This is a genomic window from Desulfosporomusa polytropa, from assembly GCF_055380075.1.
In genome coordinates this window covers 1,942,843-2,000,513 of sequence record NZ_AP042400.1, presented here as the reverse complement: position 1 = coordinate 2,000,513, position 57,671 = coordinate 1,942,843, and the positions used below count along the sequence as shown (strand labels likewise).

Genomic DNA, 57,671 nt, shown 5'->3' with positions numbered 1-57,671 from the left:
ATCGGTCCATTTTCCCAGCCCCACCAGGGTGGTAAAGTGAGGCCTAGGGGAAAGAGTAAAACTACCAATAAGAGTGATAGCCAAGTAGTGGGAGCTGGGTACCAAGAGAGCTGGCACCGAGATTGGTTTTTCATACTATCATTCCCTTTTAAGAATCTATTTGACAACCAAAACAGGACAATGAGAGTTACGGATGACGTAGGTACTGACGCTGCCCAGAAGTAATCCTGAAAGGGTTCCTAAGCCCCGGCTGCCGATGACGATGATATCATAGCCGTTTTGTTCGGCAAATTCTGTAATGACAATGCGTGGATCGCCAATTTCATTATGTGTATGAACACTGGTGCCTTCTGGAACATGTTTTAAAGCCTCTGCAAGTATTTTTTTTAGCAAAATTTGCGGGATCTGTAGAGATATTTGCCGGAATTGTAGCCCCTTTCACCTGATCATATGAGGGTGTTTGCTGCGATAAAACTGATACATAAAGGATGGCGACTTCGGCATCCAAGGAATGTGCCATTGCGACTGCGTGTGACAAAGCCTTAAGTGAGTTTTTCGAACCGTCAATCGGCACCAAAATTTTTTTATACAGTTTTTCCATAGGTAACAACTCCATTTCAATATAATTACCAAGTAAGGATTATTAAACAGAAGGTTTATTTGCAGTAGTAGTTGTTTCAGAAGCCTGTGCGTTTGTGGCTGGTTGTGCTTTATACAAGGTAGCATACATAACCGGCAGTACGATTAGTGTTAGTATTGTTGCGCCAGCCAAGCCGGAGGCGATGGCGATAGCCATTGGTCCCCAAAATACATCGGTAAATAGAGGAACCATCCCGAGAATAGCTGCAGCTGCTGTTAGGCAGATGGGGCGAAAACGGATAATTGTAGCGTTGACAATGGCATCCCAGAGGGATTCGCCGGCTTCAAGCTGCTGAGAAATTTGATCCATCAAAACGACTGTGTTACGCATAATAATCCCGGCTAAGGCCAGAATTCCCAGAGTTACAACAAAGCCCATAGGACTGTTGGTAACCAAGAGGCCGATTGACACCCCAATGAGTCCTAACGGCGCTGTTAGCAATGTTAGAATTAACTTCGGAATACTTTGCAGTTGAGTTATCAGTAGGATCATGATGGAAATAAGCATCGTCGGGATAGTCGCAGCAATATACTTATTCGCTTTTACACTGTCACTTTTAGTAGCATCATAATCGATGCTATAGCCTAAGGGCAGATTGGCGCGTACATCAGCAAGACTTTCATATACTTGCTGGGCGATATCGTCACCGGTTGCGCCTGGCGTTATTTCCGCCTGTACCCAAACCATAGGTTTTAAATCACGGCGATAAATCAAACCATGTTCGGTATCAAAGCTGATTTTGGCAATTTGATCAAGGGGAATATATTGACCATTACTGGCTTGGATATTGAGATTTTTTATGCGGGAGGGATCATAGCGATCCTGCGAATCAAAGCGGAAAACCATGTTAACGGTTTTGTCATATTCCCTAAATTCTGCAAAAGGCGTACCACTTAACTGGGCTTGGAGAGCGTTAGACAGCGTCTGGGAGGTAATGCCTAAGTTGCGGGCTTTATCTTGATCAACAGCCAGATGAATAATTTTACTTTTTTCATTCCAGTTCAGGTTGACATTTTTTGCTTCCGGGTTGGCTTCCATGGCAATACGTACTTTTTCGGCTATCTCCAGAACTTTATCCTGGTCATAGCCATTGACGCGCAACATAACCGGGTACTCAGCTGACGGCCCATTGGTTATAATCTTGGTATGAACATGCACGCTGGGAAATTCATCATTTACTAACTTACTGAGTGAAATATTCAACTGGTCACGGGCCTTATAGTCGTTAGCAACAATGATAAATTCAGCAAAGTTGGTTTTGGAGAAAGTCGGCTCAAAACTTAAGACAAACCGGGGCGCCCCCTCACCTACATGGTAGGTATAATAAGAAATCAGTGGATTGTCGTTTAGCTTTGCGGCAACCTGGTTGGCGATTTCGTCAGTAGTGTTTATCGAACCTCCTTCCGGTAATTGTAATTGAACAATAAGCTCCGGCCGGGTAGAACTTGCGAAGAATTCCTGCTTGACTAATCCCATTAAACCCACAGCGCCGAGAAAGCAGGCGGCAGTAACCGCGAGCACGATTTTGCGATGCGACATGCACCAAGTCAAGGTGTGTTTAAATAGATTATAAAACTTGGTATCATAGACATCATGTTCATCTACGTCTGCTGCTTTTGGTTTAATCTTAATAAATAAGTAAGACATTAACGGGGTAACTGTCCCGGCCACGACCCAGGAGGAAATCAGGGCAATGGCAATGACGTAGAAAATAGTTATACAATACTCAGAGCCGCTGCCAGCAGCCAAGCTGACAGGGATAAAGCTGGCAACAGTGACCAGGGCACCGGTTAAGCGCGGATAGCCTGTTGAGGTATAGGAAAAACAGGCAGCATTGAAACGGGTCCAGCCCTGTTCCAATTTGACAATCATGGTTTCAATGGTGATAATGGCATCATCTACTAGCAGACCTAACGCAATAATCAGGGCACCCAGCGATATTCGCTGTAACTGAATGCCGAATAGATCCATAAAGCAGAAGGTTATCAAAATAACCAGGGGAATGCACATGGCGACAATCAGACCGGCGCGGGCGCCCAGACTGGCAAAGCTAACAAGTAAAACGATAACGATCGCTTCCATCAGTGTTTTTATGAATAAATTAATCGAAGTTTTTACTACCTCAGGCTGATTAACGGTCTGGTGGATTTCCAGTCCGGCAGGCAGCTCTTTTTTTACTTGCTCAATAGTCTTAGCCAGGTTTTCGCCTAAGGTAAGAATATTATCACCAGGCTTCATCGCCAGCGAAATGCCAATGGCGGGCTCACCATTATAATAAAATTTAGGGTCACTAGGCTCGGCGTAGGCACGGGTTACTTTGGCAATGTCACCTAAGCGGAAAGTACGTCCGTTAGCTTGAATAGGAACATTGCGGATATCTTCCAACTGCTCAAACATACCGGTAATGCGTAAATAGATATTATCAGAGGCTGTCTCCAACATACCGGCAGCAGTCTTGGCGTTTTGTGCTGCCAGGGTGGAAGTAAGCAGATCAGGACTAATTCCCAACTGCGCCAATTTACTATTTTCTATTTCAATATAAATTTTTTCTGTTTGCACACCTATAAGTTGAACTTTGTTAACAGAGGGGACACCCAGCAAAATACGGCGAATACGTTCGGCTTTTTCTCGCATTTCTTCATAGGTATAGCCATCACCGGTAAGTGCGTACATTACACCATATACATCGTCGAACCGATCATTAAACGCGGGTTCAGAAGCACCAGACGGCAAAGTATTTTTAATGTCGTTAACCATTTTCTGGGCTTCTAGCCACCTAAGACGGACATCTTTTTGAGGAACAGTGTCTTTTAAGTGAACGTAAATAACCGCTATCCCAGGCTTGGAGAAGCTTTTCACATAATCAAGTCCTGGCAAATCTTGCAATTTTTTTTCTATTTTGTCAGTAACTTGTTCTTCCACTTCCCGCGCAGTAGCACCCGGCCAGGAGACATTGACAATCATTTGTTTGATGGTAAAGTCCGGATCTTCCATGCGGCCGAGGTTATTATAGGAGTAGAGGCCGGTGACAAAAAATAGGAGCATGAAAAAGTAGATAAAATGTTTATGATTTAGCGCCCATTCGGTTAGATTGAAATTTTTCACAGGGACTCACCGCCAACTTGTACCTTTTGTCCTGCTTTGAGTTTATGTACGCCTTTGGTTACGATGCAATCACCCTGCTGTAAGCCTTCGAGGACCTCAATTGATGTTTCATTAATAAAGTTGCCCAATTTTATGGGGCGCAAGGTAAGTATATCGTCTGTTACCACCCAAACGGTTGGCGTATCGCCGGTTTGATAAATGGCAGTCAGTGGAATAGTTGTAGTTTGCGGTACATTGCTGCTGACCACGGTTACGCTGGCGGTCATGCCTAGTTTCATTTCAGGCGGCGGGTTTAGTAAGCTAATGCGTACTTTAAAGGTACGAGTGGTTGAATCAGCCATAGGGGCAATCTCTCTTACGTTGCCAGCAATCATTTTATTAGCTAATGCCCAAAAAGTGACTTTGATGTCCTTAGCTTGGCGTAATTCTTCAATGCGGTTTTCAGGTACACTAATTTCCACTTCGCGGTCGCCGTCCTGCACCACGGTGGTAATGATTTGTCCAGCACTGACGACTTGGCCTATTTCGGCAGAAATGCTGGACACAATACCAGATTTATTGGCCTTTAAAAGAGTGTAATCCAGTTGATTAGTACCTTGCTCATATTGAGCAGAAGCTTGCCGCACCCCGGCAACAGCTACATTATAGGCATTGGCATACTGGTCATATTGGGATTGACTGATAGCGCCGCCTTCCAATAATTCGCGGTACCGATTGAGATTGCTCTCTGCTAACTGTAGCTGCGACTCAGCCGAATACACCTGAGCGGAATTGCTATTAACGGTTTGCACAACATCTTTGGCGTCAATTTGCATCAACGCATCGCCGGCGCTAACGTGACTGCCTAATTGGACATTTCGGCTGGTAATTCTTCCATTGACCTGGAAAGCCAATTGACTTTCATAGCGGCCGCGTACTTCACCAGAATAGGTATACTCCTGGGTATTTTTTGTAGTGCCAATTACCGCAGTGCGTACTATCGCAATCTCTTCGGCTGCAGCTACTGGCTTGTTATGATCTTTCAGGATAACGCCCGCAATGATACCGAGCCCGATGATTGCTGTGGCTAAACCGCAATATAACTTCTTTGGTGGTATTTTACGTAACCAATTTAATTGTTGCATTGTTTCACTCCTTAGTCTCATTCACAATTAGTTTTTTAGAGGGACAAGCTTGACAGACGGTTTTTCATAAGAGCAGATATGAACTAATTGTCCATCGCTAAGCAATTCGATTTTTCCGAGATTTCTGCCTTCCCAGGCCCAATCCTGGATGATTTCAGTCACAATTTTGTTGATTTCCTCCCAGGATAGTGTCGGGTCAACCATAACAGGTATGCCTTGAATGATAGTACACATTATACAAGCCTCCTTTCGTTTAATGGTTAGCTAACTCGTTAGTAAGTGGTAGAGATTCAGGCAGAAGTAAAAACTATTAATTGAATACATTCAATTAATGAGCTGAAAAAAGCCGCCCATTCAGTATGTTGAATAGCGGAGTTTTTTTATTAATTTGTATTTCTATGCGATTTACAGCAATATATGGATTGTTCCCTCCTGCGCTCCTAACGTTTTTTCAATAATGGATTCAGCCATTCTCAAGCGAAAGGACAAAAGTTCAGCAGGTAGTTTCTGAGGTAAGGCAACAATGAGAAGCTCGATAATTACCAGGATGAAATCCAAAACTGTCTGCGGATGGGATGCATGAAAATATTGTTTTTCGTTTCCTTCATTAATGACTTTTAGTATCCATGGTGAGAGGAAGAGGTTACTGTGGCGAGATATTTTATACCTAACATGTAGAAGCTGATCGTCATGCAATAAGTCAAGATACAACCCGCCTTTGTATTGAACGCCCTGGAGCAGGGTAGATATCATTAATTCGATTTTGCGGGGGGGGATAAGACTGTCGGAATAAGCTATCTTTTTGATTTCAGCCAGGAAGGAAGAAGATTGACGAATAACTAATGATTCTAAAATTTCTTCTTTGGACTTAAAGTAGTAATAGAGCATTCCCTGGGCAACGCCCATTTTTTTGGCGATATCGCTAATTGTAGTTCCAAGGTAGCCCTTGCTAGAAAATAAGTATTCGGCAGCATCTAAGATTTCAGTGATTCTAATTTGTGGATCTTGTGGAGTTCTAGCCATTGTAGCACCTCTATAATTGAATATGTTCAAATTATAAGCTTGCTGGAAGTTGCTGTCAAGGATTAGTTTTAATTCAGTCTCTGAATCAACTGTTTGTTTGGGTTACCCAATAATTCGGATGGGACGGAAAAATAGGGGAAGTATAAAGAAAGTGTAAATGCAATATCTTGTTGCAAATTTTTCTCGAGACTAGGAAAAAAGGATTGTCACATGGTAAAACTTTCTATCAATTGGACAAATGTAGGAGTGAAATGCTATGTTAATCGATAAGAGTATAACCGACTTTGTAGATGAGCTTGCTTCAGATTCGCCAATGCCGGGAGGTGGGGGTGTGGCCGCTTTAGCAGGAACTTTGGGAGCAGGATTAGGTTTAATGGTTTGCAACCTGACCGAAGGCAAAGAGACGTTTAAAGACATTCAGGAGCCTATTGCCAAACTCAAGCAGGAAGGTATACGGCTAAAAGCAGAATTGTTACGAGGCATAGATGGCGATGGCCAATCATATTTAAGCATTGTTAATGCATATAAACTTCCTAAAAGCAACGAAACTGAAACGCTAGTTAGGAAAAACGCAGTGCAAGAAGCAAGCAAGGAAGCCGCACGATTTTCTCTGTCGGTTGGACAGAATTGTCTTCAAGTTATGAAATTTTCGATTGATGTCGTTCAGTTCGGCAACCCTAATGCGGCCAGTGAGTCTCTAGCGTGCGGCTTACTTGCTTATGCAGGTGTATATGCAGCCTTGGTAACAGCAGAAATCAATCTTGCCTCCATTCACGACCATCTTTTTGTTCAAGATATTCTTAAAATTAGCATCCCTACAAAGGAACAGGCGGAAGTACTAAAAAAGGAAATTACCTTGGAAGTGGCTAAACGTATAGTAATAAATGATAGCATTTAAAAAGGGATCGTGTTGAACCGTAAAGTTTCAACGCGATCCCTTTTTGATTGGTACTATTGGGGGTATAGTTTTTATATTTTTATGGTTACTAAATTACGAACTTATAACCTACACCCCGGAGTGTTTGAATAAAAGAAAACTGTGAATCGGTTCGTTTAATTTTTTCTCGTAATCGGCTTATTAAAACTGTGACTGTATCTTCGTTTCCCACATAATCGTTTTGCCATATTTGATATAACAATTGTTTCCGTGTAAAAACCTTGTTTGGGTGCTTTATCATAAACCATAATATATCGAACTCTTTAGCGGTCAGCTCAATAGGCTGATCATCCAAGAATACTTCCCTGGATGTAGGATTGATAGTTAACCCATTGTGATTGTAACTCGAACCGTCAATACTTGATGAACGGTTTTCCTCTTTAGTGCGCCTAAGGATAGCCTTTACCCTTAGGCATAGTTCTACTGGACTAAACGGTTTGGTTAAATAATCGTCTACGCCCAGGTTGAAACCTAGAATTTTATCTACCTCTTGATTTCTAACAGAGAGGATGATTATTGGGATAGAAGAGGTTTCTCGAACGGTTCGACATACTTGAAAGCCATCGACTTTCGGTAGCGCAAGATCAAGGACAATTAGGTCATAGTCTTGGCGCTGAAATTGCTCAATGGCTTGCTGTCCATCAAGGGCAGTGGCAACTTCATAGCCCTCTCGTTTCAGACAATGTTCAATAATTCTCAAAATCTTTGGTTCATCATCTACAACCAAAATTGCAGGCACTATAATCGCCCCTTTTTTGACATATCAGTAAATCATTTTAATAAATCAAGCTTTGATGTGGATTTGTTGTATTGGTAAGGTAAAGTAGAACGTGCTTCCCTTTCCAAGTGTGCTTTCTACCCAAATGGTTCCTCCGTGAAGTTCTACAAGATGCTTAGTAATTGCTAAACCTAAACCTGTTCCGCCAAATTCCTTGGTTGTTCCGGAGTCGGCTTGGAAAAATTTATCAAAAATAAATGCAAGATCATTTTCGGACATTCCTTTGCCAGTGTCATTTACAGATATCAATAGCTTCTCCTCGTCATCCAGATAACAAACTTTTAAATAAACACTTCCGCCAACTGGTGTAAACTTTACGGCATTGGATAATAAATTCATTAAAATCTGTTTTACTTTATTTTTGTCAGCTTGAATTACCGGGAGTTCATCGGGTATTTCAATAGTAAGAGTCAAGCCAGCTCTGCTAGTCAAAGGTTGGAGAATTCGTTCCAATACCACAGTAATTTCAGACATATCAAAGACAACCGGATGAAGTAGCAATTTACCTCTTTCCACTTTCGATAAATCCAATATGTCTGTAATTAAATCCAGCAGGTGGTGGGCGCTTTGATAAATATCGTATACATATTCTGTTACTTCTGTCTTTTCCGTTCCATATTCCAGGATGATCTCAGCATAGGCAATCATAGCGGTAAGCGGCGTTTGCAGCTCGTGACTCATTGTAGAAATAAACTCGGATTTGACTTCGCTCGCCTCAGCCAACTTTTTATTAATATCTTGTAATTGTTGTTGATGGGCTTGCAATACTTGGTAGGCGGAAGCTAATTCGTTCGTTCGCTCACTAACTTTGGTTTCTAGGTTATCGTGCAGTTCTTTAAGGTTTACGGCCATAGATTGAAAGCTGTCATACAGCGTTTGGATTTCGAAGTTTCCCATTGCTCGCGGATCACGAACATCTAGATAGCCATGTCCAATTTTTTGTGCTAGTGCTGTCATATGTTCAAGGGGTTTAACGAAACTTTTTCGGATAATAAGGTAGATTATAGAAGTTAGAGTTAGCCAGAGCGTAAATATGGCCAGCAAGCGGCCAGTAAGCATATTTTGGTAATTTTTCTCCATTTGCTCCATCGGCGCTACAATACTTATTGCTCCGGCGAAATCTCCTATCTTCGATCCTTCTTTAGGATATCCAGCAATGTCCATTTGTCCCGCGGGCTTACCATGGCAGGTTAAACAGCTGGTATCGTAGTATAAGGGGCGCATGTAGCGGAAAACTTTTTTCTCGTTTACTGTATCAACAGCCCATTCTTCATTAAGGTTTCTATCATCTGCCAACTTTTTCAGCATTTCAACTTCAAATAGATCGGGTGCGTTTTGGGGATTTCGTACAGTTAAGTTAGTTTGCTTGAAGGTGTATCCCATTGTACCGTTAAACAATTCGGATATGTCACGAATAGCAACAGAAGGATTAAGATTCTTAAAATGTACGGCTCCATTTTGGTCTTTGTTGATTAACTCTTGCTTTTGGGCGATGAAAGTCCGGGTCGACAGTAAGGAGTTAGCCAGAACAGAGGTGCTTTTATGTAAATCCTCTAACGCTTGCTGGCGTTGAACGTAGCTGTCCCAGGCCAGATAAAGTAACATTAATATAGTTATAGTTGTAGTTAGAAATATCATAATTTGGGTGTTAAGGCGCGTTCGGTTCAACATTGCTATGCCACCTTTAGATATATGTTCAAAAATAAATAAAGCTTTTCCGGAAGTGGCCGAAAAAGCTAGTTAAACAGAAGAGGTAAGTTTGGTTTCAGGCCAGTAACCAATTCTATCAATATGATAAATACTGCACGAACTATAATGCCCATATCTTAGCAGAGGCTGAGTCAATAGTCAATGACCAGCTGATCTTCGTATACCGGTTTCTTTAGATAGAGCGGGTTTTTCATGTCCTCTGTAATACTTCTACAGTCTTTTGTTTAGCTAAATGCAAGATTGAGTAATGCTTGAGTAAGACAAATAATACCTAACTTTTATACTTTGTTATGCTCATGGAAAGTTCAATGAAACATAGTTTGTGTATAATTTAACTAACTTAAATATACTTATTATCCCGGGTATAAAGTATATGAGAGTAATATCTAAAGGGGGGAATAAACTCGAAGCTTTTTGCGCATCACGTCGATTGTTCATTTCTATGTTCACTAGACTCAAAAAGGTTTTATATTTGCTGAGCCACTACTTACACAGTGTTAATGGCCTTCAGTTGGCTATTAATGCATCAGAGTTAATATGAGGAAAATAACTCCTCCAGAATGAGGAAACCGTCAATTGCGTTTCTTTAATTTTGGTAATAAGTATGTTGAGTTACTATCGTTTAGGAGCCGACAGTAACTCAACATGTAGGGTTGTACCATTTCAGTAATTTTGGTAACAACATCATTTCTAGCAAAGTACTGCCGTTGGAGCCGGCAGTACTTTGCCATATAACATTGTAATTTATGATACGTAATTGCCAAATAGACTTATTATTTGTTTAATTGAGAGCCAATGATGAATATATGGAGGTAGAAAAATGTCCGAATTTGAAAAATATACGATTGATACAGCGGCTCATCCCATGATGGATAGAGCGAAGGAACTAGGATTTCTAACTACTTTTGATAGAGCGAAAGCCCAAGAACCACGTTGTACTTTCGGCAATACTGGTATTTGCTGCCGTATATGTCTGCAAGGCCCTTGCCGTATACTACCGAAGAAACCAGGTGGCAACAAAGGTATCTGCGGCGCACGTGATTACACTATCGTTGCCCGTAACACGGTTCGTTATATTGCTGGCGGCGCTGCTGCTCACTCCGATCATGGTCGCGAAATTTCTGAAGCTCTTCTGCATACTGCCGAAGGTCATTACAAAGATTATCAAATTACTGATACTAACAAGCTTATGTATGTGGCTAAAAATATCGGTGTTGAAACCGAAGGCCGTGAAGTAAATGCTATTGCTAAAGATGTTGCTAATGCTGCACTGGATGAATATAGACGCATCGATGAAAATGAAGAAGTTACCTGGCTGAAATCCTATATCCCTGAGAACACACTTACTATTTGGCGTAAAACAACGATTATGCCTACTGGTATCAATCTTAGTCTGGCAAAATTACTGCATCAAACCCATGTCGGTAATGATGCTGACCCAATTAATATTACCTTTGGTGGTCTGAAGGTTGCACTGTGTGACCTTGATGGATCGCATGTTGCTACTGACTTATCCGATATTCTTTTTGGTGTTGGCGTACCTGTAGTAACTGAAGCTAACCTGGGTGCTATCAAAGCTGATAAAGTGAACATTGCCGTTCATGGACATAATCCACTGCTTTCCCAAATGGTTGTTAAAGCTGCTAAAGAAATGCAGGGAGAAGCTAAAGCTGCCGGCGCAGCAGGCATCAACCTTGTTGGTATCTGCTGTACCGGTAACGAAGTTCTTATGCGTGAAGGTGTTGCTATTGCCACTAACTTCGCTACCCAAGAATTAGCAGTTTTGACAGGCGCTATGGATGCTATGGTTGTTGATGTTCAGTGTATTATGCCAAGCTTACGTTCAGTAGCTGAATGTTTCCAGACTAAGATTGTTACCACTTCGCCAATTATGAAAATTCCTGGATCTTACCATTATGCGTTTGATGAAGCTCATGCCATGGATAGCGCGAAAGAAATCATTCGTCTGGCAATTGACGCTTATAAACAACGTGATCAAGCGAAAGTTAACATTCCTAATATCACAAATAAAGTTGTTGCAGGTTTCAGTGTTGAGGCTATGCTCAATATCTTCAAGAAAGTTAACCCGGAACATCCACTGCGGGTTATCGCAGATGCTATCGAAGCTGGTGAAATTAAAGGCGTTGCTGCTCTTATTGGTTGTAATAACCAAAAAGTTACCCATAACTACAGTCACACCACCATCGCTCAAGAATTAGCTAAAAATGATGTATTGTTGCTCGCCGGCGGTTGCTCTGCCCAGGCTCACGCTCTATCTGGGATGATGAATGGCGAAGCTGTACAGAAATATGCTGGTGAGGGGCTGAAGAAATTCTTTGCTCGCCTGAATGCAGCATCAGGTTTAACTGAAGATCTGCCATTGATGTTCCATATGGGCTCTTGCGTTGATTATAGCCGCATGCAGCTTTTTGCTAATCTGTTAGCAGCAGAAATGGGATTAGATCTTGCTGAACTTCCTTATGCTGTGAGTGCTCCGGAAGCTATGTCGGAAAAGGCTGTTGCTATCGGTTCTTGGAATGTTTGTTGCGGTAATCCTATGCATGTTGGTGTTAGTGGTCCTACTGTTGGTAGCCAACTTGTTAATGATGTTGTTACCAAAATTGCGGAAGATGTATTTGGTGGATTTTTCTTCTGGGAACCAGATCCCCATAAAGCTTCGGCTAAAATGATCGACATTCTCGAAGAACGTAATTGGAAAAACGTCATGCGTAAAAAAGCCCGTGATGCCAAAGAGGATAACTAATCACTGTTTCGGACTATATATTATTAACTATCAATAGAAGATAATGAGAATTTGACTCTATGAAGGAGGACAAAAAGCAATATGTCTATGGAGCTTTTTAAAGGCGCCTATGAAGGTGCTGTCACAGCTACCAGCTATGCAGAAATTCTTTTGGCAAAAGCCATTAAGGAACACGGTGCTGACTGCCCGGTAAAATATCCTGATACTGCCTACAGGCTGCCGGTAATCACTGCGCTGAGCGGTGAAGAAGTAAATACCATTGGTGATCTTTCCCCAATTCTTAATAGAATTCGTACCACTAATATCCGGGAAGAGCTGAATTTAGAAAATGCTAAGCTTAATGGTGAAGCTACCCTATATGCTGCTGAAATTATCGAAGCGCTACGGTATATTAATGGTGCAAAACCTGATAAATATCCTTATTGCGGTTTTATTCCTGACCCTATCCTTCGTAAATTCGGCGTACCTTTGGTTGACCAAACCATTCCTGGTGTTGCCGTTATCGTTGGTAAAGGTAAAGACAGCAAATCAACTGCCAAACTGGTAAAAGAACTCCAGTCCAAAGGCATCATGATTTTCTTAGCTAATGAAGTAATCGAGCAGTGTATTGAAGAAAACGTTAAAATCGGTTCTGAATTTATTACCTTCCCGGTTGGTAAATTCACCCAGGTCATTCATGCTGTTAACTTTGCTTTTCGCGCTGGTCTGGCCTTCGGTGGTATCCCTGCCGGTCAGCGTGAACGGGCTATTGAATATCAGGTAAAACGCGTATTTGCCTTTGTTATCCAGCTTGGACCTAATGATATTGTTAAATTTGCTGCTGAATTTGGCGCTATGTTCATGGGCTTCCCGACAGTTACCGATCAACCGGTAGCCGAAGAAATTCCTGACTGGTATCAATCTGAACCAGACTATGAAAAAATCGGCAAGCTTGGTCTTGAAATGCGTGGCATTAAAATCAAAATTGTTGATATCCCGGTACCGATCACTATTGGACCTGCTTTCGAAGGTGAAACCATTCGGAAGAAAGATGCTTGGGTTGAGTTCGGCGGCGGTCGTTCCACTAGCTTTGAGCTTGTTCGGATGTGTGGCGTTGATGAAGTTGAAGACGGCAAAATTCAAGTTGTCGGACCAGAAATTGACGATATGCCGGAAGGCAGTGTATTCCCGCTTGCTTTTATGGTTGATATCTATGGACGTAAAATGCAGGAAGACTTCGAGGGCGTGCTCGAACGTCGTATCCACTACAACCTGAACTATGGTGAAGGCTTGTGGCACGTAGCACAACGTAACATGATGTGGGTGCGTATTAGTAAGAATGCTAAAGCTGCTGGCTTTAAGATTAAAGACTTTGGTGAAATTCTTATTGCAAAATTTAAATCCGATTTCCCCGCTATCGTTGACCGTGTGCAAGTTACCATTATTACCGATAAAGACGTTATTGAAGAAAAAATCAAAATCGCTATTGAAAAATATGCTACCCGTGATGCTCGTCTCAAAGGCCTTACTGATGATGTTGAAACATATTATTCTTGCCTGCTCTGTCAGTCCTTTGCACCAAACCATGTGTGCGTAGTATCGCCAGAACGCTTAGGTTTATGCGGTGCTGTTAGCTGGCTTGATGCAAAAGCTTCTAACGAAATCAATCCTCTTGGCCCAAATCAGCCGATTGAGAAAGGGGAATGCCTTGATCCTGTCAAAGGTCAGTGGAAAAACCTGAATGACTTCATTTATGCTAATTCCCACAACACGGTCGAAGCCGTAAACTTCTATACGCTTATGGAAAACCCGATGACATCTTGCGGTTGCTTCGAAGCCATTATGGCAATACTACCGATGTGTAATGGTGTTATGGTTACTACTCGTGAACATGGTGGCGAAACTCCTTGCGGCATGACCTTCTCCGCTTTGGCTGGTACTTGCGGTGGCGGTATGCAGACTCCTGGTTTCATGGGTCTCGGTCGTCGGTACATTACCAGTAAGAAGTTTATCAAAGCAGACGGTGGTCTTGCACGACTTGTCTGGATGCCGAAAGAACTCAAAGAATTCTTAGGTCAAGACCTTATTGATGTTGCAGTAGCTGAAGGACTGGGCGCAGATTTTGTTGATAAGATTGCTGATGAAACTGTTGGCGTCACTGAAGACGAAATCCTCTCATTCCTGGAAGAAAAACAACATCCTGCTCTCAAAATGGATTCCTTGATGTAGCAAAAACTAATTTGCGTTGAAAAAGCGGTGGCAATCACTTGAAAGCCAGAGGCTTTTTCAACGTATTTTCTATTTGCCGTACGTCAGTTTTGTATCGTTGGAATTTTGCTTGCGGTTATTTATTAAGGTTATCCCAAAATAAAAACACGGTCTTTAAATGCCGTGTTTTTTTGTATAAGTATATATTCAATTTTTCTTAATAAATTAATAAGTCATATTGATCAAAATTTAACTGGAACTTTTAAAGCTTGTCCGGGATAAACCTTCGCGTTGTTATCCAATTTATTTATCCGTCTAATCTCATAAATTAATTCCCTAACATCGTCTTTAGCTGAAGTGTGTGTAGCAGCAATTTGCCAAACTGTATCCCCGGATTTTACGTAGACTGTATCATATGTAGTGGTATCAACAAAAGCACGCGAAATAGCTAATGGTGTAATAGCAAATAAAATAAGAACTAGAGACATTACCAATATTGTTTTTCTCATAATTTTCAACACCTCTCTGAACTTATGTTCGTTGTTTTTATTTTAACACAGTACATATGTTCTCCGCAAGTATGTTTGGTAAAATAATCGAACTAATGTTCCTTTTCGTTTCGTGGTACAATTATATGAGAAGTAGAACGTAAATTATTAAGGAATTTTGCAAGGAATTACTTGTAATAGTGGAGAAATAATAAATAGTAGTGTTGCCAAAATGTAGCATGAATTGTTGCAGATGAACATCATATGAAAATATCATAATACAATTGTGGAAGGAGTATCTGCATGCCAATATATGAATATTCATGTCAAAAATGTGGGAAATTAGTGGAATTATTACAAAAAAGTGGTGTAAATAAGGCTGGAAGTAGTTGTCCTGATTGCGGTGAAGACGCCTTAACAAAAGTATTTTCCGTAACAGCACCATCTCAAATGGCAAAGGGATCAGTAAATGGGTGTGATATGGCCAATAGTCCGGCGGCTTGTGGTAGTTGCTGTTCTGGATGTCATTAACAGTAGACTGAAGGTGGTGTTATTGTACTATAAAGGTTGTTTCTTCCACACAGCATGCTGAAATAAAATGAAGGATATAAGGGATATGTGTATGAAGTCCAAATCAAAGCTTAATAAACCAGTTGACGCAATGGAACTAGTTTCCGTACGGAGGAATTGGAACAGTTGGGAAATTGCCCAAGTATATGTTGGTGATGTGTCCAATCCCCTTTGGGATTTGGAAAGTGGGGGCGTAAAAGAGTCCTCCCCAGAGGCTTTAATTTTTGGTTATATTTGGTGTGACACTATTGTTTCAGGTAGTGTTGCGCATTCGTGTTTGCACGGCACAGCTCCCCACAGTATAAAGATCTGTATTTTGCGAAAAGATAATTCGCCGCGAATCTATAATTATTTCTTAACCCTAATTGGGCCGAAACCAGCATTATGGCAAAGATAATATGGGGGAAACTTGGTGGATTTGCAAGGTCACGGATCAGCGAATCGAAAATCCGTCCAATATATTAATTTCAAAATAATCCCATAAAAGATGTAAATCCTTTCAGCATATTGCGAGAAGGATTTTTTGACGTATAGGGGATGTATTGTTAAACTAATATGATAGGCGGTACGATAAAGTAAGGGGGTGAGATATTATACATTTAGATCGCTTAAAATTATCACTTGTTTTTTTTATTGGTATTTTAATAGTCGGTATTATTGGTTTTATGTCATTGGAAGATCTATCATTTTATGATGCCACCTATTTTGCAGTGGTAACAATTGCTACTGTCGGATTTGGTGATATTGTGCCTAAAACACCGGCTGGCCGAATGTTTACTTGTCTGTTTATTATTGTTGGGGTAGGGATGGCTTATTATACTTTTACACTAGTAATCAGTATGTCGATAGAAGGACGGCTAAAAGATTTTTTTGGGAGGAAGGGTATGGATAGGCGTATTGCAAGCTTAGATAATCACATTATTGTATGTGGCGCTGGCAAGGTAGGGGGGAATGTGATTGAGCGTTTGCAGGATGAAGGGCAGGCTTTTGTAGTAGTTGAAAAGGATTTGTTGCTCTATGAACAGTTATGCGAAGAAAAGGTATTAACTATTCATGGAGATGCTACGCTTGATGAAATGTTATTACAAGCTGGCGTCAAAAGGGCAAAGGGCTTGATTACAGCTTTGTCTCATGATGCAGATAATGTATATGTCACTCTCACTGGGAAAAGTCTCAATCCAGAAATGACGATTGTAGCAAGAGCTGATAGAGCAGAAGCGGAAGAAAAGTTGCGCCGTGCGGGGGCTACCACCGTTATTTTCCCATCTGTAATGGGTGGGCGGCAGATGGTATCAGCTATGATTAAGCCTGTCATTATGGATTTTGTCGAAAACCTGTTTTACAATCAAGAATTACATATGGATATTGCCGAGGTTACGGTACAGTCAGGGTCTCCATTAGTAGGGAAAAACTTTATTGAAAATGACATTAAAGGGCGATTTGATTCGATTGTAATAGCCATCAAGCGTGATAACAAGCTAATTACTAATCCGCCGGGAACACAAGTGATAACTGCTGGTGATATTATGATTGTTCTTGGTCAGCGGACAACCTTAAGCAAATTGAATGAAGTGGCATTGGCAGAATAGCTGAAAGATGGGTAATAAAGGTGGTACTTTAATTTATGCTAACATTTGTTGTTCTTTTTATTGCAGCTTTTTGTGCAGGTTTTCAAAATGCATTAGCTGGCGGAGGATCATTCCTTACTTTTCCAGCATTGATGTTTACGGGATTGGATGCGCGGGCGGCAAATATTACCTCGACGGTCGCACTTTTCCCTGGGCAGCTTACAACAGGTTTTGCCGGACGGAAAAATGTTTCAGGTTTACCCCAACTATCATTTAGAGTTCTGTTTATCGTTAGTTTGATTGGCGGTGTTTTTGGTGCTTTTCTTTTGTTGATGACACCAGTTTCTGTTTTCGAATTTTTGGTACCGTGGTTGGTTCTTTTCGCTACGTTTGTTTTCTTGTGGGGGAGCTTTTTCCGTAAACAACACGAAAATTCAAACCCAGTAGGGACTGGTAGTTCCCTTGTCACACAATTTGCTATATCTATCTACGGTGGATATTTTGGTGGTGGCATTGGTATCTTAATGCTGGCTGCCTTGACCATTGCAGGCTTGGATGTGCGCAAAGCCGGAGCGACCAAAAATGTGTTGGCTGGAGTGATGAACGCTTCCGCTGTTTTGATTTTTGTTTTTTCTAGGGACGTTGCGTGGACGCAAGTTATGGTAGCTTCTGTGGCTTCTATTGCAGGAGGCCAGGTAGGAGCTTACGCGCTGAAACGGGTCAATGAAAAAATATTGCGAGTTTGTATTATTATCCTTGGATTTGGATTGGCCATCGGGCTTTTCGTGAAGGCACATGGAGCATAGTCAGTTCCTATGCAGGATGTGAGGAGTGAAAGAATGTTAAAAATGAGAAAAAAATATTTGTTTTTGCAGAGCGCTATAGTATTCATCTTATTCAATAGTATGCTAATTGGCTCTGCAGTAGCCCAAGCTGGCTCCGAAGCTAGTTCAAAAGTTCCGGCGCGAAGCGAAATATCCGACCAGTACAAGTGGCGATTGAGTGACATTTATGCCAGTGAACTAGTATGGCAAAATGACTTTGATAGTGTTAAGGCAGAGCTTCCCCAAATTGCTGGGTATAAGGGCAAATTAGACAGTTCGGCGCAAGAACTGCTGCAGTGCTTAAAGCTGCGGGACAAAATCTATAGTGTGAATGACAAATTGTCGGCTTATGCGTACCGGCACCGCGATGAAAATATTGCGGATTCCCGCTATCAGGCGCTTGCTGGTAAAGCGGATTCACTGTCGGCCGAAATCGACGCGGTTACTGCGTTTATCAAGCCTGAAATTTTAGCATTGCCTGATAAAAAGCTAGCACAATTCCGCCAGCAGCAGGCGGGGTTAAAAGAGTACAGTTACTATTTTGATGATTTGGTCCGTCAAAAAAAACATTATTTGTCAGCTGGTGAGGAACAACTGCTTGCTCAGTCAAGGGAAGCTACTCAGACTGGGGAAAATGCCTATAATAGGCTGACTAATGCCGACATCCGCTTCCCAGAAATCAGCGATGAAAACGGTCAGAAAGTCCAGCTCAGTGAGGGACGCTACTTAACTTACATGATGTCCCACGGTCGCAACGTCAGGGAACAGGCTTTCCAAGCTTTATTCGGCACATATAATCAATATCGCAATACCTTTGCCGCTACCTTGGACGGCACCGTGAAAAAAAATCTTTTCTATGCCAAGGCTAATAAATATGATACTGCTTTAGCTGCGGCCCTCGAAGGTGATAATGTGCCGCGGGAAGTCTATGATAACCTTCTCATTACAGTGCACAATAATCTTGAGCCGCTGCACAGATATGTCGCGTTCAAAAAAAAGACACTGGGATTGAATGACTTGCATATGTACGATCTCTATGCCCCGGTCGTACAAGATGTCCGACTGCAGTATGAGTATGAAGACGGAATCAAGCTCGTTGAAACTGCATTAGCTCCGCTCGGCTCGGAATATGGTATAATCCTGGATAAGGGCTTCACTTCCGGCTGGGTTGATGTGTATGAGAACAAAGGAAAGCAGAACGGAGCCTACTCTTCTGGTACTTATGGCGTTCATCCTTTTGTATTGCTTAACTATCATAAAAGCTATAACAATGTGTCGACAATGGCTCATGAAATGGGTCATGCGATGCATAGTTACTATAGTCAGTCCAACCAGCCTTACGCTACGGCTGAGTATACCACTTTCTGCGCGGAGGTAGCTTCGACCACCAATGAAGTACTGCTTATTGACCACATGTTGAAAACAACCACAGACAGGCGGGAACGGCTTTATTTATTGAACCAGTATTTGGAAACAATCCGAACCACTGTTTATCGCCAGGCACTATTTGCCGAGTTCGAAAAAATAATTTATGACAAAGCCGAAGCGGGAGAAACACTTACCGCTGATTTGCTGGATTCCATTTGGCATGAGCTAAATGTTACCTATTATGGTTCAGAGATCGTTGTTGATAAGGAAAGTGATGTAGAATGGGCCCGTATCCCTCATTTTTATTGGGATTTTTATGTTTACCAATATGTGACTGGCTATGCGGCAGCTACCACACTCGCGGAAAAACTTCAGACTGAAGGTGAACCGGCTCAAAAAAGGTATATTAACTATCTTAAAAGTGGCGGCTCAGATTATTCTCTGGAGCTTCTCAAAAGAGCCGGGGTTGATATGTCTTCCCCGAAGCCTATCGAAGTGACTTTGCAGAAGTTTTCGCAGTTGTTGGCTGAACTAGAAAAAATCATAAGTGAAGCATGATATGATAGCGAAAGACAAGACGATAGGGATAGTGCTTAGAAAATATAGCTATTGACTCAGACTTTTAAAGCACTTACAATATTGCTAGTATATTAACAATTGAGTTCGGGAGGCTGACAGACATCACGCAAAATGATATGTCGGACCGGTATTTTTCAACACGCACGCTGATTGAACTGACAGTATTCCAGGATAACTTAGATGATGTTTTAGAAATGCACTTTGCCCGGTATGGTTTGTCCAAAGCTAAGTTTAATGCGTTAATTCAGATCTTCATGACTGGTGGGCATGGGCTGACACAGTCAGAACTAGGTAAAAAACTGCTGGTTTCTCGGGCCAATATTACCAGACTTATTGACCGATTAGAAAAAGAAAACCTGGTGGTTCGTAAGCCTGATCCCAATGATAAAAGGGTTTTTCAACTTTATCTTACAGATAGGGCTAGTACTCTGATGAACGCTTTCATCCCCATTCACAACCAGTATGTGCATAAGCTTATGTCTACGCTCAATACTGATGAAAAAGAAATGCTGATTTCCTTGTTAGATAAACTTAAACAAGGATTAGACTCAGTTTAAGTTTTAGGGAATAAATGGTGCCTAACTAACGTACAAAAGCAGGGACAATTGTCCCTGCTTTTGTACGTTAGTTAGGCCGATAGTTCGTTAACATTATTTTTGAAAAGGCGAATCGCTTCCGGATGACGCATTACCATGATATTAGCACCAGCCTGCAGTAGACTGGTAGCGGTCAGCGCTTCCCACAGAATGGCCCGTTTCGCTTGATTTCCCCAATCCGGGAAATCTTTTTCAGGAGCAATCGCTTCCTTAGCCCGCCAGGCTTCGTGACCAACATTACAAACAACCGGCATAGCTAGTCGTTCATTGCCGTTGAGCGCATCGAGGCGGCCCCGTTCCATAACCGAATAGGTATACTCAAGTCCGTACCCCAGAGCGCACGACCCTGGGTCCATTAGGATGTTTTCGGCTGCTAGACCTAGTTCGGTAATCAATATATTGAGCTGTTTGCACATATTGATATCAACAGTGCCGAGAGTCAGCACTTTATGATTGTGGACTAGGGCTGCAGCAACAATGGATTTGTAGTTGTCATTCTTCGCCATTCCCAATAGTAAATTTTCACCAGCGGCGACTGCAGCAATTACAGGCATAATAGAGTTGTCTTTCTCGTCATTACCGCAGCCAATTACGATTAGCGGCACGCCTACGGCTGCCAACACATCTTTTACCACGTTAGCGAGTTGTTCTGGCGTTTTATTACCCAGGTCGGGATCACCACCTTTAAGGCGCAGCAGGATCAGATCGGCTCCAAATTCTACGGCTTTCTGGGCCCAGGCGACAGGGTTGCTAAAAACGTCTGCATATACATCCTGCAAAACCGAATTCCATTCTGTTGGTGGGATATCCCATATTTCGATTGCCACAACTGCTTTATTGGACTGTTCACCCTCGAAAAAGAGGAATGGCAGAGTGGCATCGCCCCCAACCGTTACTGTATTGGTGCGAGTGCCACCCTGATCTTTGGTCGCGCCCAGGGTGACGGTGTGAATGCTTCCAATATATTTTTCTTTGATGGAATCTAAATTCATGTTATAAGGACTCCCTTCCATTATGGAGAACAGTAGCCGCATACAATTGCAAATGCTAAGCTTCTTTTGTGTAATATGCTTTGGCAAAGGCCGGTATGCCAACGGCCTCCTGCGGTCCGACAATGACATTCCACCCGGATTTTTCTTGTAGTTTACCGCTGATAACAGCAACATATCCCGGAATAACCAGGGTTCGATGAGAAACCTTTTCCGCAATGCCACTTTTCTGGACGAAATCAGTAATTGTTTGGGCATCAAATCTACCTGATGCCCAAGCAGTAAGTACTGAGGTACCTTCAGTGTCAACAGCTATGATATATCCGGGGATTTTGCTAGCTAGTACTTCACCTTCAACCGCATAATAGGTAAGCGAAAAATTGGTGCAAACATATACTGGAGATTCAGGGGTGACAGCGCCAATTTCGTATAAGTTAGCTTCTACGGCAATAGGTTTTTGCGGATCGGTATAGAGGTTCATCCGGAAGGTCAGCAAGGGTAACACATACGGCTTCTCATCAGCTTTCAGAATGACTATGCTGGCGTATTTGGCTACAAAAACGCCAGCTTGAATAATTTCATCATTAGGATCTTCAGCAGTTGTAAATGCAATTGTAGGAAAACCAAATGGCCGGAATTTTTTCTTGAGTGCTAGACGACGAATATTGGTCAGTGCTACCAATACTTTGGCGGTATTCCGCATGCCGGTATCAATGACTAATTCTTTGTATTCACTAGCTACTTTCTCGACCAACGCGGCAGTATCATTCAAACCATTGCCTTTAATGATTAATGGAACAGCATAGCGCTTAGCCAGCGCGACCATCGCTTGCCAGTTATTTGCAGTTGCGGATCCAACCAGTGGCTTTTGGGCGGCAATACCGGGCAAAACGGCTTCAAGGGCGATAGCATTCTCGGCGAGGAGTATCAAGTTAAGGTTTTTGGCGTGGGCGGCAACTATGTCGACAACAGCTTTGAAAGTTTCCGGTTTTTGAGAGCAGTTGGTGATCGCAATGGCATTGACGCCGATTCGTTGCCCCATCCGTTTCATACTTAAACCATTTATATTCCTGATTTTTTCATCAAGCTCATCAGGAGCCAGAGTATCGGAAATTTTGATAACAATAGCGGTTTGATTGATAAAGGTCTTATCATGACGGAAGAGTACAGTTTCGCCACCTAGAGTAAGCTGGTTCGGGCCAGCACCGACTATCACCGAACGAATGGGAGGGGCGGATGCGGTGTCTAAAAATTCTTTTGCGCTTTCAGAAACATGGGGGCACAAGTCCAACTCTGTACTGCCCTTAGCCAGTGCCATAGCAAAAGCAAGACAAGTTGACATACCACAGTCTTTACAGTTAGTTTTCGGGAGTTGTTTAAATATATCCAGACCTGTTAGTGCCATTGTCTTTTCCTTTCAATCTGCAATATTCATTTTGCCGAGGGTATCTTCTCCCCAAAGTTTAATCATTTTCTTGCCATTTTCAATATAACCATGGGCAAGCTCACAATGTCTTAATACGGTAAAGTTTCTTTCCATCTGCAGCTTCGATAAACGGAAGTTGTTCATAATTTGCTCGGCAGTAACTGAACCCTCTTCTTTAATATAATTGTAGATGTTTTTTTGCAGTTCAGTCAATCCGTCGGTCCCTTCCTGCCCCGCCATCTTTCGGGCCAATTTTGCGCCATGTACAGCGGCAACGTCACACGTACGTGGGGGTTCCAACATTTCAAGATAGCAATCTTCACAGAGCATTTTTCCGAGGTGCAGACATTGTTCCCCCTCAAGGATTTCGTTATTACATTTAGTACAGATCATGCGTATCATTCCTTTCAGTGTGTATAGTCTTTCCCTAATTCATACAATGTGATTTTAGGCACTATTGAAGAAAGTTAGTATGCTAACAATAAAATGTTAATATATTAACATTTTATTGTCAATGTTTTTTTGCAAATTATCAAAGGGGGCGAATTATAGTAGCTTGATCTGATGGTAACTATAGGATAGTTGGTGCTTTACCCAATATTCTACTTCAAAAAGGTTGCATTAGGGTTCTCATAGAACTAGTATAGAATAGTATGTAAACTATTCTGTTAGGATGGTGGCCCATAGGTGGAATATAGGATAGAAATGTTGTGGTCTGGATTAATATTGGTTGCCGTACTTGTAATATTTACAATGGGAAAAAGCCCAATATTTAGGGTGGATCGTGCAGGGGCGTCTATCATTGGGGCTGTAGCTACTGTGGCTACAGGAGTATTGTCTTTTAAGGAAGCAACAGTAGCAGTTGATTTCAAGACAATTATAATCTTGTTTTCCATGATGATCGTGGTTGCTAATTTAAAGTTAGCTGGTTTTTTTGAACTAGTGGGGGATGCAGTCTGTCAAAGGGTTAAGACTAAAAAGGAATTGTTGTTTGCTATTATCATAGTTAGCGGTAGTATGTCAGCATTTGCAATAAATGATATTATTTGTTTACTCTTTACACCGGTAGTGCTTTTAATCTGTAGAAAGGCCCAGTGTAATCCCATACCGCATTTATTAGGGGTGGCGATGGCATCAAATATTGGTAGTGCCGCGACATTATTAGGGAACCCCCAAAATATTCTTGTTGCTAGCTTATCAGGGATGACATTTTCAAGCTATTTTTTAGTTGCTTGCCCGGTAGTGGTTATAGGTTTAATTGCAGCATACGGTGCAATAGCTTATTGTTACCAGAAAGAACTTGAAGGGATATTTGTTGCGACAATTACAAGCCACAGCAATATTCACGGTTACTTGATAGTAAAAAGTTTAGTTGTATTAGCGCTTATACTTGCAGGTTATATGAGTGGTTATGATTTGGCGTTGGTTTCTTGTCTTGGTGGTGCAGCACTACTTATTACCAGACGTGTAAAACCTAACAAGATTTACTCAAGTATTGATTTTAATCTATTGGTAATTTTCATTGGTTTGTTTATCATTGTTGCTGGCGTGGAACATAGTGGACTCATGGGCCTCGCACTAGATAAATTATCTTTTGCAGGTTTTAAAAGTATGGGGATATTTGCAACAATGACACTGATTTTATCAAATATCGTAAGTAATGTACCAGCCGTTTTGTTAATGCAGTATCTTATACCGGCAGATAATGCTGAATATTGGTGGAAGGCATTAGCATTATTTTCAACCCTGGCCGGGAATTTTACTATTACCGGATCAATTGCTAATCTGATCGTGGTGGAGATTGCCAAACGTGATAATGTCAGTGTTACTGCTCGGGATTACCTAAAGGTGGGATTCCCGCTAACCATAGTAACTATTACAATTGGAATTATGTGGTTGTATATAGTTTCATATGCTGCGTATTGATGAGGTAGTAAAACAAGGAGAAGCCGCTGTTTAAGGGGCTTCTTTTTGTTTTGTAGTAACGAAGTTTTAACGAGTGTCTAAAAAAAAGGCCTATTAATCAACTCGCTGCAATAGTTTAGTAGTAGTAAAAAAATGGGGGTGATTATAGTTGGGAATACCAAAGATACAAGCTGTAGGTATAGCAGTGCCGACATATGCTTTAGAACAGAGAACGATAAAAAAATTTGTTGCCGGTCTGTTTCAATCACATATTGATAATCTTGACCGGTTACTGCCAATATTTGAGAATAGTTGTATTAATATTAGGCATTTTTCCCAGCCGTTGGATTGGTATAGTGCTCCCCACTCCTTTGCCGAAGCAAATAGGATATTTGAGCAGGTGGCTCTTGCACTATCCGAAAAAGCTGCACTAGCGGCAATGAAGAAGGCGGATGTACAACCAGCAGATGTTGGGATGATTATTTTTGTTTCATCAACTGGTATTGTCACACCAACCTTAGATGCCAAACTTATTCAAAGGCTGGGTTTATCGCCAAATACTGGACGATTGCCTGTTTGGGGACTTGGGTGTGGCGGCGGTGTGGCAGGAATAGCACGAGCCGCTGAACTTAGTCAGAGTTTGCAGGGAAGATCTGTGTTATTGGTAACGGTTGAACTATGCAGTTTGACTTTTCAACAGAATGATTATTCTAAATCTAATTTAGTCGGTACAAGTATTTTTGCAGATGGAGCCGCCGCAGCGTTGATAACAATAGATGGTGATGGTCTAGCTATACTGGACAGCTATAGTACGCTATTTCCGAATTCGGCAGATATTATGGGATGGGATTTGGTTGATACTGGATTTAAAGTGCGATTTTCTCGAGATATTCCCAGTATCGTTCGGCGATACTTGCCAAATTTATTAAATGATGCCTGTGCTAAATGGGGCATTGACCAAGATGATATTATTCATTATGTTGTCCATCCTGGAGGTGCAAAAGTACTTAGTGCTTATACTGAAAGTCTTGGTTTAGCGAATGATAAGCTAACCTATGCATATGATATCTTAGCTAGTTATGGTAATATGTCAAGTACATCAGTTTTGTTTGTATTGGAGAAGTTTATGTTGGAATCAACGCCGACTGGTGATTACGGTGTAATGCTTGCACTGGGGCCGGGGTTTAGTGCTGAGCAGGTGTTGTTTAAATGGTAGGTTGGTGGGAGGTGGTAATGATCACACTGATCATTGGCCAACGCATAGTTGAGTTATACATAGCTAAACGCAATCGCACATGGGCACTGGCAGCAGGAGCGCAAGAATTTGGTGCCAGGCATTATCCGTTGTTTTTTCTGTTGCATACCGGCTGGTTAGTTGGCTGGGTAGGAGAATCTAGTCGAAGTGGTGGCGCAGTAAGTGAGTTTTGGTATTTGTGGATAGGTCTATTTATTATTGCTCAAGGCTTACGCTACTGGTGTATGGTTAGTCTAGGTCGATTATGGAATACACGTATCTTAGTCATTCCCGAGGGAACGGCTATTTGCAAGGGACCTTATCGTTTTCTACGCCACCCAAACTATTTAGCGGTAGCGATTGAACTTATTAGTGTGCCGTTGATTTTCGGTGCTGTCATAACAGCAATACTTACTACTTTTCTAAATGCTGTATTAATCTTGGGCATTCGTATCCCGCAAGAAAATCTTGCTTTGGGGTTGTTGAAACAAGTATCTTCCAAAGAATGGGGTTCTGGTTAACTATAGGATAGTTGTTACTTTACGTTTTTTTTGATAAACCTGCAGGATTTTTGGGTTTTAGGGGAAATGTACTGAATAGCAAGTTTATTTAACTAATTAATAATAAAGATACTGGGGATTAGTATGAATTTAAGTATAAGTGAAGCAGTGGCGCTTGTTGAGGTTTTTCAGCAAGCAACTCCCAATTCTGTTAGAGCTTTGTTATCCAGTGGCACGCTGTGCCGTATGGCCAAGGGAAAACATTTATTTTTTGATAAAGAACCTGTAGAGATGCTGTATATTGTTATCAGCGGTCTCATCACACTCTATTCGGTTGACTCGCAGGGCGAGAAAAAAGTCATTTTCCTTTTAGACAAAGGAAAACTTATTAACGAAGTGGTTTTGCAAAGAATTCCGGCTTCCATCAATTGTGAAATATTTGAGGAGGCGCAAATTCTTTGTTTTAACAGACTAGACTTCCTACGCATTATGGAACAGGATTTCGCACTTACCAAAAGCGTGTTTGATTCTCTGGCCATGAAAGTTCGACGACTTTATCGGCAAATGAAAAACACTCCTAACTCTGTGCGTGGCGATAAACGCATTGTTGCTAAATTATGGAAATTATCCAGAGATTATGGAGTTCCCTGTGAAAACGGAACCAGAATCAAGATGGATTTAAGTATTACTTATCTTGCGGACATGCTGGGTTCTAGGCGTGAAACCGTTTCGCGGCAGTTAAAAATTTTGGCCGGACAAGGGTTAATTCGGATAGATGACGGTCATATAACGATACCAGACCGCGATAAACTTTCAAGATATTTTAAGCTGACGTGATTTCATTCACTAGGCAGCTAGAAAAGTATAATACTATAACTAAAAAAGAGTTAGAACCCGTGAAAATAAAAAGGTTCTAGCTTTTTTAAATAATTCAAGGTTATGCTAAGTTGTTGCGAAATCGTATAACTGCCGCAAATAAGACGACACTTCCTAAGACCAGGAGTGCTGCTAGCTACGGCCATAAGACGGAAATTTTGATATAATCAGCACTTGTTTTTTGTAGGGTGATTTTAGTCACAGCCACCAATACATAATCGCGAGTATACTAAATTTTGCAAGGATTTAATTAGGAAAAAAGGTGGAATGAAAAATGCTTGTAGATTTAAGTATTAAAGACTTTGCAAAAAAGGTAGCTTCCTATGAATCAGTAGTACCAGCAGGTGGTTGTGTTATGGCACTGTCAGGATTAATGGGTGTTTGTTTGCTGGAAATGTCTGTAGATTCGGCTTATGGACGCCCTGAGGGAGAACAGGTTGCAGAACTTTTTAAAAAAGCTAAAATACAGTTAACTGTGTTACATAGTGAGCTATTAACTTATATAGAAAAAGATGCTGAGGCTTATGGCAGGGTGCTTGCTGCCTACAAATTGCCGAAATCTACCTTAAAAGAAACAGAGCATCGCCGGGCTGAAATTCAAGTCGCCGCTTTGTCGGCTATCGAAATACCCATAAAAATAAGCGCAGCCTGCATTGCGGCATTGGAACCAGGCAAAATGCTGTTACCAAAAGTTAAGCAGGGTGTATTGGGTGACTTAAAAATAGGCTTGTTGGTGACTAAAGCAGGTATTGAAGGTTCTCTTGCCGCTGCCAGAATAAACTTGCCGCTAATCAAGGACGATAAGCTCGTCAAGGACTTGCAAGCACGGATTGCTGAACTGCAAATAAACTTTGATATGGCAATGGCTGGGTTAGAGTAGTTTATTTAACCGTTAAACTTGTTAAGCTTTCTGTTGGCGAGCTTGCGGAAAGTATCGGTTTAATGACCTTAACATCGGCGAAATCGGTGGGTTGCCACGGATTATGGATATGGGACAATGCAATGATGCTTATGCGGCAACCCAAGTGGCTGTTGCATTAGCAGACGCATGTAAGTGTGGATATGTGTAAAAATACCCGCCTAAAACGTTAAGTAGTAGGCGGGTATTTTAATTGCGGTTTAGTTTAATCCAAGTATTAGTCAGTATATCAATAAATATTTCAAACATTATTATAAAAACGAATATTAGAACAATATTCATATTGACAATCAGCGGTTAATTAGGATAAAGTATCATTAAAGACAAATAAAAACATTGTTTGATAATATCGAACAAAAACAGTCATGTTTCATCAAAAAAACTTCAAATTTTTTAGCAGCTTGATGTAAGACTAAAGTTAGCTCGGTTCAACAAGTCAGAGGCTTAATTCGTTGGCTAATAGATCGTTTGATGAGGTTGGTGTGTAAAGGGATAAATAAATCCTAGGATAGTGTTGCTAAATTTTACCGAATATTCAAAATTTAATGGTGCGATATACGCGTTTTTATAATAAAACAACGCAGTAGGATAATATAAAACGAAATGTTGTGCTAGTGTGACCTTAGTATCTGTGAGTTTATACTCCATGGATGCGGTCTTACTTAATAGAAAAGCTTGCGAGGGAGGTGACTATTCACTAAAAGGCGAGTAGATAGTTATGTAGCAGCCCGATAGTCGAAGTGGAAAAAGTTATTACAATTTTATGGAGGTGTAGTCGATTGGCAAATATAAGCTTTACTGAAGAACGAGAGAATCAGCTAATGAGTAAAATACGGTGGAAACTTGTGCCGTATGTTATGCTTTTGTACATTGTGGCTATGTTAGACCGGGTCAATATCGGTTTTGCTGCTTTGCAGATGAATAAGGATTTAGGGATTGGCGCTAGTACGTTTGGTATGCTGGCTGGTATCTTCTTTATAACATATTTCTTTTTTGAAGTCCCCAGTAATGTTATTATGCATAAAGTGGGTGCTAGGAAATGGATTGCCAGGATTCTTGTCAGTTGGGGACTAGTAACGGTTGTCCTGGCGTTTGCTCAAAATGTTACTCAGGTTGCAATCCTGCGAGCATTGCTCGGAGCCGCTGAAGCAGGTTTTTATCCTTGTATTGTTCTATATTTTACATTTTGGTTCCCGACAAAACATTTTGCCAAAACTATGTCACTATTTATGTGTGGGATGGCGTTGGCGAATATCATCGTTGGTCCAATATCATCCTGGATTATGGAAAACGTATTTTGGATGGGTTTAACTGGCTGGCGCTGGATGTTCATTTTGGAAGGATTGCCTGCAATAATCCTGGGTGTTATCACACTGTTTGTCATGGTGGATAGACCTGATCAGGCAAAATTCCTGGACGCTGAAGAAAAGCAATGGCTTATTGCGGAGCTTGAGCGTGAGCATGTAGCCAAGCAATTAAAGGTTAAAGTTGCGAATAAATGGGAAGTGTTTAAGAATGGCCGCGTGTGGCACCTAGCCTTCTGCTACCTCTGCTACGTTCTTGCACTTTACGGACTTGGAATGTGGATGCCGCAAATATTGAAAAATTTGGCAAAGGCAATGAGCTTGTCCAGTATCGGTCTAATTTCCACTATTCCATATATATGCGCTATTATTGCTATGGTTTACGTTGCCAAACGATCTGATGCCGCACAAGAGCGCCGTTATCATACGGCATTGCCTATCGGAATTGCCTTTTTCAGCTTGATTGGTTTAACAATGACCACTAATCTGATGGTATCTATGTTATTACTGTGCGTAAGCCAGGCCGCCATCTACTCATTTGTTGGCACATACTGGACACTGCCAAACATGTACCTGTCAGAAGCTACCGCTGCTGTCGGCATTGCGATTATTAACTCGTTCGGTAATTTAGGTGGGTTCTTTGGGCCTTATATGGTCGGATTCTTGAAAGAAGCGACAGGTTCGACCAACGCTGGTATGTATTTCTTAGCTTCATTCGCGATTTTGGGTACTATTTTGGTACTGGCAATCCCGAAAAAGGAAGCTGCCGCCGAATCGTTAAAAACAGATGTGAACGCATAAATTATAAAGTAATAATAAGCAGAGACGTACACACGTCTCTGCTTATTATTTATAATGATATCCTGGTCGGTATAATAAATTTCCCTAAGTAGACACTAAAAAGGGTTGCCTCGTGTTAGTAGAGGCAGTAAATAATTAAAAAATCATAGAATGCCTTCGGCTTTCGTTTTATGTAAAAAAACTGGGATTAAAAAGTAAGAGGAGGTACGATGATAAAGGGGAAAGCAACAATAGAAATAGGCTGGAACTTAGACAACAGCTATGCCCGGCTGCCAAAATCATTTTTTAGCAGCCTCAAACCAACCCCCGTACGTTCACCGAAGTTGATAATTCTTAATAACCCCTTGGCAACATTCCTAGGGTTGAATATCCAGGCGTTGCAAAGCGACGAGGGCGTAGAGATGCTTGCCGGTAATCGGATTCCTAAAGACGCTTTGCCGCTTGCCCAAGCTTATGCAGGGCATCAATTTGGGCAGTTTACGATGTTAGGGGACGGTCGGGCTCTGTTACTTGGTGAACAGATCACGCCCCTAGGTGAGCGATTTGATATTCAGCTCAAAGGTTCAGGTAAAACGCTATATTCCCGGCGGGGTGATGGCCGAGCGGCACTTGGACCGATGCTGCGTGAATACATCATTAGCGAAGCAATGCATGCGCTTGGTATTGCTACCACCCGCAGCCTAGCGGTGGTAATAACCGGTGAGTCAGTAATCCGCGAAAGTCACCAGCCTGGTGCAATTCTGACCCGCGTGGCTGCCAGTCATCTGCGTGTCGGCACTTTTCAATACGTTTCGGAATGGGGCACTATTGAAGATCTCCGGGTCTTGGCTGACTATACACTAAAGCGCCACTTTCCACACGTTGAAGCTGATGAGAGTCGATATCTTTCGCTGCTTCAGGAAGTGATCAAACGTCAGGCCTTACTGATTGCCAAATGGCAACTGGTTGGCTTTATTCACGGGGTGATGAACACCGACAACATGACTCTTAGTGGAGAAACCATTGATTATGGTCCTTGCGCCTTTATGGACGTCTATGACCCGACAACAGTATTTAGTTCCATCGACATTCAAGGCCGCTATTCTTATGGCAATCAACCACATATTGCAGAGTGGAATCTCGCGCGATTTGCTGAAACCCTATTGCCGCTGCTGCATGTGGATCAGGTACAGGCTGTCAAACTGGCCCAGGATGCGATTTCAGAATTTACTGAGTTATATCACTATAATTGGCTAGCGGGAATGAGGTCCAAACTGGGTATAGCTAACGAAGAGGCACAGGATGAATCCCTTATTGAAGGCCTCCTTAGTATGATGCAGAAGTATCGTGCGGACTATACCAATACTTTCCGCGCATTAACTTTTGATATGCCAGAGGATACGGTCTTGTTTAACACCACAGAATTTGATCAGTGGTATGATTTGTGGAAGGCGAGACTAGCCAGGCAGCAGGGATCGCAAGTTGCCTCACAGCAGTTGATGCAAAGCTGCAATCCTGCAATAATTCCTCGCAACCACCGGATAGAAGCCGTACTAGAAGCGGCAGTGAAACAAGGAGACTACAGCATGATGGACCGGTTCCTTGAAGTTCTTTCAAGCCCTTACGCGCACTCCCACGAACAAGCTGATTACTCCACACTGCCTGAGCCATCAACCCGTCCTTACCGAACCTTTTGTGGTACCTGAAAAATAGAGATAGACAATGAGTCGGTTAGGGTGGTAAGAAATTGATCATTCAATCTTTTTCATTGAATGGATATTCTAATCGTCGGTAAACCTAAAAGTAGGAGGGATTACCATGACAGAGAAATATAATTCGATGGAAGAGCTAGATGCGTCGCTGCCGGATAAGCATGCAGTTGCTGCTGAGCTCGGAATACCACTAGATCAAGGACATAATGAGGATTTGACTACCCGGGAAGTTGGGAAAATTGGAGGTAAAATTGGTGGCGCAAAAGTGAAAAAGTTGATTGAGATGGCTGAGGCTCAGATGGTTGAAACAAAAACTAACAAATAAGGCAAAAGGGTTGCCATTTTGCGCCGGTGAACAGGATTCTTCCCTGTCGTTGGAAAGATATTGAAGACTATTGAGTATCAAGGTAGAAAAAAGCCGTTGGGGTGGTATTATCACCTTAAACGGTTTTTTGGTATAGTTGAGAAGATTTTCATTAACAAATTTTTTATGCTATAATTAATTTGCTAATGACATATAACCAAATGAGGTGTTGCTCTAATGAAAAAGGTTTTGATGGTCTTTCTAACGGTACTGGTTGTGATCAGCTCAACTATCAGTCCAGCTGCTGCTGCCGATGGTAATGCGACTGCGGCTGTCGCTCTATTTATTGACACGTCCGGTCACTATATTCCGGGGGTGGATATCCTAAATAGGGCATTAAATGAGGTAATTCGTTTTAAGATAAACGTCTTGCTTTTAGGCAGCGAGGTACAGTCTGGGAATGAGGTGCTACGGGATCTTAGCCGCTGTAATATCAACAGTGCTGGTGATGCTACCCCAGAGGGACTGGCTAAATATGGGAAGGACCGCCATGTGAATTATATTGTTTTGGCATCTGTCCGTCCACTGGATGTGGCTCTTGATTTAAAGGCGTACTCTACAGCTGATAATGCTTATGTTGTGGATAAATCAGTTACCCGGCCAGATGGGACGGAAGCGGCACCGGTGCTGGATACGCTGTCCGACATGGTTGGTAATGAAGTATCTCAGGTTCTTCAGACCATCCATGGTTCTTAAGGTATTTAAAATCCTACTTGACTGAAAAGGACGGTTGATCATTTTCTGATCAACCGTCCTTTTCATAGTACCTTTCGCCTACTGCAACCCAAGTCTTTAAGAATAGTATTAGCGATACAATTCAATATTTCCATCAATATGAATATTGAAATAACATTCATATTGACAGCAAGCTATTAATTAGGATAAAGTATGATTAAAGACAAAAAATAACACTGTTTGACAAATAAAATAGCTTAAATTTAATAAATAGTAATTAGTGCCACATTATTATGGAGGGATAGTAGCATGAAGGATGAAAACGATGCTATAATGGAGCATTATCTTTACATGGCACCACTTTTAAATAGTTGGCTTTTTAGCGATATTGGTGTGAGTATTGTTGACAGAGAAAAGCACGTAACCTATATTCCTGGTAAAACGATGGATCTTCATGTAAAACAGGGTGATCCTGTTAAACCCACTAGTGGAGTTTATCGTGCTATGCAAGAAAAACGGCGAATAATCGGCAGAGTTGATAAAGCTCTTTATGGGCAAGGATACATAGTTGTTGCTAATCCGATTTGTAATAGTAAAGGTGAAGTAATTGGCGGCATCGGTATTCAGGAACCGACCGACCGCTATGACGTATTAAAAGAAATGGCTGGAGAGCTAAACGAGAATATCAGTATTTTAGCAAGCACCACACAAGAAGTGACAGCTCAAACGCAGGAAATTGCTACAGTTAGTCATGTAGTTTCGGGAGTAACACAGTCACTAAAAGAGCGGGTGGCTGAAACTGATCAAGTATTAGGGTTAATCAAATCAGTAGCCAGCCAGACCAATCTTCTGGGTTTAAATGCAGCAATAGAAGCTGCGAGGGTAGGAGAGCAAGGAAGAGGGTTTGGGGTTGTAGCTGAGGAAATTCGTAAATTGGCAACAAACAGTGCTAATTCAATCAAAAAAATCGAAGATATCATCACAGCAATTCAGTCTGACAGCGACAAAAACCATCGCGAGATTGCTCATATTGAAACAGTATTGGATCAAGTTGCACAGGCAGTATCTCTCGTGGCTAACTCGGTTCAACAAATCAGCGAAATGTCCTCACGACTTAATTCATTGGCTGATAACTTGTTTGATGAGGCTGGTGTAAAATGACAATTAGGGTCAAATTACCTGGTAAGATTGCGGAAAAAGTGAATAGTCATAAAATAGAGCTGGTTGGGGTAGTTTAGTAATCACCCCATCCAGCTCTATTTTAACAGGCTCATTTCGACGAGTAAAACGAGCCCGGTTAAGCTGCCAGGCAAGGGCAGGTGTTTTGGTTATGTCAAGAAGGTGTTGAGTGAAAAAACGCGAATTTTGTAAGTCATATCGTCAAGTAAGCATTAATTACGATACAATGGGAATACCCATTACAACCGACGACCTAAAATAAAGTTCACATGAATGCGAGGTAGTATTATGAGTAGAGAAAAAATGTTAAATAGAGAACTAATTGTTCCGACTATTAAAAAAGTTTGTTCTGAAAGTTATAAAAACTTTACTGTTTCAGATCTGATTCATAAAGGTGGACATCGGCACAGAGTAGACATTGAAGCAGATGGTTCATGTTTTTTTGTGGATTTCCATTTCAAGGAAAATGGAAGTACCTCAATTGATATATCTAGTGGGCATCACATGGATAAAAAACAGCAAATTAAGGTTGCTATATTAGGTGATCCCACCTGTTTGCTAGTAGAGCGATCAAAACAATAAAATGATAGTAAGGTTGGTGAATTATGTCAAATATGGATTGGCAGGCGGATTTAGATCAACTTGCTAAGGAGCTGCCCTTGCTACATAAAAATCTATTTTTCAATCAAGCAAGAGAACAATTTAGTGCCAACATAAACACACTTAAAGAATGCGTTAAAAATATGGACCGCTACAGAATTGTCATGGAAATTGCAAAAATTGTCGCAGCTGTTGGGGATGCGCACACTATGGTGGCATTGCCGCAACATAATCGTCTGCCTTTTACATGTTATTGGTTTCAAGAGGGAATTTTTATTACATCTACCCTGCCGAAATTCAGGGACTTACTCCATCATAAAGTAGTCAAAATTGAAGGGTTGTCAATTAATAAGGTTATTGAACGCTTATCTGGAATCATAGCCCATGAGAACCAGAGCTTTTTAATGTCTCAGCTTCCGGAGTATCTCATTTGTGCCGACGTTCTTCTCGGCCTTAATATAGCAGACAATGTCAAAAGTGTAAAAATAACACTAGAAAATTGCAATAACGAACAACTGGAAGTTATCTTACCGACAATCAAATACAGCGATTGGCAGTTGGATATATTATATGAAAAGGATGGAATATCTGAGGTACCTCTTTATAGAAAAAACAAGGATAAGTATTTTTGGAGTGAATTCGATCAGGTAAAAAAGCTGCTATATATTAACTATAATAATTGTAAAAATATGACAAGCTATACTGTCGAAGAATTTTCAAACCAACTTATACAGGATATCAAAAACAATGACGATATAGAAAAATTGGTCATCGATTTGAGAAATAATGGCGGCGGTAATTCAGAACTTTTCAAGGATTTTTTGAAATGGCTGAGTACTTTTGAACGGCTGAATTGTCAAGGCAGGCTCTTTGTAATTGTAGGTAGAGATACTTTTTCTTCCGCTTTGTTAAATACGTACTATTTAAAATTTAATACAAATGCTCTTTTTTTGGGTGAGCCAACAGGTGGTAAACCAAATTGCTACGGAGAAGTAAAATATCTATTGCTTAACAGCTCTGGTCTTTATATAAGATATTCTACGAAGTATTATGAGCTTATCGATGATAATTCTCTTCTTTCGTTCATGCCTGATGTGTCATTTGAAGTGACGTTTGCAGACTATCTCAAACATTTAGACCCATGTATCGATTGGATATATCAAGAAATCGATTAAGATTAAAAGGTACAATAGGATGTTACTTGTTCTATTTCTATCCAGATGGAAAGTATAACTTTCCCTGGATTGAACGACTAAGGCTTCTGCCAGCGTCCTAAGGGACTTGGCACAAGTCAAGTCTTTTCTTATGTTGACATAATCAAAACAGCTGGTATAGTATTGATTCTAAGGACGCGGGAGTGGCGGAACTGGCAGACGCACTAGACTTAGGATCTAGCGCCGTGAGGCGTGCAGGTTCAATTCCTGTCTCCCGCACCAATTCAACAATGACAAAGGCTTTCAGGATTTGATCCTGAAAGCCTTTGTTTTTTACTACAACAATAAAAAGGTAGAGTAAGGTTATCAAATATAATTTTTGAGTGGGGATAATATTCTTACGGAGATTCTACAAGTCTTAAATCCATGATTAATGTACTTAAACATAGAAAAGGGCATGCCGAATAAGTCGTCCATAGGACAACTTGATGGTAAATATTGCATTTTATTAAAGGTGATTCGAATTAGGTTGCGGGTGCCAGAATTCGATACCCTGAGCTTGCACCAGCAGAAGGGCTTTTTCTATCGTAATTTCATGATGGACAGGACGAATATCAGATTATTTATATAAACTAGGGTTGGTTTATATTGCAATTTCTCGTGAACTGAATATATTTGTACGATAAGAATTAGTCAAATGAAGTGTATAAAAATTGAGCAATAATGATAGAAATGCTCAATTTTTATACACATTTTAATGGATTAATATAAGATAAGCGGTCAACTGTTTTCTCGTAGTTTTCACTACTGTAACGAGCTTGTATTGATCGAATAAAGTTCTACAGGTAACGCCATTCCGAAATTTTCACATAGCAACCAGATGCGGCGAGGTTAATGGGCTTTCGAACGATTTCCGGCGCCATCTCCCCAAAGAGTACAAACACTGTCTTAGTGGCATAAAATTTGCATAATATGATCTTAAACACATTGCAAAACCGATTTCTTGCTGAAAGACTTAAATAAGGGAGGGGTAATGATTGTGCAAAAAAAATATATCTATAAGTATGGTAAGACTAAGGTCAACTTCACTCTGGATACAAATTTAGTAATCGATGAACTTTGTATTAAAGATTATCCGAGGTTGCCTGATCCTGTAGAGTCAGTCAAAGAGGCAATCCGTAACCCTATTGGGTCAAAACCATTGCAGGATATTGTAAAGCCTGGAGAGACAGTTGCTTTCATTGTCAATGATACTACAAGAGTTGCTAACAGCCATATTTTTATGCCTATATTGCTTGATGAGCTTAATGCGGCAGGGGTTCCGGACAAAGATATGTGGATTGTTTTCGCGCTTGGTACGCACAGGTTGATGACGGAAGAAGAAATGGTCGGTGAAGTTGGTACTGACGTAGCAAAAAGAGTGAAAATGTACAATAGTGACTGTAAGGATAAAAGCCAGTTTCAGTATTACGGTACAACATCATACGGCACGCCGGTTTATTTCAATAAAAAGGTAGTTGATGCTGATCATATTGTTTGTACCGGAAGTGTAGTACACCACTTTTTTGCTGGCTTCGGCGGTGGCCGTAAGGCTATGCTCCCCGGTGTCTCTTATTATGAAACTGTTCGAAAAAATCACAGTTTGATGCTTGATCCCAATGCCGTAATTGGCAAGCTAGAGGGAAACCCAATTTATCATGACCAAGTAGAAGGAACGGAAATGTGCCGGCCTTCCTTTTTGGTGAATGTCGTCCTAAACGAGAAGAAAGAATTTCTAAAAGTGTTCGCCGGTGATTATAATCTAGCTCATCAGGAATGCTGTAAGCTTGTGAATGACGTGTATGGAGTTCCAGTTGAGAAAGAAGCTGATTTGGTTATCGCTTCCTGTGGTGGCTACCCTAAGGATATCAACGTATATCAATTGCAGAAGACTATGGATAATGCCTGGTGTGCAGTACGTGAGGGCGGTGTGGTGATTATCCTTGGTGAATGTGCGGAAGGTTCCGGATCAGCAACATACGAAAAAACTATGCAGAAATATGCAACACCAGAGCAGGTAGAAGCTGCAGTCAAAGAGGATTTCCAAATAGGCGCACATAAAGCGTATGCTGTCACCCGGTTGATGAAAAAAGCTGAATTTATTTTAGTTTCTTCTATGGATCCAGAGCTTGCCAGACTGTTACTCTTCACACCAGCTAAAGACTTGGAAGAAGCGTTAAAAATTGCATTCACTAAACTAGGATCATCGCAGCCTAGTATCACCCTTATGCCAATGGGGAGCCTTACCGTTCCCTTGATCAATAATAGGTAAAAGCACATAAACAACAAAGAATTGGCAGCGAGTCTCAATATCATAAATTGCGATAGGATGAAGGACAGGAAATAACGGCGCTGCCGTAAAAAAAAGCGAGGGAGAATTATTTATGGACATTAGAGAAGAAGCATTAAAAGCGCATAAGGAACATCAAGGTAAATTGCAAGTTGGCAGTAAAATGCCACTCAAAAATATGCATGACCTCAGTATTGCCTATACTCCGGGGGTTGCTGAACCCTGTAAGGAAATAAAACTTAACAAAGAGCTTTCTTTTGAGTACACCTGCCGCGGAAACATGATAGCTGTCATTTCTGATGGTACCCGCGTTCTGGGTCTTGGTGACATCGGGCCTGAAGCTGCCATGCCGGTTATGGAAGGCAAAAGCGTGATTTATAAGACCTTTGCTGACGTAGATGCAGTGCCTATCTGTCTCGGTACGAAAGATCCGGCAAAAATCATTGAAACAATAAAGCTTCTTGAACCCAGTTTCGCTGGGATAAATCTTGAAGACTTTTCATCGCCTAAATGCTATGATATCGAAGACATTTTAAAAAAGGAAATGGATATTCCCGTATTTCATGACGACCAGCATGGCACTGCGATTGCCGCCCTTTCGGGCGTTCTGGGTGCGCTAAGATTTATAAAAAAAGACTTAGAAAACGTGAGGATTGTCGTTAATGGTGCGGGCGCTGCCGGAACGGCTATCGGCCGGATACTGGTCTATGCTGGGGCACAGGACGTTACCATGGTGGACGTGGCCGGAGCGCTGTATGATGGTATGCATGGATTAAACCGAGTGCAATCAGAATTGGCTAAAGATACGAACAAGGCTAAACAACAAGGGAATCTTGCGGAGATTGCTTTAGGGGCGGATGTCCTTATCGGAGTCTCTGCCCCTGGTGTATTTACTAAGGAGATTATTGGAAACATGGCGAAGGACTCGATCGTTATTTCTATGGCCAATCCGGTTCCAGAAGCTTATTATGCCGACGCCAAGGCGGCGGGAGCAAGAGTCGCCGGAACCGGGCGATCGGATGCTCCAAACCAAGTCAACAACTCATCGGTTTTCCCGGGTTTATTCCGCGGTGCTTTGGACGTAAGAGCGCGGCAGATTAACGAAGATATGAAACTAGCTGCAGCGTATGCTATCGCCAATATTATTCCCGAGAATGAACTGCGGGAAGATTATGTTGTCCCAGAAGTGTTTAATCCTGAGGTGGCTCCGGCCGTGGCCGCCGCAGTGGCGCGAGCGGCTATGGAAACCGGTGTGGCCAGGATTAAGGTTGATCCAGAAGAAATCAGAGTTAAAACCGCTACGCGGGTTAAGCTGGGCCAATAAGGACCAGGCTTTTTTCCCGGTCAGCGGTGGTTAGGGATTGCTCCTAAAGGAGATCAAACTAATAGAACTAACACATTCTTGCGTTTGCTATTGATGATGCGGCAAGTGCTATAGATATAACCGCCACTTTAAACCACGGGCAGAACCGGAGTGGAGATGGAGGCGTTGACAGTCGTATCTGTGGCCGTTCTAACCATTTATGACATGTGTAAAGAGGTAGATGAATGTTCGAGATGATTTGCTTTTGGATGCCTATATGTCGATATCTGCAAGTTTCGAAAAAATAACCAATTGGTGCCCTGCCTTGCATAAAGGTGGGGCTTATTTTTTGAGGTTTCTGCTCTAGTCAAAGTGGGTTTACATCGGCTGAAAGAAAGTCATTGAACCAGTAGTTTTGATGTTGATAATACTCAGAAACGATTTGTACGTTACAGAAGAAGGGATAAAGCAATACGGAATGTAGTAGATTCTTGCTTGTTCAAGCCGTTATGTAGTACCATTGTTAAAGAGAAACACCATCTTTGTCGTGTTTTGATGGTATCTAAACAATCGACGATAGGATGGTGTTTTCTATTCTTTTGGATTAGCTTTAAATAATTGCATTTTCTATGAACTTTTTCTAATCAAAGTGCGATTTCGTTAGGATAATGCAATATGCGAAAGAGAGAAATTTCAGAATTGTACATACACAAAGTTTACAGTAAACAAAAGTTTACAGTGAAAATAATGATGGTTTTAGGGACAGATGAGAGGGTGTGTATATTTTATGAGACAATAGCCTTAAGTTAAAATAAAGATTTATAAAGATATCATACCTTCTAAGGCCTGAATTTGCTAGATTTTTATTTACACGCAATATTGGCATTATACTTGCAATAGTGATAATTTAGAAATGATTGAAATTTATTTTTATACAGAAGTACTAGGTAGGGAGGCTTATATGTGAAACTGATTTCTGTCTATGAAGCAGAAGGAATGGTTATCAGTCATGATATTACTCAAATTGTACCGGGAAAAACCAAGGGGCGGGCATTTAAAAAGGGACATATTGTTCGCAAGGAAGATATTCCTAGATTGCTGGATATCGGCAAAGAGCATTTATATGTTTGGAATATGGATGAAAAATCGTTACATGAAAATGATGCTGCTTTCCAATTTGCTCAGGCTGTGGCTGGTTCAGGGATTGATCTATCAGAAGCTGCCGAAGGCAAGGTTGAACTTATTGCAGCTCAAACAGGTTTATTAAAAGTTGATGTACAAGCAGTAGAAAGAATTAACGACATTGATCAATTAGCTTTAGTTACGTTACATTCCAACCAAATAGTTATGGCTGGAAAAAAAGTAGCAGGTTGTAAGATTATTCCTTTGGTTATTGATGCTGACAAAATTAAAAAAGTAGAGGAACTAGCAAAATGCTTCCGGCCTGTAATGCAAGTTAAGGAACTCAATCCATGGAAGGTTGGTATTGTAACTACCGGCAGTGAGGTATATCATGGGAGGATCGCTGATCAGTTCGGTCCGGTCATAATGCGTAAATTCTCCGAATTGGGTAGTCAAGTGATAAGGCAGATTATTGTAAATGACGATGTCGCTATGATTGCGGGAGCAATACAGGATTTGATCGCAGAAGGGGCAGAAATGATCGTAACAACAGGGGGAATGTCGGTAGATCCGGACGATGTTACTCCGAGCGGCATTAAGGCAGCAGGTGGAGACCTCGTTATCTATGGCGCCCCTACTTTACCGGGAAGTATGTTCATGTTAGCATATTTAAATTCTGTTCCGGTATTAGGACTTCCTGGTTGCGTTATGTATCATAAAAATACTATTTTTGATTTAGTAGTACCGCGAATATTAGCTGGCGAGACACTTACCAGCAAAGACATTGTTAGGCTTGGTTATGGCGGACTTTGCTCCGACTGTGATGAATGTCACTATCCTAATTGTTCTTTTGGTAAAGGTGTATAACAAGGTTTTTGGGGGATAACAGTCTCTTGAATACAACTAAGATAAAGTGAAAGGAGTAGGAAAAACCAGAAAAGCCACTAAAGGTTACATTTTCCTTAATTTATCAAATCAAGGAGGTAGTAGTATGGCTGATTGTGAAAACTACAGTTTTATTGGTAAAAGTGTGCCGAGAATTGACGCTTATGAAAAAGCGACCGGCAAAGCTAAATTTGTAGAGGATTACCAAAATCAATTTAAAGATCTGCTTCATGTTAAGGTGTTACGCAGCCCACATGCGCATGCACGAATACTGAACGTTGATACCAGTAAGGCGGAACAACTGCCGGGCGTCGTTACGGTAATAAAAGGCAGTGATCCGGATGTTCCCTGGTACCATATTCCTTATGCTTCTAGCTATTATGGTAACCCAGCCAAAGATGAGGTTATCTGGGCAGGGCAAGCTGTTGTGGCTGTAGCAGCTAAAACACCTGAAATTGCAGAGCAAGCGTTGGAATTAATACAGGTTGACTATGAAGAGCTTCCTTATGTAACAGATCAAGAAGCTGCTTTTGGTCCGGATGCTATCCCTGTTACTGACCCTAAATTAGGGTTAGTCGCTGGATATCAGGGTTCGCAAAAAGAAGGTCCCAATGTACTTCAGAGTTATAAGCTAACGCTTGGCGACGTTGACACAGCTTTTAAAGAAGCGGATGTCATTCTTGAAAAGAAATTCGCCAATGATAAGAAATCTACAGCAGCTGTTGAATGCAATGGGGCAATTGTCGAATATAACCCTGATGGCGGTGTTACCATTTATACAAACGGATGTGGAGCTCACGGTGTAGTAAAGGATAAAGTTTGCACAATGTTCCCACATCTCCCTCAATCGAAAGTACGGGTAATTCAACCATATCAAGGCGGTAGCTTTGGAAATCGTCTGTTCCCACTTATCGAGCCGCTGGCAGTGCTAATGGCGTTGAGAACGAAAGGTACTATCTCTTATGTATTAACTCGTAAAGAAATGTTTACCTCTTCTCCATCCAACTGGCCTTGTGTAACAAACCTGAAAATAGGTGCGAAAAAAGATGGTACATTAATCGCCGAACAGTTCAAACTTGTGGAGAATACCGGAGCATCTATTAATAATGTATATGATGGAAGGTTGTCAGGCTCTGGATTACTGTGTGTATATAACGTACCTAATATTTTTGCGGATGGATATGCGGTAAGTACAAATACTGTGCCTTGTGCCCCTTATCGTGGTTTGGGTTGCCCCGAATCCGAGTGGGCGATGGAAAACTTAATGAATGAGCTGGCGGATAAACTGGGTATCAGCCCTGTTGAGATTAGGTTAAAGAACTTGCTCAAACGGGGAGACGAAAATGCCTATGGTGAAAAATTGACCAGTACCAGCGTTGCGGTTTGTTTGCAGAAGGTTGCGGAAGCTGTTAAACTGGACGAACCTTCCGTGCAGGAACCGGGTCCGTGGCGCAAAGGCAAAGGGATTGCTCTCGGCGGCAAACAAAATACCCCTCTTGGACGTGCGGAAGCGGATGTTCTTGTGCATTGCGATGGCAGCATTGAATTATTGGTTAGCTGTGATGAGCAAGGCATGGGTGTACAAACAACCTTGGCACAAATGGTTGCAACTGAATTCCAGGTTCCTATTGAAACTATAAAAGTAGTTAGAGCAGATACCGGTAGGACGCCGTACGATAACTTTGGTGCTTCCAGCCGTACGACTTATACTACGGGTAATGCCGTTGTCATTGCCTGCCAAGATGCTATTCGCCAACTGCAAGAAGCTGCAGCACGGGAAGTGGGTGTGGCAGCGAATAAGGTCACAATTAAAAATGGCAAGGCATATATAGTTGGGTGTCATATTGAAGAAATTCCTATTCCAGACCTGTTTAAGCCGTTCTCCTTCTTTACTCAGCAGATATGGGGTTTGCTCAGGGGAACTCCGGTTCGCGGCCGTGGCGTGTTCTGCCCGGCACCGGCTGTGCCTTGGTCAGGTCCAGGACATGAAGACGGACGGACGCCAAGGATGTGGAACTGGTATCAATTCAGTGCTTTTGCTTGCGAAATTGCTGTAAATATTGAAACTGGACAAATTAAACTGCTTAAACTAGCTAGCTGCGCCGACACTGGTAACCCCATTAATCCTAAGCTGGTTGAAGGTCAGATTGATGGCGGGGTTATCATGGCTCTGGGCTTCTCGGTGTATGACGGTCATATTTACCATGACGGCAGGTTAGTCAATCCTAATTTGAGCGATTACAGGGTACCTACCGTATTGGAAACACCATTGCAAAAAGACTTTATGCGCTTGATTTCCCCGGATCCGCTGCCGGATGGCCCGTATGGTGCGAAAGGTATGGCAGAATCGATTATGATTCCTGTTGGTCCGGCCATTGCTGCCGCCGTTCACCAGGCTGCAGGGATTCGGCCGACGGTTATGCCTATGACTGCTGAGCGTATCTTAGAGCTTATTAAAGAAAAGGAGGCTTCCAAATGAGAAATGCCAATATCGAAACAATAGTGGTTGATTTTGAGGTTAACGGGAAACCTTATACGCTGCATGTAGAACCTTATAAAACCGTATTGGAAGTACTTCGGGATGACCTTGGTCTTACAGGAGCAAAAAAAGGTTGTGACGATGCTAACTGCGGTGCCTGCACCGTTATTATGGATGGCAAAGCAGTTAAATGCTGCTCGATGCTCATCAGCCAGGCGCGGGGGAAAAAGATCGTTACTATTGAGGGTTTAGAAGGAGAAAATGGATTGCACCCTCTGCAAAAAGCCTTCATTGACCACTTTGCCATTCAATGCGGTTTTTGTACACCAGGTATGATTCTCACTGCTAAAGCTATACTGGATGAGAATCCGTATGCGACCGAAGAAGATATTCGCGAGGGCATGCATGGGAATATCTGCCGTTGTACCGGCTATGTAAAAATTGTTGAGGCTGTTGAGGCTGCACGGGATCAAATGAATAATAAGTAGATCAACCCAATTTTTACAAGTAGGCTTGTTTGTCATACGTGGCAGGATAGGGAGTGAGCTCGAATTGCAGCATTTCGATGCAAAATGGCGTGTCCTTGCTGGAACATTTATTGGCTATATATTTGACTGTTTAGATCTTACTTTGTTGGCAGTAGCCCTTCCTTATATTATCAGTGAGTTGGGGATATCACTAGTTGAAGCTGGTGCAGTTGGAACCGCGACTTTTTTTGGTATCAGTCTTAGTACTTTTGTGATTGGGTGGTATGCTGACCGATTTGGGAGGAAAAGCGCTTTTATTGCAAGTCTATTATCCTTTGGGATATTGACAGGCGCGATTGCGCTGGCGAATACTGCAACCCAACTAATAGTACTTCGTGTCCTGGGCGGTCTTTCCCTAGGTGGATTATGGGGAATTTGCGCCGCCTATATTAACGAAACCTGGCCGCCAAACCAAAGGGCATTAGCAACTTCTTTTGTTATAGGTGCAATGCCTGTAGGACAAGGGATTGCCGCTGCAGTGGCCTCAGTAATTATTCCGTTATATGGTTGGCGAGTGTTGTTTATCCTGGGGAGTACGTCAATATTGTGGGCAATTTTTATATATTTCTTCATGCCTGAATCCGAGGTATGGAAAGGTGAACGAAGGGCGCTAGCTGAGTCTGATGGAGTCAATAGCAAGGGTTCGGTATCAGTTCGCGAGTTGTTTTCTAAACAATTGATTGGAAGAACAATAGCGGGTACTTTGGCGGCCGGTTTTTCACTAACAGCGGTATGGGGGGCAGCTACCTGGTTTCCTACATTTTTAGTAAAGGAAAGAGGCTGGGATACGGTTACTATGTCTCAGTGGATGATGGTGTATAGTGTAGGCGCAGGTTTTGGCTTTTTACTTTCCGGTTATTTAGCTGATAAAATTGGTCGAAAAACAGTTTTATATGCTTTATTTGCCATCGGGACGCTGGCATTGCCTTTCGTTGTAGTGGCTCCTTCCGGTATACTGGCTTTTGTGGGTGCTCTATTTTGTGGATTTGCAATTTCCTTTGCCGGTCTTTTTGGAACAATCTTCGCAGAGATGTTTCCTACTCATATTCGAACCTTGGGGGCCTGCTTTTGTTTCAATTGCGGACGGGGAATATCGGCGTTAGGACCGTTTACTCTAGGAATAGTTGCTACTCAGTATAGTTTAGGCACAGGAATTGTTGTTTGTGCGCTGGGCTATCTTTTAGCAGCCATAACTACATTTTTTCTACCTGTTACAGGAGAAATTGCGAAAGTCCTGAGTGATGAAAAAAATACTACGCAAAGTACTTGAGATTGTGATAGTGGTCTGGAACTAAGTGATTATTGTCAAGGAGGTATGAAAAATGAAATTTGATTGGTATTACGAACCAACGAGTGTTAAAGAGTGTGTTCAGCTCTTAGACGAATATGGACCGGATGCTAAACTGCTGGCAGGTGGAACTGATTTGGTGGTTAGATTGCGCAGCCGTGCATTCAAAGTTAAGACAGTCATTAGTTTAAACTCTATCCCTGAACTGGGGCGCTTTTACAAAGCAGAAGATGGTTTGCATATCGGTGCTATGGCAAGATTAATGGATATTTCTAAATCGGAACTATTCACTGGTGTTTGGCAAGTCGTTAAGAAAGGTGCCGGAAATGTATCCAGTATGCAAGTTCGCAATGTGGCAACTATGGGGGGCAATACCTGCAATGCATCACCAAGTGCCGATACTGTGCCAGGTTTGATAGTAGCTGATACTGTTATTAATATTGCTGGACCACAAGGTGAAAGAAGCTTGCTATTAGAAGATTTCTTTGTTGGACCTGGCAAAACAGTATTACAGCATGGAGAAATGGTGACTGGATTCAAACTGCCTGTCTTCCAACCTGGTAATGGTGCAGTATATAAAAAGTATGCGATCCGTGGTGATACAGATATTGCAATCATTGGCGTAGGTGGACGGCTAAAACTGAATTCTAACGGTGTAATTGAGGAAGCTAGACTGGCACTGGGGGCAGTGGCTCCAACTCCACTCCGGGTTAGTAGCGTTGAAAAAATATTGCTTGGTAATGTACTTACCGATGAGTTAGCCGAGACGGCAGCACAAGCAGCAGCTGAAGCCTGTACACCAATTACTGATGCCAGAGCTACGAAAGAATACCGTCGGGAAATGGTTCGGGTATGGACGAGACACGTGCTGATCGAAGCCAATCAACAGGCAAAAGGAATATAGTATAATGAAAAACTGCATAATGTTGCCTGAGTTTCAATGCAGCATTATGCAGAAAAAATTTTTTACCACAAAACATACCAATTATTTCAATATATTATATTATATGGAAAATAAACATGAGCGTGATTATTAGTTAAGGAGAGATTTACATGCAACAAATAACAAAAAAAATTTTTGCAGCAACAAATTACCGGGGCTGCAATCCCGGTTATGTAGCAACATCTGACGGAGTAGTCTTAATTGATACTCCTCAGCTAATTTCAAAGATTATGGAATTGAAAGAAGAGATAAAAAACAAGGGTCCTATTCGTATGTTGATTCATACTGAACATCATATTGATCACATCTTCGGGAATCATTGGTTTCAAGGAATTCCGGTAGTTGCACATAGGGAAGTGCTGCCTGTATTCTGGAATGTACCCGCTTGGGATTCTTACGATTATAGTGTAGACGTAATCACCCGGCAGGATAGAGAATGCCTGCATCTTTTGCCAAGCCGCGCAGAATATGTGGTAAATAAGCCTAATATCCTATTTGACAATAATCTCAGTATCGATGTCGGAGATACTCGATTTGAGTTATATCATACTCCCGGGCATACCAAAGGCCAAGTCACTGTTTACATTCCTTCTGAAAAGGTTGTTTTTACTGGCGATACCATTTTCTCCGGTTGTCAAACTTGGCTGCAAGAGTGTGACCCGGATGTTTGGCTTAAAACTTTAGAATTTTTGTATAGTCTTGATATAGAGTATATAGTTCCAGGGCATGGACCAGTCGTAAAGAAAGACTATATCTTAAAACAGGGTAATTTTATTAGAGAATGGATGGCTTCCGTTGCTACTGGAATTTCAAAAGGTTGGAGCAAAGAAGAGTGCATTCAGAAAATTAGCTTCTTAGACAGATTCCCTGTTGACATCGGTCAAGAAGAATCCGGACCAATGATCCAGCAACTTAATGTATCAAATATTTATGACTATCTTTCAATAAAAACTGAAAGATTTAAATGGCCTTATTAGATTATAAGGGGCGCCAAAGCGTCATATAGCAGTGAGAAAGTAAATGGAGTAGTAATATTCTAAATAATTAGGAGGCAGTGAAATGGTAAAAGTGGGCGTAGTTGGCTATGGGGTTATCGGGCAGAGGCTGGCTGATGGTGTTGCTTTGCAAAAAGATATGGAATTAGTAGGAGTGGCCGATGTGTCACCTACTCTTGCAATAAGGGCCTTAAAAGAAAAGGGGATGCCATACAAATTTTATAATTGCGTGCCGGATAATCAAAAATTATTGGAGAACGCTGGAATTCCGATTTCAGGAACTATCGAGGATTTAATTAAATCAGTTGACATTGTCCTGGATGCCACAAGTGCGGGTATCGGTGCGAAAAACAAGGAGCTATATCTTAAGTACAACGTTAAGGCCATTTTTCAAGGCGGTGAAAAAAACACAGTTGCTGATGTTTTCTTTCATGGTTATGCTAACTACGAAAAGGGAGTCAACAAACAGTTTTTGAAATTGACCTCTTGTAATACGACCGGTTTGATTCGAGCCGTAGATTGTTTAGATAAGCAAGTTGGGATCGAAAAAGTGGCTATTACTATTATTAGACGGGTAGCCGACCCAGGCGATTACCACCGGGGACTAACCAATGCTTTACAGATGGATAAGGCTCCCAGTCATCAGGCAATTGACCTTATGACAATTATGCCACATGTTCAGGCAACAGGGATACTTGTACACACTCCTGTTACGCATGGCCATATTATTACTGTAGTAGCTACACCAAAAAAGAAACTGGATAAAGAAGAAGCTTTACAGTATTTCAGGGCTCACCCGCGTATCAGAGTGGTACGTCTTGAAGATGGCTTTTTGGGCAATGCTTCACTGTTTAGATATGCCCGCGACCTAGGTAATCCTAGAGGAGATATGTATGAAATAGCAGTGTGGGAAGAATCTATTGTAAATTCCGGCGATGACATTATGTTTGCTATTAATATTCCTCAAGAGGCAGTCGTAATTCCTGAGTCCATGGATGCTATAAGAGCGGCGATGGGAATACAAACAGATAAAGAAAGCGGCGTATCTCTTACCAATAAATATTTAAGTATGGCAAAATGGCAAAGCAATAGTTAATTATGCTGTTGAAAAACTAATGTAATCAAAAATTTAGAAGAATTAAGAGCAGGCGTATTTATTGCCTGCTCTTATTAAAAAAGTCACCGGTATAGCTTACAGATTATTTCAAAGCGGTTTCGTATATTAACTCAAATTGGCGCAGTACTGTGTCAATGAGTGGTGACTTCTGCCAAAGCAGTTTACACTGAAGATATAGGAGTATGGGAAATGTATGATCAAAATGATTTGATTATTCAGCACTTTTTATATGTTTTACCGTTTTTAAATGATATGTTGAGCTCTGATGTTGGCGTAAGTTTGACTGACCGTGAAAAATTTCTGCTATATAAGCCGGGTAGAACTTTAGATTTGAAAGTTCCTGTTAATGCACCGTTGAAGCCCAATATGCCATTATACCGATCAATCCATGAAAAACGACGAGTATTCGTTCGGATTGAAGACAGTAAAATGTGGGGAAAACCATTTATCGCTATCTCTATGCCTATATGCAATTTAGCGGGGGATGTAATCGGGGCAGTTAGTGTCTCTGAAACCATAGATCGTCAAGATGCCTTAAAAAAGGTCGTACTTCAGATAACTGAACAAGTTGGTATTTTAGCAAGCGGTAGTCAAGAAATAGCAGCGCAAGCAACAGAAATTTCCAGATTAAGTCATACCATGTCTTTAGCTTCGGTTGTAGCACAGTCACGGATGAAAGAAACTGATCAAATATTGGGATTAATTAAAAATTTGGCTGGACAGACAAATCTTTTGGGACTAAATGCAGCGATTGAAGCTGCAAGAGTCGGCAACAACGGCAGAGGCTTTAGTGTAGTAGCGGAAGAAATTCGGAAACTGTCTACGAGTAGTGGTGATTCAATAAAAAAAATCGAAATCATTGTGAAGGAGTTACAAAACGAAAGTAGCGACACTTCTCAACGTGTAAATGAAATAGATAAACTTCTTGGGCAAATGACAATAGCAATCGAGCATGTAGCTGGTTCACTGCAAGAAGTTAACTCAGTAGTGCAACAGCTTGAGGATATGGCAGATGCGATGAGTAGAGAAGTATGAATAGATAATAGTTATAAGAAAAACGGGAGGTACCCAAGAGGGATAATATAAATTGAGAGGAGTGTATAAATGCGGTATTTATTATCGATTGGTATTAGCGCGGGTATTATTGCAGCCGTATTTGCTCAATATGCAACTGCTTTAAAACTGGTTCTCTGGATTTTCTTTGTTGCCATGGCAAGTTTTTATGCGGCAGGGGGAAAGAATGACGGTTTTATTAAAAGTAGTGTGACTAATCTTGCGGGTGTTGTATGGGGGGCCATTATTTTTCAATTGCTGGGAGTATTTTCATTTCCGTACGCGATGGCTGTGATTGTGTTTTTAGCTGTTATAGGTATGTGTGTACAAGCTAAAGTTCACCTATTGTCATTTATACCCGGTACGTTTTGTGGTACTGCCTGTTTTTTCGGCTCTAACGGTGATTGGCAGAGCACTGTAATGGCTTTACTTCTCGGTGCAGTCATGGGCTGGGTATCAGAGCAAGGGGGGCTTATGCTATTCAAATTAACCAGTAAACGTTCTGAAGCCAGTGATGTAAATGTCTAACTATTTAAGTTCTTAGTACAGCTCAGGAAATCTTTTTAATTGGGTATCTCCAGGGAATTTTGTCCATAATTGTGAGTAAAGTATGTAGCGTATCCTAGGCAGGAAATTTTTCAATAAATCAAAGGAGAGAATTTTACATGAAAAAAAACCTAATTATTACTCTCATTGCTTGCTGTATGGTTAGTTTGGCTGGCACAGTAGCGGCTGCATCAGTTTCTGATACACCGCTAACTATTACCGGGGACTTTCGTTTACGAGATATATTTTACAATAATAAAATAGGTGGAGCAAAAGTTGATGACTCATTTTTTCAGTTTCGTGCCCGGATTAATATGGAAACAAAAATAAACGAAGATACCACCTTATTTGCTCGCTTTGGTCTTCGCAACTCTTTTGGACAAAGTGATAGCTCTGACGGCAGTTCCTATCAGCAAATTGATCAATATGGAATAAGAACTAACCTTGGTAATTGGAAAATGAGTTTGGGCCGGCAGGGTGTAAATCTGGGACAAGGATTGATTATTAGTACTGGTAATGATGTCGAGTATGATAATAAGTTTGATGGGTTAGTTACCACTACTAAAGTAGGTGTAGCCGATGTCAAAGTTATTGCCGGTAAAACCAATATAACTAAGATTATGGAAACTTATTGGCCGTTGGATGCAGATACTAAATCTGCCACCTGGTTTGGCGCCGAGGTAAGCGGAAAAATCAGCGAGAATGTGTCGGTAGGGCTGGCTGCTGCTAATTGGAAACCGGAAGATGATTCCAGTAAAAATACATGGGCCCTTAATACATCGGTTAAAATGGCGCCTAACCTCAGTTTGAATGCTGAATATGCCAGATCAAATGCTGATAACGATAATACTGCATATTTGGTTGGTGCTACTTATGCTAAGAAAAAAGACAGTTTTACAGCCCAGTATCAGAAGGTTGAAAACAATGCTATCAACAATATGAATAGTGCGTATTCCTATAGTGGTTTTCCCTGGGTGGGCCTTAACATGGACAAAGGTGACAGCTATTGGAAAGGATGGCTGTATATCTACAACCATCAGATGACGCCAACTACTTCTTTGCATGCTTATTATATTGATACCCAAGTCGATGGAAAAAGTGGTAAAGATCAAGAAGGTGCTATTGGTATAGTTTGGGCTTTTTAAATAGGTTCAATGCTATGAGACTGCCCGTTCCTAAGCAGTCTCATAGCAATCTAATTATATGATACATGCTGGAGGGTGACATGGATGAAGAAAAAAGTTGCAGTAATTCATACGTTTCTTTACTCGGTAGAAGACTTAAAAAAACTTTATAAAGAAAAATTACCAGAGGTCGAGTTGGTTAATATTATTGATGATAGTATTTCCAAAAGCCATCAAGAATAGAGACGTGACTGCAGAAATTATCTGCAGAATTTGTCTATATGCCTTATAGTCAGAAGCGGCGATCAGGCTAGGAAATTAACAAGGTAGTAGTAGAGAAGGGGGAGAAAATTAGTGAAATTTAAAATGTGCACCCTTAGTGACTTTGATGTAAAAGGGAAAACTGTCTTGTGCAGAATAGATATAAATCAGCCCATAGATAGGAAGACAGGAGTTCTTAAGAATGTTACCCGGCTTAAAGGATGTATTCCTACACTAAAAGAATTGTCGGAAAGAAATGCGAAAACAGTACTTTTAGCTCATCAAGGCGGAGATCTGGAATATAAGAATTATTTTACAACAGAGCCACATGCTAAAGTTTTGAGTGAATTGCTGGGGAAACCGGTTAAGTTTATTGACGATGTTACCGGGCCAACTGCGAGAGAAATGATTAAGAACTTGACTGAAGGTGAGATTTTGCTTCTGGATAATGTAAGGTTTGTATCTGAAGAAATGACATTATTTGAGACAAAACTTAACTTAAGTCAAGAAGAACAGAGTAAGACGCAAGTAGTACAAAAACTTGCACCACTTGCAGACTTGTATGTGTGTGATGCCTTTGCGGCTGCCCATAGGTCGCAACCTTCACTGGTTGGTTTTGAACAGGTACTTCCGTCGGCAATGGGACGACTATTTGAACAAGAATTCAGTGTGCTAGCAGGAATTATGGAAAGTCCTCAAAGACCTTGTTTGTTTGTTTTAGGAGGCGCCAAGATTCAAGATGCATTTATGATGATGAGTACTGCCCTGAAAAATGGGATTGCAGATCAAGTGTTAACAGGTGGTCTTGTCAGCAACATAATGCTTCTTGCAAAAGGGATAGATATAGGTGTTAACTCTAAAGAACTGCTGCAGAAAATGAATTTGATGGAATATGTAGTAGTTGCACAGGAAATCCTCAGTAAGTTTAACGATAAAATTTTGCTTCCTGTAGATTTAGCCTATGTAGCGGATAGTAGGAAAGAAATAAGTATTGTTGATTTGCCTGTAACAGACATGCTGGTCGATATCGGTAGTAAAACAGCCGAGATATACCGAACCACGATAAATGAAGCAAAAACTGTTTTTGTGAATGGCCCTATGGGTATATTTGAAAATGAACCAACTGAACTTGGTACAAAAGTCGTATGGGAAGCGCTGGCGGAGTCAAAGGCAGATACTATCCTTGGCGGTGGGGACAGTATTGCGGCAGCTAATAAATTTAATGTTGAGCAAAAGGTTTCCTATATTTGTACTGGTGGCGGGGCATTAATCCGTTTTCTTTCAGGCGAGGAGCTGCCGGTGGTCAAAGCATTAAGGTATGCCGCTGATAAGTTTGGTACTGATAAATAATAGATTAAATTGAACCAAGGAGCTGATTGTTAAGAAAATGAACAACAATTAAAAAGAATGTTCACTTTTCTAACAATTTTTCTATATGCTCAATATATAGCTCTTTCCTAATAAAACTTCGTTATTATATACACAGTAGGAAACAGACTGTATATAGAGTAATCTAAAATCGCCCGATCACTTCGATTTTGTCGAGTGCTAACATATTGGCATACTATTTGCAATAACTATATTCAATACTTTTATTATAGTTTGGAGGATGAAGCGTGAAATTAGAGAACATAAACCATATTGCAATTATCGGCACCGGTATGATTGGTGCCAGTATGGCGGTGCTTTTTACTGGCAACGGCTACAAAACCACAATGTATGCTATTAACGACACGGAAGCGGCCAAAGGACAAGCAAGCTATACCACGTACTATGAAGATTTAATTGAAAAAAAGCTGGTTACACCTGCTCAGGCAGCAATATGTGCAAAACTTTTAAATATTACCCAGAAATTTGAAGATATCGCAGATGCTGATTTTATATTTGAGTGTGTTGTTGAGCGTATCAACATCAAACATTCTGTGTACCGGGAAATTGAGAAACATTGCAAGCAGTTTAAGGCGATCGCATCTTCTACTTCGGCAATCTCTACTGATGATTTGGCTGAAGGTTTAGTGCAAAAGGATAAACTTTCTGTCGCTCACCCGTGGAACCCACCCCATTTGGTACCTTGTGTTGAAGTGGTTAAGGGAAAGTATACAAGTGACGAATCGGTGCAAGTGCTTGTGGATGTCTTGGAATCAGTTGGACGCGAGGTAGTTGTGATGAAGAAAAACGCGCCCGGTTTTATCGGCAACCGCTTACAGCATGCCTTGTATAGAGAAGCGGTCCATATGGTGGAACAAGGTATTGCAACACCCGAAGATATAGATAAGACGCTCCGCTCCAGCTTTATACCACGCTACACAGCTATCGGTTTGTTTGAGCATTTTGATTATGCAGGGCTGGACATGATTGTGAGTATTGATGATTACTTATTCCCCACGCTTTCAAAAGCTGAAAAGGCTCAAGATTACATTAGGACGCGCTATGATGCCGGTAATTTAGGATTTAAAACCGGTATAGGCGTTTATGAATGGAATACGAAGGACGTTGTCGAATTCAGACGGCGCGCTAGCGAGCCGTATTTGCGTTTCTTCAACTGGAGTTTACCGGAGAATAAATAATATCTTTCTCAAAATGAAACAAGTTCGTCTGTTCTAAGGAGGGCTAAAATCCGCGAGAGGGGATTTTAGCCCTTTATAATAGGATTGAGTATTAATTATCAAAGGGGATTCTTTCTTTTATTTGTCGGTATCCTCTTCGTTATTAAATGGTTTCAAAGCAGGTTGTAAATTTAATGACCTGGAGGAGTGTGTTGCCTCTGACCGAACAAAAAGACCTTCTTGCCATATCTGATAAGCGTATATTACAATGCCCAGTACGGAGGTCATAAAAACGTCCAGCATAGGACTAACACTTTGAAATTGTATTACACCTCTATTGCCTAGAAAATAATCTTCAAACACTAGGGTATAGAACAAATTTAATAAAAAATCGAGACCTACATACAACCAAAATTTTCCATAAGTGAATTTAAAAAGCCACATGGTAGATACTGGTATGGGACCATACAGATAGGGGACGTTCTGGAGAGGATAAAGCTTTACAGGATATACCCACCATCCAAGCGTGATACCCGCTTCAAGAATCATTGCGCTCGTAACTGTAGCAAATAGACCAACAGGCAAGAAACGCTTAATATCCGCTTTTTTCATAAAAAGAAGAGAGAGCCACGAAAGGATAAACATAGATGATAAAACTGTTTGATTGCTCATGAAAAATCCTCCATTGATTAATTGCGTTGTTGCCGCTTGTATTAGTATATACTTTTACCCGGATTTTATTGAGGAGAAAGCAGGGATAAGACCGCTGACTTAATTGACAAACCGGCTACAATTCATATAATGAATTTGTAAAATTTTATCAAAGGGTGAACATAATGTTATTCGGAAAATGCGGAATTAAATACGGCTCCGAACAATTGTATATATCAATCGTAAGGCTGGCTTGGAGAAATATAATGCGAATGAAAGACTAATTAAAAAAGAGTGAGTTTTGCTCATTCATAGATGTTATAATAAAATAATAACCACAGACTGTACGTGGAACAAAAACTTTTGGGGGAAATATGGAACTAGATCTTTCGTTGGCACAATTGATTTTTGAAAGTTTGGACACTTTAGCCATCATTGACGCTAAGGGAAAATATATTTATGTAAACAGAAGATGGGTTGACTGGATGGGTTTATCTCCTGAGAACGTAATTGGTACTGCTGTCAAAGATATTGTTCCTGATTCAAAAATAGATCTGGTGATCGAGACGAAAAAGCCGATAATAGCTGAATTTTTATATGGGAATATATCACCTAGCGATGGAACTCCCAAGATTGTTACATATTACCCAATTATTAAAGATTATAAGGTTATTGCTGTTATTACTTTTAGTATATTTTCCAATTTTGAGATGGCTCGTGGATTTGGGCAAAGACTGAGTAGTCTTACTCATGAACTTAATTATTTCAAAGATGAACTACGCAAACTAAGAGGCTCACGCTATACTGTGGATAATATAATTGGAGAAAGCAATTCAATCTGTAGACTTCGGACGCAAATTTATCAGGCCGCCCGATCTAATTCAACTGTTCTTATTGAAGGCGAGACAGGTACCGGTAAAGAACTTGTTGCTCATGCAATTCATGGAGCAAGTCAGCGAAGTGCATTTAATTTTATCAAAATCAACTGTGCGGCAATCCCCAGTGAACTTCTGGAAGCTGAACTGTTCGGATATGAAGAAGGAGCATTCACAGGAGCTGCTAAAGGCGGTCGCCGTGGTAAGTTTGAGATGGCCCATATGGGAAGTATTTTTTTGGACGAGATTAATCAGATGCCAATGAGTCTTCAGCCCAAATTACTGCGTGTATTACAGGAAAAAGAAATTGATAAGGTTGGAGGCAAAGGTACTGTCGAAGTAAATGTTCGGGTTATAGCAGCCGCGAATACCTCTTTGAAAAAAATGGTCGAGAAAGGGAAGTTCAGGGAGGATCTATATTACCGGTTAAATGTAATGCAAATAAAGGTACCGTCTTTGCGAGAACGGAAAGAAGACATTTCTCTTTTAATGGAATATTTAGTAAAAAAACTAAATCGGCAACTTGGAGTGGAAATACCGTCTATAACTCCAGCTGCTATTAGGCTTTTGACGAAATATGATTGGCCTGGAAACGTGAGAGAGCTGCAAAACGTTTTAGAAAGGGCTATGAACATGGCTTGGGGCAGAGTTCTTGATACCGAGCATTTTGAATGGTTTCTTGAAAATAAGAGTAAAAGACCGGTGAATATGGAAAACTTTGAGGGAGGGGATACTTCTCTTAAAACAATCAAACATACGATTGAGAAAGAAATGATAATAGAAACCTTAAAACAATGTGGTGGTAATAAAGTTCTGGTTGCACAAAAGCTAAACATTTCTCGGGCAATGCTCTATAGAAAGATAAAAAAATTCGATATAGAAACATAAAGTATACAGTAAACAAAAGTTTACATCTTAATTTTTTGAGATATATAAGGGAATAAGGAGGTTGGTGTATACTTTTCGCAACAAAATGCAAAAGTTTATTTACAAAGGCGTGTGGTTATGGGTCCGCGAGATCCCAAAATCACTAGCCTTTTTTGTTTTTTGGAATTTGGCATGATTATTGCTGATAAAAATAATTATCAATCCTAGAAGTGCGAGGTAATATAAATGTTCGAAAATTTACTATCAATTTCCGTTAGTGGTGGTTTAGCCGATATATTTACGATAATTAGCAGCAGCAAAGTAAATGATAATTCTATAGGGAAAATGGTTATTATTGACGACAAAGGGCAAATACATGGTGAATGTGAGGAAGAACTTGCTCAGAAAATAGTTGACAAGATAAAGAAAACAGTTTGGTCAAAGCCAGTAGTTATTCAGGTTCAAGGACAAAATGATTCATACTACCGAATTTATTGGGATCGACTCAAAAGCAATAATAAGGCTATTATTTTTGGTGGCGGCCATATTAGCCAGCCATTAGCACAAATAATGAGTCTATTACATTTCCAAGTGACTGTGATTGATGATCGTCCTGAATTTGCAAATCAAGCAAGGTTTCCTTCTGTGGATAAAGTTATTTGCCAAAATTTCTCTAAAGCATTTAGTCAGATAAATATAGATAGTGATACTGCCGTTATTATTGTAACAAGGGGACACCGCTATGATTTGGATTGTTTGCGAGCTACCATTAATTGTAATGCGCGTTATTGGGGAATGATCGGCAGTAGACGGCGGGTAAAAGAGATTGTTGGTCTGCTAAAGGAAGAGGGAATATCAGAAGAGCGATTAAAGCGGTTAAAA

General features: G+C 41.1%; 51 protein-coding genes, 1 tRNA gene and 2 pseudogenes (2 of these 54 only partly in view). 40 read left to right on the top strand and 14 right to left on the bottom strand.

Translation table 11 applies throughout. The annotated features are described in order from the left end of the window. From ACZ449_RS11220 to ACZ449_RS11190, 7 genes are all read right to left on the bottom strand, one after another. Positions 1-134, bottom strand: partial view of a hypothetical protein gene (locus ACZ449_RS11220; RefSeq protein WP_464261092.1) — the start only. The gene continues 505 nt to the left of window position 1, outside the view; 134 of the gene's 639 nt are visible here — the first part of the coding sequence; its start codon is at positions 132-134; the stop codon falls past the left edge of the window. Between the two features lie 22 nt (positions 135-156). Next, positions 157-393, bottom strand: coding sequence for a universal stress protein (locus ACZ449_RS11215; protein ID WP_464261091.1), 237 nt, complete (start codon positions 391-393; stop codon positions 157-159). Beyond that, positions 326-601: a universal stress protein gene (locus ACZ449_RS11210; RefSeq protein WP_464261090.1), complete on the bottom strand. Its 276-nt coding sequence runs from the start codon at positions 599-601 to the stop codon at positions 326-328. The genes ACZ449_RS11215 and ACZ449_RS11210 overlap by 68 nt, the downstream gene beginning before the upstream one ends. Positions 602-643: 42 nt before the next feature. Continuing rightward, complete coding sequence (locus ACZ449_RS11205; RefSeq protein WP_464261089.1) at positions 644-3,745, bottom strand: efflux RND transporter permease subunit; 3,102 nt, start codon at positions 3,743-3,745, stop codon at positions 644-646. Then, positions 3,742-4,869 carry an efflux RND transporter periplasmic adaptor subunit gene (locus ACZ449_RS11200; RefSeq protein ID WP_464261088.1) on the bottom strand — a complete coding sequence of 376 codons (1,128 nt, stop codon included), beginning with the start codon at positions 4,867-4,869 and terminating at the stop codon, positions 3,742-3,744. Before ACZ449_RS11200 ends, ACZ449_RS11205 begins: the two co-directional genes overlap by 4 nt. A gap of 27 nt (positions 4,870-4,896) precedes the next feature. Next, entirely contained in the window at positions 4,897-5,103 is a 207-nt protein-coding gene (locus ACZ449_RS11195) for a hypothetical protein (protein ID WP_464261087.1), read from the bottom strand. A gap of 171 nt (positions 5,104-5,274) precedes the next feature. Next, entirely contained in the window at positions 5,275-5,892 is a 618-nt protein-coding gene (locus ACZ449_RS11190; RefSeq protein ID WP_464261086.1) for a TetR/AcrR family transcriptional regulator, read from the bottom strand. 256 nt (positions 5,893-6,148) lie between these two features. Between ACZ449_RS11190 and ACZ449_RS11185 the strand changes: the two genes are divergently transcribed. After that, positions 6,149-6,790, top strand: coding sequence for a cyclodeaminase/cyclohydrolase family protein (locus ACZ449_RS11185; RefSeq protein ID WP_464261085.1), 642 nt, complete (start codon positions 6,149-6,151; stop codon positions 6,788-6,790). An 88-nt stretch (positions 6,791-6,878) separates the two neighbouring features. Here the strand turns inward: ACZ449_RS11185 and ACZ449_RS11180 are convergent, their stop codons facing one another. Both ACZ449_RS11180 and ACZ449_RS11175 read right to left on the bottom strand, forming a co-directional pair. Then, a complete protein-coding gene (locus ACZ449_RS11180; protein ID WP_464261084.1) occupies positions 6,879-7,568 on the bottom strand; it encodes a response regulator transcription factor in 690 nt (229 codons plus the stop codon). Positions 7,569-7,613: 45 nt separating this feature from the next. Continuing rightward, complete coding sequence (locus ACZ449_RS11175) at positions 7,614-9,278, bottom strand: c-type heme family protein (RefSeq protein WP_464261083.1); 1,665 nt, start codon at positions 9,276-9,278, stop codon at positions 7,614-7,616. An 859-nt stretch (positions 9,279-10,137) separates the two neighbouring features. Here ACZ449_RS11175 and cooS point away from each other — a divergent pair. Both cooS and acsB read left to right on the top strand, forming a co-directional pair. Next, entirely contained in the window at positions 10,138-12,081 is a 1,944-nt protein-coding gene (cooS, locus tag ACZ449_RS11170) for an anaerobic carbon-monoxide dehydrogenase catalytic subunit (RefSeq protein WP_464261082.1), read from the top strand. A gap of 81 nt (positions 12,082-12,162) precedes the next feature. Then, positions 12,163-14,289: an acetyl-CoA decarbonylase/synthase complex subunit alpha/beta gene (acsB, locus tag ACZ449_RS11165; protein WP_464261081.1), complete on the top strand. Its 2,127-nt coding sequence runs from the start codon at positions 12,163-12,165 to the stop codon at positions 14,287-14,289. 221 nt (positions 14,290-14,510) lie between these two features. Here acsB and ACZ449_RS11160 read toward each other — a convergent pair whose 3' ends face one another. After that, the gene (locus tag ACZ449_RS11160; protein WP_464261080.1) at positions 14,511-14,777 is read right to left on the bottom strand and encodes a LysM peptidoglycan-binding domain-containing protein; all 267 of its coding nucleotides are present in this window, start codon (positions 14,775-14,777) and stop codon (positions 14,511-14,513) included. Positions 14,778-15,059: 282 nt separating this feature from the next. On the opposite strand from ACZ449_RS11160, the gene ACZ449_RS11155 reads away from it, so the two are divergent. The 5 genes from ACZ449_RS11155 (at position 15,060) to ACZ449_RS11135 (ending at position 20,222) form a co-directional block, all read left to right on the top strand. Then, a complete protein-coding gene (locus tag ACZ449_RS11155) occupies positions 15,060-15,287 on the top strand; it encodes an FmdB family zinc ribbon protein (protein WP_464261079.1) in 228 nt (75 codons plus the stop codon). A 629-nt stretch (positions 15,288-15,916) separates the two neighbouring features. Further along, positions 15,917-16,915: a potassium channel family protein gene (locus ACZ449_RS11150; protein WP_464261859.1), complete on the top strand. Its 999-nt coding sequence runs from the start codon at positions 15,917-15,919 to the stop codon at positions 16,913-16,915. 35 nt (positions 16,916-16,950) lie between these two features. Beyond that, positions 16,951-17,700, top strand: a complete 750-nt coding sequence (locus ACZ449_RS11145; protein ID WP_464261078.1) for a sulfite exporter TauE/SafE family protein — start codon at positions 16,951-16,953, stop codon at positions 17,698-17,700. A 99-nt stretch (positions 17,701-17,799) separates the two neighbouring features. Beyond that, positions 17,800-19,644, top strand: coding sequence for an oligoendopeptidase F (gene pepF / locus ACZ449_RS11140; protein ID WP_464261858.1), 1,845 nt, complete (start codon positions 17,800-17,802; stop codon positions 19,642-19,644). A gap of 137 nt (positions 19,645-19,781) precedes the next feature. Beyond that, positions 19,782-20,222 carry a MarR family winged helix-turn-helix transcriptional regulator gene (locus ACZ449_RS11135; protein WP_464261077.1) on the top strand — a complete coding sequence of 147 codons (441 nt, stop codon included), beginning with the start codon at positions 19,782-19,784 and terminating at the stop codon, positions 20,220-20,222. 71 nt (positions 20,223-20,293) lie between these two features. Here ACZ449_RS11135 and cdhD read toward each other — a convergent pair whose 3' ends face one another. From cdhD to ACZ449_RS11120, 3 genes are read right to left on the bottom strand one after another with little or no spacing between them, the layout of a single operon-like run. Next, positions 20,294-21,253, bottom strand: coding sequence for a CO dehydrogenase/acetyl-CoA synthase subunit delta (gene cdhD / locus ACZ449_RS11130; RefSeq protein WP_464261076.1), 960 nt, complete (start codon positions 21,251-21,253; stop codon positions 20,294-20,296). Between the two features lie 55 nt (positions 21,254-21,308). Continuing rightward, positions 21,309-22,655, bottom strand: a complete 1,347-nt coding sequence (acsC, locus tag ACZ449_RS11125) for an acetyl-CoA decarbonylase/synthase complex subunit gamma (protein ID WP_464261075.1) — start codon at positions 22,653-22,655, stop codon at positions 21,309-21,311. A gap of 12 nt (positions 22,656-22,667) precedes the next feature. Further along, positions 22,668-23,069: a hypothetical protein gene (locus ACZ449_RS11120; protein ID WP_464261074.1), complete on the bottom strand. Its 402-nt coding sequence runs from the start codon at positions 23,067-23,069 to the stop codon at positions 22,668-22,670. A 294-nt stretch (positions 23,070-23,363) separates the two neighbouring features. Here ACZ449_RS11120 and ACZ449_RS11115 point away from each other — a divergent pair, with 294 nt between their 5' ends. From ACZ449_RS11115 to ACZ449_RS10970, 30 genes and pseudogenes are all read left to right on the top strand, one after another. After that, positions 23,364-24,602 carry an ArsB/NhaD family transporter gene (locus ACZ449_RS11115; RefSeq protein ID WP_464261073.1) on the top strand — a complete coding sequence of 413 codons (1,239 nt, stop codon included), beginning with the start codon at positions 23,364-23,366 and terminating at the stop codon, positions 24,600-24,602. A gap of 148 nt (positions 24,603-24,750) precedes the next feature. Next, positions 24,751-25,797 carry a type III polyketide synthase gene (locus ACZ449_RS11110; protein ID WP_464261072.1) on the top strand — a complete coding sequence of 349 codons (1,047 nt, stop codon included), beginning with the start codon at positions 24,751-24,753 and terminating at the stop codon, positions 25,795-25,797. Positions 25,798-25,814: 17 nt separating this feature from the next. Next, the gene (locus tag ACZ449_RS11105) at positions 25,815-26,336 is read left to right on the top strand and encodes an isoprenylcysteine carboxyl methyltransferase family protein (RefSeq protein ID WP_464261071.1); all 522 of its coding nucleotides are present in this window, start codon (positions 25,815-25,817) and stop codon (positions 26,334-26,336) included. A gap of 123 nt (positions 26,337-26,459) precedes the next feature. Continuing rightward, positions 26,460-27,152: a Crp/Fnr family transcriptional regulator gene (locus ACZ449_RS11100; protein WP_464261070.1), complete on the top strand. Its 693-nt coding sequence runs from the start codon at positions 26,460-26,462 to the stop codon at positions 27,150-27,152. 313 nt (positions 27,153-27,465) lie between these two features. Further along, a complete protein-coding gene (locus tag ACZ449_RS11095) occupies positions 27,466-28,071 on the top strand; it encodes a cyclodeaminase/cyclohydrolase family protein (RefSeq protein WP_464261069.1) in 606 nt (201 codons plus the stop codon). 52 nt (positions 28,072-28,123) lie between these two features. Continuing rightward, positions 28,124-28,261 (top strand): annotated as a pseudogene (locus tag ACZ449_RS11090) (hypothetical protein); the annotation flags it as partial. Between the two features lie 628 nt (positions 28,262-28,889). Continuing rightward, positions 28,890-30,215 (top strand): MFS transporter, encoded by a 1,326-nt coding sequence (locus ACZ449_RS11085; protein ID WP_464261068.1) that lies wholly within the window; start codon positions 28,890-28,892, stop codon positions 30,213-30,215. Positions 30,216-30,424: 209 nt separating this feature from the next. Beyond that, positions 30,425-31,900 (top strand): protein adenylyltransferase SelO, encoded by a 1,476-nt coding sequence (locus tag ACZ449_RS11080; RefSeq protein WP_464261067.1) that lies wholly within the window; start codon positions 30,425-30,427, stop codon positions 31,898-31,900. A 112-nt stretch (positions 31,901-32,012) separates the two neighbouring features. Further along, positions 32,013-32,231, top strand: a complete 219-nt coding sequence (locus ACZ449_RS11075) for a small, acid-soluble spore protein, alpha/beta type (RefSeq protein ID WP_464261066.1) — start codon at positions 32,013-32,015, stop codon at positions 32,229-32,231. A gap of 216 nt (positions 32,232-32,447) precedes the next feature. Further along, a complete protein-coding gene (locus ACZ449_RS11070) occupies positions 32,448-32,966 on the top strand; it encodes a hypothetical protein (RefSeq protein ID WP_464261065.1) in 519 nt (172 codons plus the stop codon). A 288-nt stretch (positions 32,967-33,254) separates the two neighbouring features. Further along, entirely contained in the window at positions 33,255-34,106 is an 852-nt protein-coding gene (locus ACZ449_RS11065; protein ID WP_464261064.1) for a methyl-accepting chemotaxis protein, read from the top strand. 306 nt (positions 34,107-34,412) lie between these two features. Further along, positions 34,413-34,706, top strand: coding sequence for a hypothetical protein (locus tag ACZ449_RS11060; protein WP_464261063.1), 294 nt, complete (start codon positions 34,413-34,415; stop codon positions 34,704-34,706). 23 nt (positions 34,707-34,729) lie between these two features. After that, positions 34,730-35,899 (top strand): S41 family peptidase, encoded by a 1,170-nt coding sequence (locus tag ACZ449_RS11055; protein ID WP_464261062.1) that lies wholly within the window; start codon positions 34,730-34,732, stop codon positions 35,897-35,899. Between the two features lie 176 nt (positions 35,900-36,075). After that, positions 36,076-36,160, top strand: a tRNA-Leu gene (locus ACZ449_RS11050). 757 nt (positions 36,161-36,917) lie between these two features. After that, positions 36,918-38,189, top strand: a complete 1,272-nt coding sequence (locus ACZ449_RS11045; RefSeq protein WP_464261061.1) for a nickel-dependent lactate racemase family protein — start codon at positions 36,918-36,920, stop codon at positions 38,187-38,189. A gap of 112 nt (positions 38,190-38,301) precedes the next feature. Next, positions 38,302-39,531 carry an NAD(P)-dependent malic enzyme gene (locus ACZ449_RS11040; RefSeq protein ID WP_464261060.1) on the top strand — a complete coding sequence of 410 codons (1,230 nt, stop codon included), beginning with the start codon at positions 38,302-38,304 and terminating at the stop codon, positions 39,529-39,531. 135 nt (positions 39,532-39,666) lie between these two features. Then, positions 39,667-39,756 (top strand): annotated as a pseudogene (locus ACZ449_RS11035) (cyclic pyranopterin monophosphate synthase MoaC); the annotation flags it as partial. Between the two features lie 717 nt (positions 39,757-40,473). After that, a complete protein-coding gene (locus ACZ449_RS11030; protein WP_464261059.1) occupies positions 40,474-41,499 on the top strand; it encodes a molybdopterin-binding protein in 1,026 nt (341 codons plus the stop codon). Positions 41,500-41,623: 124 nt separating this feature from the next. Continuing rightward, positions 41,624-43,996 (top strand): xanthine dehydrogenase family protein molybdopterin-binding subunit, encoded by a 2,373-nt coding sequence (locus ACZ449_RS11025; RefSeq protein WP_464261058.1) that lies wholly within the window; start codon positions 41,624-41,626, stop codon positions 43,994-43,996. Next, entirely contained in the window at positions 43,993-44,484 is a 492-nt protein-coding gene (locus ACZ449_RS11020) for a (2Fe-2S)-binding protein (RefSeq protein WP_464261057.1), read from the top strand. Before ACZ449_RS11025 ends, ACZ449_RS11020 begins: the two co-directional genes overlap by 4 nt. Before the next feature lie 64 nt (positions 44,485-44,548). Continuing rightward, positions 44,549-45,793, top strand: coding sequence for an MFS transporter (locus ACZ449_RS11015; RefSeq protein ID WP_464261056.1), 1,245 nt, complete (start codon positions 44,549-44,551; stop codon positions 45,791-45,793). Positions 45,794-45,845: 52 nt separating this feature from the next. Continuing rightward, positions 45,846-46,715, top strand: a complete 870-nt coding sequence (locus ACZ449_RS11010; RefSeq protein ID WP_464261055.1) for an FAD binding domain-containing protein — start codon at positions 45,846-45,848, stop codon at positions 46,713-46,715. 149 nt (positions 46,716-46,864) lie between these two features. Next, positions 46,865-47,731, top strand: a complete 867-nt coding sequence (locus tag ACZ449_RS11005) for an MBL fold metallo-hydrolase (RefSeq protein WP_464261054.1) — start codon at positions 46,865-46,867, stop codon at positions 47,729-47,731. Between the two features lie 82 nt (positions 47,732-47,813). Further along, entirely contained in the window at positions 47,814-48,845 is a 1,032-nt protein-coding gene (locus ACZ449_RS11000) for a type II glyceraldehyde-3-phosphate dehydrogenase (protein ID WP_464261053.1), read from the top strand. Positions 48,846-49,055: 210 nt separating this feature from the next. After that, a complete protein-coding gene (locus tag ACZ449_RS10995) occupies positions 49,056-49,901 on the top strand; it encodes a methyl-accepting chemotaxis protein (RefSeq protein WP_464261052.1) in 846 nt (281 codons plus the stop codon). A gap of 69 nt (positions 49,902-49,970) precedes the next feature. Then, positions 49,971-50,447: a DUF1097 domain-containing protein gene (locus tag ACZ449_RS10990; RefSeq protein ID WP_464261051.1), complete on the top strand. Its 477-nt coding sequence runs from the start codon at positions 49,971-49,973 to the stop codon at positions 50,445-50,447. 137 nt (positions 50,448-50,584) lie between these two features. Then, positions 50,585-51,610 (top strand): hypothetical protein, encoded by a 1,026-nt coding sequence (locus ACZ449_RS10985; RefSeq protein ID WP_464261050.1) that lies wholly within the window; start codon positions 50,585-50,587, stop codon positions 51,608-51,610. Between the two features lie 84 nt (positions 51,611-51,694). Continuing rightward, positions 51,695-51,832 (top strand): hypothetical protein, encoded by a 138-nt coding sequence (locus ACZ449_RS10980; protein WP_464261049.1) that lies wholly within the window; start codon positions 51,695-51,697, stop codon positions 51,830-51,832. Between the two features lie 111 nt (positions 51,833-51,943). Beyond that, the gene (locus tag ACZ449_RS10975) at positions 51,944-53,200 is read left to right on the top strand and encodes a phosphoglycerate kinase (protein WP_464261048.1); all 1,257 of its coding nucleotides are present in this window, start codon (positions 51,944-51,946) and stop codon (positions 53,198-53,200) included. Positions 53,201-53,466: 266 nt separating this feature from the next. Further along, positions 53,467-54,417 (top strand): 3-hydroxyacyl-CoA dehydrogenase family protein, encoded by a 951-nt coding sequence (locus tag ACZ449_RS10970; protein ID WP_464261047.1) that lies wholly within the window; start codon positions 53,467-53,469, stop codon positions 54,415-54,417. 117 nt (positions 54,418-54,534) lie between these two features. Here the strand turns inward: ACZ449_RS10970 and ACZ449_RS10965 are convergent, their stop codons facing one another. Next, positions 54,535-55,068 carry a hypothetical protein gene (locus tag ACZ449_RS10965; protein WP_464261046.1) on the bottom strand — a complete coding sequence of 178 codons (534 nt, stop codon included), beginning with the start codon at positions 55,066-55,068 and terminating at the stop codon, positions 54,535-54,537. 353 nt (positions 55,069-55,421) lie between these two features. Between ACZ449_RS10965 and ACZ449_RS10960 the strand changes: the two genes are divergently transcribed. Both ACZ449_RS10960 and ACZ449_RS10955 read left to right on the top strand, forming a co-directional pair. Then, positions 55,422-56,810 carry a sigma-54 interaction domain-containing protein gene (locus tag ACZ449_RS10960; RefSeq protein ID WP_464261045.1) on the top strand — a complete coding sequence of 463 codons (1,389 nt, stop codon included), beginning with the start codon at positions 55,422-55,424 and terminating at the stop codon, positions 56,808-56,810. A 225-nt stretch (positions 56,811-57,035) separates the two neighbouring features. Then, positions 57,036-57,671, top strand: the 5' portion of a protein-coding gene (locus tag ACZ449_RS10955) for an XdhC family protein (protein ID WP_464261044.1). The gene runs 129 nt beyond the window's last position; only the first 636 of its 765 coding nucleotides appear in the window; it begins with the start codon at positions 57,036-57,038; its stop codon lies beyond the right edge, outside the window.

Excerpts from the sequence above, each read along its gene's own strand:
- ACZ449_RS11190 (WP_464261086.1), bottom strand. The coding sequence starts at position 5,892 with ATGGCTAGAACTCCACAAGATCCACAAATTAGAATCACTGAAATCTTA.
- ACZ449_RS11155 (WP_464261079.1), top strand. The coding sequence starts at position 15,060 with ATGCCAATATATGAATATTCATGTCAAAAATGTGGGAAATTAGTGGAA.
- ACZ449_RS11010 (WP_464261055.1), top strand. The coding sequence starts at position 45,846 with ATGAAATTTGATTGGTATTACGAACCAACGAGTGTTAAAGAGTGTGTT.
- ACZ449_RS11020 (WP_464261057.1), top strand. The coding sequence starts at position 43,993 with ATGAGAAATGCCAATATCGAAACAATAGTGGTTGATTTTGAGGTTAAC.
- ACZ449_RS10995 (WP_464261052.1), top strand. The coding sequence starts at position 49,056 with ATGTATGATCAAAATGATTTGATTATTCAGCACTTTTTATATGTTTTA.
- ACZ449_RS11060 (WP_464261063.1), top strand. The coding sequence starts at position 34,413 with ATGAGTAGAGAAAAAATGTTAAATAGAGAACTAATTGTTCCGACTATT.
- pepF (WP_464261858.1), top strand. The coding sequence starts at position 17,800 with ATGCTAATTGGCTCTGCAGTAGCCCAAGCTGGCTCCGAAGCTAGTTCA.
- ACZ449_RS11210 (WP_464261090.1), bottom strand. The coding sequence starts at position 601 with ATGGAAAAACTGTATAAAAAAATTTTGGTGCCGATTGACGGTTCGAAA.
- ACZ449_RS11120 (WP_464261074.1), bottom strand. The coding sequence starts at position 23,069 with ATGATCTGTACTAAATGTAATAACGAAATCCTTGAGGGGGAACAATGT.
- ACZ449_RS10960 (WP_464261045.1), top strand. The coding sequence starts at position 55,422 with ATGGAACTAGATCTTTCGTTGGCACAATTGATTTTTGAAAGTTTGGAC.
- cooS (WP_464261082.1), top strand. The coding sequence starts at position 10,138 with ATGTCCGAATTTGAAAAATATACGATTGATACAGCGGCTCATCCCATG.
- ACZ449_RS11195 (WP_464261087.1), bottom strand. The coding sequence starts at position 5,103 with ATGTGTACTATCATTCAAGGCATACCTGTTATGGTTGACCCGACACTA.
- ACZ449_RS11080 (WP_464261067.1), top strand. The coding sequence starts at position 30,425 with ATGATAAAGGGGAAAGCAACAATAGAAATAGGCTGGAACTTAGACAAC.
- ACZ449_RS11135 (WP_464261077.1), top strand. The coding sequence starts at position 19,782 with ATGTCGGACCGGTATTTTTCAACACGCACGCTGATTGAACTGACAGTA.
- ACZ449_RS11070 (WP_464261065.1), top strand. The coding sequence starts at position 32,448 with ATGAAAAAGGTTTTGATGGTCTTTCTAACGGTACTGGTTGTGATCAGC.
- ACZ449_RS11185 (WP_464261085.1), top strand. The coding sequence starts at position 6,149 with ATGTTAATCGATAAGAGTATAACCGACTTTGTAGATGAGCTTGCTTCA.
- acsB (WP_464261081.1), top strand. The coding sequence starts at position 12,163 with ATGTCTATGGAGCTTTTTAAAGGCGCCTATGAAGGTGCTGTCACAGCT.
- ACZ449_RS10980 (WP_464261049.1), top strand. The coding sequence starts at position 51,695 with ATGAAGAAAAAAGTTGCAGTAATTCATACGTTTCTTTACTCGGTAGAA.
- ACZ449_RS11160 (WP_464261080.1), bottom strand. The coding sequence starts at position 14,777 with ATGAGAAAAACAATATTGGTAATGTCTCTAGTTCTTATTTTATTTGCT.
- ACZ449_RS10990 (WP_464261051.1), top strand. The coding sequence starts at position 49,971 with ATGCGGTATTTATTATCGATTGGTATTAGCGCGGGTATTATTGCAGCC.
- acsC (WP_464261075.1), bottom strand. The coding sequence starts at position 22,655 with ATGGCACTAACAGGTCTGGATATATTTAAACAACTCCCGAAAACTAAC.
- ACZ449_RS11055 (WP_464261062.1), top strand. The coding sequence starts at position 34,730 with ATGTCAAATATGGATTGGCAGGCGGATTTAGATCAACTTGCTAAGGAG.
- ACZ449_RS10985 (WP_464261050.1), top strand. The coding sequence starts at position 50,585 with ATGAAAAAAAACCTAATTATTACTCTCATTGCTTGCTGTATGGTTAGT.
- ACZ449_RS11145 (WP_464261078.1), top strand. The coding sequence starts at position 16,951 with ATGCTAACATTTGTTGTTCTTTTTATTGCAGCTTTTTGTGCAGGTTTT.
- ACZ449_RS11200 (WP_464261088.1), bottom strand. The coding sequence starts at position 4,869 with ATGCAACAATTAAATTGGTTACGTAAAATACCACCAAAGAAGTTATAT.
- ACZ449_RS11040 (WP_464261060.1), top strand. The coding sequence starts at position 38,302 with ATGGACATTAGAGAAGAAGCATTAAAAGCGCATAAGGAACATCAAGGT.
- ACZ449_RS11065 (WP_464261064.1), top strand. The coding sequence starts at position 33,255 with ATGAAGGATGAAAACGATGCTATAATGGAGCATTATCTTTACATGGCA.
- ACZ449_RS11095 (WP_464261069.1), top strand. The coding sequence starts at position 27,466 with ATGCTTGTAGATTTAAGTATTAAAGACTTTGCAAAAAAGGTAGCTTCC.
- ACZ449_RS11175 (WP_464261083.1), bottom strand. The coding sequence starts at position 9,278 with ATGTTGAACCGAACGCGCCTTAACACCCAAATTATGATATTTCTAACT.
- ACZ449_RS11100 (WP_464261070.1), top strand. The coding sequence starts at position 26,460 with ATGAATTTAAGTATAAGTGAAGCAGTGGCGCTTGTTGAGGTTTTTCAG.
- ACZ449_RS11105 (WP_464261071.1), top strand. The coding sequence starts at position 25,815 with ATGATCACACTGATCATTGGCCAACGCATAGTTGAGTTATACATAGCT.
- ACZ449_RS10965 (WP_464261046.1), bottom strand. The coding sequence starts at position 55,068 with ATGAGCAATCAAACAGTTTTATCATCTATGTTTATCCTTTCGTGGCTC.
- ACZ449_RS11025 (WP_464261058.1), top strand. The coding sequence starts at position 41,624 with ATGGCTGATTGTGAAAACTACAGTTTTATTGGTAAAAGTGTGCCGAGA.
- ACZ449_RS11005 (WP_464261054.1), top strand. The coding sequence starts at position 46,865 with ATGCAACAAATAACAAAAAAAATTTTTGCAGCAACAAATTACCGGGGC.
- ACZ449_RS11000 (WP_464261053.1), top strand. The coding sequence starts at position 47,814 with ATGGTAAAAGTGGGCGTAGTTGGCTATGGGGTTATCGGGCAGAGGCTG.
- ACZ449_RS11075 (WP_464261066.1), top strand. The coding sequence starts at position 32,013 with ATGACAGAGAAATATAATTCGATGGAAGAGCTAGATGCGTCGCTGCCG.
- cdhD (WP_464261076.1), bottom strand. The coding sequence starts at position 21,253 with ATGAATTTAGATTCCATCAAAGAAAAATATATTGGAAGCATTCACACC.